We start from the raw sequence: 44,591 nt of genomic DNA, 5'->3' as shown, positions 1-44,591 counted from the left end.
GGATACGGAAAAAGTAACACTTGATGTAAATGATCCAATAACGTTAGCAAAAGAGGCACCATCACTATATTCATAAGCTCCTGTTCCTCCTGTTGCGCTTAATGTTAGGGTGGCTTCTGTTAAACAGGTCTGGGACGTTGCCTTTACCAAACTGGCCACTATTTGCTCTGGCTCCGATATAACAACATCGGTTGTCGTAAACTCACAGTTATAGCCATCGGTAACCGTAACATTGTACGTTCCCGCTCCCAGTCCGCTAAATACCGCCGATGCCTGTGGACCCGACGATGTTACCGTTGGCAGCACCATGTTAAGGGTGTACGTATAATTACTTCCCTGGCCGCCCGTCACATTGCCTACGGTTATTGTTGCGTTTTTGTCTCCAAAGCAGGACAATAGAGTTGGTGTTGCCGTTACAGTGGCATTTATTGGAGTTGGAATGGTTAACGTTACATTGTCCGAAACGACACATCCACCAGCGTCCTTTACATTTACGGTGTAAGCTCCAGCCGATAAACCACTAAATGTTCCATTAGATGAATAGCCCACCGTTGCAGAACCTGTTAATTCATATTCATAGGCACCATAACCACCATTAGCTATGGCAGTAATTGTCCCCTTATTATCATCACAGGTAACATTTGAGGTTTCTGAAGCTACTAATGCTAATGGATTTAAAGGCGAGTTAATTGTAACCACATTTGAAGACGCCGAACAAAACGGACTTGCTGTCTCCGTAATTACAACCGTGTAATTCCCTGTTGGAATGCCTGTTACCAATAACGGATTGGTTGATGTATTAGCCGATACAACCCCATTTATAGAGGCTCCGGAACTATTAAAAACTTCAAAAGTATAAGAACCTGTATACCCACTTACATTAATTTCAAAAGTACCATTTGTCTCGCCAAAACATGTAATTGCTGTCGGTGCACTTAAAGTTATTGTTGGAAGCGTTGTTGATGGTAAAAATACCTCTACATCTTCGGTACATGAAGTAATGGCATCTGTTATAGTAACAGTGTAACTTCCCGAAGGCAATCCTGAAATAATATTACCACTAATGCTGGCAGATGCTGGACTTGGACTTATACTATATGTGTAAGAACCCGTACCGCCAGAACCTGTTATGGTCAATACACCATCATCATCATTACATGTTGGTAAAGTGCTAACAGTTGGTGATAAATTTACTGGCGCTATGATATCTACAGTTACTAAATTACCACAACCATTGGCATCCCTTACCTCTACTGTATGACTTCCTGAAGCTAAATTGGATATGGTAAATGGCGCTATTCTTGTTTGAAAAGCTCCTCCATCAATACTATAAGCGTAAGGTGCAATTCCTGCTGTTGTTAATGCAACATCTATAGCAAAATTGCCTTCTACTGCTGTACATTGATTGTTTAATGTGGCTGAAATCACTGGAGTTGGGTCTGGTGGCAATACTAATACCGAAGTCGTTTTTATACAACCATACGCATCTTTAACATGTACATAATAATTACCTGCATCCCTATTGAATGTATTAGCGGATGCCCATGATGGATCGGTTGCTAAAGGAGGTGTAGCCGATGTGGTTAATTGATATACATAAGGTGCTGTTCCGTCTCTTGCAATGGCACTTATAACACCAGAACTTGGATTACAATTGGCATTTTTATCAACCGTAGCACTGATACTTAAATCAATTGCCGATTCTGTAATACTAAAAGGAACTGTTGCTATACTACATCCTGCATTAGGGCCCGTAGTTTCTCTTATCAAAACAAAATAGGTTCCAAAAGGCAATGGACCTAAATTAGTTATTGGTAATGATCCACCGGCAGGTACCACACCAACCCCATTTATTCCCGTTGCTGTAGTTGATAAGGAATTCCATATTTCATAATTTACAGTTGTAGGCGAACCATAGACACTATTGATTGTAAATGATACATTGCCATCTGCACTTCCAACACAAGTAATATTATTAGAGGTCAAAGCGGTAGCTGTTAATGATGAGTTTGTTGGAATTGGCGTTGTTGCTGTTTGGTAATAACTACAATTGGTCGCATCATCATAAACAATAAACGTATAGGTGACCCCTGGAACCAACCCCGTAAACGTTGCTTTTTTACTACCTAACGCATCTTCTGGTAACCAGGTTCCTGGTGGATTAGGATATACAGAAGTAGGGCCTTGATAAATACTGAAAAAGAAAGGACCTGCACTAGCTAATGCTGTACCAATACGTATCTCTGCTTCTCCTCCAGTGAGACAGTCTGCTGTTGTGTTTATCGAAATATCTAAATTATTTGGAGGAGATGCCACTAAAACGTCTTGAATTAATATAGAGCACCCATTGGCATCAACTACGTTTATTTGATACAGTCCAAAATCGACCACATCAAATGTCACAGAGGTTGTACCAGATGAATTAAGCTCAGAAGCTGAGTATCCATTAGTTCCTGTTACAAAATAATTATAAGGTGCCGTACCTCCTGAAACAGCATCTATAATAACGGACCCTTTTGAAACCCCGAAAATGGGATCACAGCTAATATCTACGGCATGATGCGTTACATCAATTGGTGCAGGTTCTCCTATTACAATAGTTTCTGTATCTGTACAGGATTTTGAATCGGTTAGAGTAATAGTATAAGTTCCTGCTGTTAAACCAGATGTTTGTGTACCATAATTAGTCCCTGTGGTATCATTATTCACATTAATAACAAAAGGAGGAGTCCCTACTGTATTGTCTATTGTAATTTGAATAGCAGCTGAATCATCGTCGTTACACAAAATTTGTTGTGTTTGTACCACAGAAATGATATTAGGAAACGAAATAGCATTAACGGTTTGCACACTAGATTCAGCAGTACATCCATTAGCGTCTGTTATTTGGAATTGATATGTGCCATTATTTGGTGTTGAGTAATTGAACGGTGATCCTGTTGCTCCCAAAGAACTATACGCATTTCCATTTATAGAAACCGCATAAGTAAACGGTGCAACGCCTCCTGAAAATGTCCCCATTATGATAGCATCAGGTGAAGCCGTACAATCTAAGTCTTTGGTTAAAACAGTGTTTAAAGTTATCGGTACTAAAGGTGTAATGGTAAAGGATTCTGTGTAAACACATTCATTAGCATCCCTTACTCTAAAGGTATAGGTATTTGGTACTAAACCTGAAAACACATTTGAAGTTTGATAAGCCGTTGCAGATGCTACTGGTGCAATGATTTGGTATTCTAAAGTACCAACACCTCCTGTTGCTGTTACCGTTACATCGGAAGTCATTGACGGACAGCTTAAAGGTGTATTGCTAAAACTTAAATCTGTCGGTGGATTTAATGGGTCGATGGTTATTGGTGCTGTTGCAAATGTACAATTGTTGGCATCTTTTATGGTTACAGTGTAAGTTCCATTTACCAGACCTGAAAAGGTAAGTCCTGTTTGGAAATTTACACCATCTATACTATATGTATAAGGAGCTGTCCCTCCCGAAATACCTGAAACTGTTATAACACCATTCGTTGTACAGGTATAAGGTGACGTTAAGGTTGCAATGCCACTAATGGCGGTTGCTGTTGTAATTGTTATGGGTTGTGGTGTTGTCACACACACATCTGTTCCTATGGCATATTGAACTACGACATCGTAATTACCTGCTGCCAATCCTGTAAATACTGGCGAGTTGAAGAACGTCACACCATTATCTATACTGTACATTAAACTGTTTCCATTGGCATTTGTAACATTAACAGTAATAGTACCTGTATTATCTGCATCGAAACATAAAATATCTGTTTTTGCAACATTGAAATCGGGGGCAGGTGTTGCATCTACCGTTATGGAAGTTTCTGCTGGACAGTTATTGGAATCCATAACGATTATATTATATACACCCGGAGCTGTTACCGCAATTTGTGGTGTAGATTGGAATTCCGTTGTACTGTTTACAAAATAGTAATACGGTGGTGTCCCTCCTTCTGGGTACACTGTAATTTCGCCATCGGTACAGGTTAATGGGGTTGTAAGTGCCGAAGTGGCTGTTAATAATGGTGGATCAATAATTTCGATATCCACAGTTTCCGTACAACCATCCTCAGTAGATACCGTTGCGGTATATATTCCAGGATTTAGATTAGCGAATGTATAATCACTAGCGTTTATAGGTCCTACACTATTTATTAATGTACCACCTTGGTAAATGGAATAGAAATACTGTGGCCGTACATCGTTTGCCGCCAATACGACGCTCCCTTTTTCTCCATTACAATAGGGTTGCGTGATAATTGTTGAAACGGTAAAATCCCTTTGTCTTATTTGAACATCGGGTACTGTGAATATACACGGATTTGGTGTTACGTCAATTTGTCTTATATAAACGGAATAAAGATTAGGGGTGTTAATTGAAAACACATTGCTTGTTTGGTAGTTTGTTCCATCAATACTAAACTCATAACCACTTGGCACACCGCCAACGGTGATTTCACCAGGTGTGGTACAATAAATATCTCTTGAAGTAACTGTTGGAACTAATAGGTTTTCATATACGTTGAAATAAAACTGATTGAAACAACCACCCGTGTAGTTTAATGTCAATCGATACTGTCCAGCTGTATCCACCATAAAATTAGGACCAGTTCCTACTTGGTTCCAAGTACAGTCAAGATTTTCATTGGCACAATCTTCTTCGGTTACTGCAGCACAACTTGTTTCATCCAATTTTTCCCAAATAATGGATGACGTATCGGTGATATTGGTTTGAATAAATCTAGAATCATTCGCTCCACAAAGGAAAATATTAGGCAATTGTTTACCATCGTTCGGACAGGTAACCACTTCATCTGCAAAAGGAATAACCGGATTTGTAACTCCTGCACCAAAAGTAACCACATTAAATACTTGGTCGGTTGATTGACAAGGTGCTATTGCTGTATTATGTACGTAGTAAGTTCCAGATGCAGTAACTGTAATAGATTGTGTTGTTCCTATGACAGTGCCAGAATCATTTGTCCAAGAATAAGCATCGTAACCGCTACCAGCAGTCAATACTGTACTGTCACCACAAAGTATGACCTCTTCTTCAAAAATACAATCGTTTAAATCGGCTAAAAAATTAGTCGCACCCGGAGTTAACAAACACCCCGTATTACTACTAAAGCTGGGGTCGTCTGAAATGGTAAAATCTGGATTTATAGTCCCTTTATATGTTGCGTAAGCTTGATTATCAATATTATTAGAACAAGCATCGCTTAATAAACTACAGGTTGCAACGACTGTTACCCTAAACTGAATCTCGGAAACTGGGTCGTTTTCTTCCACCACCGATGGGTCGATATCAAAAATAAGTTCTCTAGTTGTTGGATTATAACTTTGAACGCTAACCCCTACTGGTAATGGCATAATATCTGCTGGATAGTTAAAAACAACATTTGTTGGCAGAATATCTCTAATGGTTAAATCGGTGGCATCATCGTTCCCAGTATTCTGAAAACCTATGGTATAGTATAATTCATCACCTAAATCCACAACTTGCCCGCCTATATCGTTTCCTAAAGCATCTTCAACAATTTTAGTCAATACAATATTTGGTGCAATAATTTCAATGGCAAAGGCACTAAAATAGAAATAGTAAATATCTATATTGGTTCCTAATTTAATGGTAGCGGACGTATCGCCATTTGCTATTAAACTATTTCCCGCATTGGGAATGTTTATGATACCGGCATCAAAACCCAAGGTATTGGAACTTGTGGGATTTCTATCGGTAAAAAGCATGGGCGAATTCGTATTTGGATCTATAATCGATACGGTACTATTAAAAAAATTGTTATTCGGACGTATGACTGTCCCGCTTGCATTTGTAGCACTAATTTTTGTCCCATTAATTTCTAAATAATCTTCTGTCCATCCTCTATCGCCTTCCAAAGCACTAAAAGCATATTTTGCTCGAACGGGACCCGTTGGTATCGTTTGAAATCCACTTATAGGAAAGGTTTGCTCATTATTAGGAGCTTGATTATGTATTTTTGTAAACCCGTCAAAAGAGGTGATGTATTTACTTGGCAAAAGTGGATCTTCATAAATAACAAAAAGCGACCATCCTGCCGACAAGCCTTCTGTATTACGACCAGTACCACTATTCATCATTGCGGACGTCATAGAGGATATATTAGCTACTGTATAAGTTCCTTCAGGGTTGCTTAAAGCTATTAATATATCCGTTACATCACTATAATAAGCAAACGTATTAGAGTCTCTATTGTCTGAAGAATTTTGATAATAAATTTCCGTTCCGGTAATGTCTATGTAATTACCACTTTCCGGGGTTTTAAATTTAACATCTGCCATTGGTGTATCCCCTTTTACTACGGAACTCCAATACAATCCAGCATACACAATTTTATAACAACTAACATCGTTTGGCACCTCTAAATCGGCACTACTGGAGTTAAAGGTATTATTGTCATTATCAATGTCAACATACACCATATTGTCTCTATTAGTCGAACTCTCATTATTATTGGTCCCAGAGTAAGGATCTGTAATATGAACCCCAAGGTTACTGTTTCCTATTAAAAGCATATCGCCTTTAATGGCCTCATCGTATCTTGGATTAAACGGAACAAGGTTTTGACCCAACATGCTACCTAAACATGTTAAAAAAAATAAAATAACAAGTAGGTTAGTTAAAGTAGTTTTTTTCATAGACGCTTAATTTTTATTATTTCTCTTCTTGGGGGGCAAAAAGAAATATTAATCACTGCTTAGCATTACTTAGAACAATCCATTCCTCCAATTGAAATATTTTGTCCTAAACAACTGTTTTTAAAGGGTATAAATATCGTAAATTATTTTCGAAGATTAATGAATTAAACCTATAAATAAAGTATTTTATCGATGAAATGATACTTTGAACCTTAATATGAATAAATTTTGTAGTATTTTTATGTGTGAATTTAAATTAAGAACCTGTAATTTTAGTTAGGCAAACTTTTATGAAATAAACTAATTTATTTAGATGAACAACCCAACAGAGCCTTTGGGAATTATTTATATTAATTATTACAAAAAACTAGTCCATAAATCAGTAATTCCTTTAAAAAGTCATTATTACAGTGTTAGCAGTGAATTGTAAAAGCTTTATCAGACAACTATGGTTTAAAAATAAAAATCAGCAACTAATAAACGGTTTATGCTTATCAGTTACTGATTTTTTAAGACTCTTTAAACTTGCTTATTTTCTGTTATTGATTTACGTGTTTTCTTTTGAAATTATAAATCGTTTCATCAATAGTAAACCAGCAAAAATAAAAAATGCCTACAGAAAATATAACATCACCAATCATACGCATCCATTTTAAGGTTTGCACGGTAGGTGAATATAATAACTCGGTATCTCTAGCAAACGAATAGCCTTTGGTAATAGAAGTGTAAGCTTGGATAATACCTATAGGCAGCAAACTTAAAAGTACCATAGCGACCAAACCTATATTTAATAACCAAAAGGCACGTTTTAATTTTTTATTCTGCCAAACTCTATCTGAATAAAAACGTAAACATATTAGAATGAAGCCCATACCTAGCATACCATATACACCAAATAAAGCGGTATGTGCATGAACTGCAGTGGTATTTAAACCTTGAATGTAATAGAGTGCAATTGGTGGATTAATTAAAAACCCGAAAACACCTGCGCCTACAAAATTCCAAAAAGCAACGGCAATAAAGAAAAAGATGGGCCATTTATATTTTTGCATCCATTGTTTACTTTTTAAAAGATTCCAGTTTTCCCTGATTTCAAAACCCATAAGTGTTAGTGGAACCACTTCTAAAGCACTAAAAGTAGCACCTAAGGCAATCGCTTGAATAGGCGTTCCTGAGTAATATAAATGATGTAATGTCCCTATAATGCCCCCAGCTAAAAATATGGATGCCGAAGCTATGGATACCCTGCCTGCGGTTTTTACAGATATAATTTTTAATCTTGAGAAAATATAAGCAATAACGACAGTTGCAAATACTTCAAAAAAGCCTTCAACCCATAAATGTACCAACCACCATCTCCAGTAATTAATAACCGGTAAACTACTATTTTCACCATACATTAAGCCAGAGAAAAAGAACATACCTATGGCCATGACAGATACTAATAAGATAATTAGCAAGTGTTTCGATTCATCTTTTTTACGAATGCCATATAAGATGTGTCGGCTAACCATGAACACCCAAAGTACTAAACCAATACCTAAAAATATTTGCCAGAAACGGCCTAAATCCATGTATTCATAGCCTTGATGCCCAAAGAAAAAATTGGTTGTTAAGTCTAAAAATTGATGTACGCCCAACCATTCACCCATCATAGATCCTAATACAATAAGAAGCAAAGCGATAAATAGGAAGTTAATGCCAAAACGTTGGTATTTCATTTCTTTTCCAGAAATCATAGGTGCTAGAAATAAGCCTGTAGCCAACCACGTAGCGGCAATCCAGAAAACGGCCAATTGGGTGTGCCAAGTTCTGGTAACCGAATAAGGCAGAAAACTAGATAAATCGAAACCAAAAAAGGCCTGCCCTTCAACAGTATAATGTACGGTAATGATGCCTAAAACAACTTGCAATCCTATTAACAACGAGATAACTATAAAATATTTTAATATCGCTTTTTGGGATTTAAACAATTTTAAATTTATTAACGGATCGCTTTCTGGTTTGGTAAGTAATTCTCCCTTTTCGTGATTTAATAAATAATAATATGTTAAAATACCAATGAACAATAAGAGTAATACAATAGACAGCCCAGACCAGATTAATGAATCGCTTGTTATGGTATTATCAATTAAAGGTTCGTGTGGCCAATTGGAAGTATAGGTATAATCTTTATGCGGTCTGTTGGTGCTTGCTGCCCAAGATGTCCAGAACAAAAAGGCGTTTAGCTGTTCTAATTTTTCAGGATTTACCAGTGCTCCTTTAGGAATGGCGTATTCTTCTTTACCTTCAGAAAAAATAGATGAATAATGCTTAATATTTTCTTTGATGGCAGCCAATCTACTTTCTGATATGGTTATGGACTTATCAACCTCATTAAACGTATTCGTTTTAATGTCTTCAATTAAACGTGCTTTTAACGCTGCTTTTTTTTCTACATCTAGTGTATTGTAATTGGTATTATAATCATTTTGAGACCATGCTTCAAGCATGAACGTCGCTTCTTTATGAATCCAATCGGCTGTCCAATCGGGAGCCACATAGCTACCGTGTCCCCAAATGGAACCGACTTCCATGCCTCCAATAGATTCCCAAACGTTTTGCCCTATTTGAATGTCTTTTTTGGTATAAAGTATTTCTTGAGTTTCTTTTACGATAACGGTTTCTGGAATGGGAGGTTGTGTTTGATACACTTCTGTTCCTATCCAAATGAGTATTATAAAGGATATTGACACAACACTAATAAATGTAATCCATATTTTTTTCATTGTCATTAATTTTTGTTTAAACTATAAACTTGTTGTTTGCTGCTTTTAATTAAGATTTTTTTTTAATCGTTGTTTAATCATTTTGATTTAAGTGCTTTCATCGGTCATAATTTCAGTTGGTTTATTATTCTTGGTGATATATTCAGTTTAATTATTTAAAAAAGGACAAAAATATCTTTATTTTGTCCGAATGTCATCCATAAATCACTTTTTGTCATTTTAAATCAAGCGCAAAATTAGGACTAAATTTAATATCGGACAAATTTATCCTATTTTAAATTAAATTTATTTTTAAATAAGTGAAATGGTATCATCTAAACAACTCAACAACAAGCAACTCAACGATTCAACAACTCAACGACTCATCGAATAAACAAATAAACGAATAACATATTTTCACCCTCCAATGGTAATCATACTCCTATTGTTATTATGCCGTTTAGGTTCTTGAAGTTTCTCTAAGGTATCCATGCCCCCACGGATTTTAAACTTCGCTTGCACCGCTTTTTGAATGACGGGCTCAATGGGATTTCCCTGTCTAAGTGTGGTCAATAAATCGGATTCAGCGGCAGAAAACAAACAATTTTTTAGCTGTCCGTTTGCCGTTAAACGCAATCTGTTACACGAATCGCAAAACGGATTGGTAACGGTACTGATAATCGCAAAACTGCCTTTATAACCCGAAATTTTATAGTTTTTAGACGTATCATTTGGCGCATCTTGTATGCGTTGTATACTCGCTTCAGAAAAAGAAGCGTTAACATAAGTCATCACTTCTGCGTAAGATACCATTTTGCTCATATCCCATTTGTTACCATCAAAAGGCATAAACTCAATAAAACGGACTACGATGGGCAAGTTTTTAGTTAAGTTAATAAAATCGATGATTTCATTTTCATTAAAACCCTTCATCAAAACCACATTCACTTTCACTTTAAAACCTTCCTCTACTAAAAGCAGCATGTTTTTATACACAACTTCAAATTGGTCGCGACGGGTTATATGTTTGAATTTTTCACGGCTTAACGAATCTAAACTGAGATTGATTTTATGTACGCCATTCACTTTCAAAACATCAATAAATTTATCAATAATAACAGCATTTGAAGTGATTGATAATTCAACAGGAAGTGTCGATAATTTTTCTAAAATGACTGGGATATCTTTTCGCACCAATGGCTCACCGCCTGTTAGCCTAATTTTTGTTACACCATGTTTTACAAATGTTTTGGCTATTTCGTATATTTCCTCATAAGTCATCAAATGGCTTTTAGGAGATAACTGCACCCCTTCTTCGGGCATGCAATATGAGCAACGTAAATTGCAACGTTCTATTAACGAAATACGCAAATACCCATGATCTCTGCCGTGTGAATCTTGTAATATGGGAGTTTTATTTTTCATTAATTTTATTTAAATCATTAGATTTTTAGGCTTCTTAGATTTTTAGACCTTTTAGATTCTTTGCAACTCTGCAACTCTGAAACTTTGTAACTTTGAAACTTTGAAACTTTGAAACTAATCATGTCCCGCACCTCTCAATATCCCGAAAACATGCAATACAGATGGAAATATGGCATCCATAGATTCGCTTGCTCCATTAGTTGATCCCGGTAGTGCTAGCACCAAGGTATTCTTAATAGTACCTGCAACACTTCTTGAAAGCATCGCATAAGGCGTTCTATCTTGTCCGTAATTACGAATCGCCTCTTCAATTCCTGGAATGCGTCTATCTAAAAGCGGCTCCAAAGCTTCAGGCGTTACATCACGGGCAGAAAGTCCGGTACCACCCGTATAAATAATTAAATCAACACCATTTTCTTGATGTTGTTTTGCTTTATTCTGAATAATTTCCAGTTCGTCGGGAATGATTTCATAAACTTCTATTTGAACGCCACAGGCCTTGAGTTTTTCAATGATGGCTTTACCTGCTTTATCCTCTTTATGTCCTGCTGAAATCGTATCGGAACACACAATAACGGCTGCTTTTAAATCTTTTCTAAATCGATCTTTAAAATCGGATTTTCCTCCTTTTTTATGCAATAATTTGATGTGGTGGATTTCAATGCCTTTATCAATAGGTTTCAGCATATCGTACATATTTAATGCCACCACACTAGCGCCGTGCATCGCTTCCACCTCTACTCCTGTTTTGTAAATGGTTTTTACGGTGAATAAAACAGTGATTTCCAATCCGTTTATTTCATATTCTACACCTGTAAACTCGATTGGCAACGGATGGCAATCGGGTAAAATGTCCGGGGTGCGTTTCACGCCCAATAACCCCGCAGCTTTACTCATAGCGAACACATTTCCTTTCGGAACCATGTCGTTTTGTATTGCTGTAATGGTTTCGGGTTTACTCACTTTCACAATAGCTTGAGCTACTGCGGTACGTAGTGTGGTGCTTTTATGTGTGATATCTATCATTGTTTGTTGTTTAGATGTTAGTTGTTTAGTTGTGTCGACTTGATAACTTAATGACAACTATATATACGTTTGTTGTTTGGCTGCTTATTGTTAATTGTTTAAGTCTTTGTTGTTTAGCTGTCGACTCAACAACTTAACGACAAACAACTAATCTATTTAGGAGTTTTTCTTCCATTGATGCGAATCGTCTTCAAAAATTTCCTTTCCAAAAACGGGTACGTTGGCTTTTATTTCTTCAACGATATATTCTAAAGCTTCAAAAACCACTTTACGTCTGGGCGAAGACACAAAAACAAACAAACAAATTTCACCTGCTTTCACTACGCCTAAACTGTGATAAATGTGCATACAGGTAAGTTCAAATTTTCCAAAAGCAGCTTCGCGAATCTCATGAAATTTTAAATTTGCCATCTCTTCATAGGCCGTGTATTCAATAGCCGAAACCGTTTTGCCATCAATAACATCGGCACGTACTTGACCCAAAAAAATATTGTGCGCTCCAATACTTGTCTTTGTTTGGTGTTTTGCGATGGATTCTCCAATAAACCCTGAAGAAATAGCCCCCTGCTTAAACACACTTTTTGGTTTTTTATCTGTCATTTTCTTATCTATTTTCTCCTGCAAGGTTTTTACTGTCCTGCAAGGTTTTATTTTCTCCTGCAAGGTTTTTAAAACCTTGTAGGTATTGTACTTGATTATTTATTTCCAAAGCCCCTTCTTTAATACTAAAACAATTATCGATATGTAGTTCTTTCAACATGGAAACTGCTTTTTTACTTCGCATTCCAGATTGGCAAAAAATCATCTTTTGTTTTTCGGTATGGATTTTATCAAGGGAATTTTCCAATTCACTTAAAGGAATTGAAGTGACTTCAATAGCATCTATTTTAGGACGTTCATGTACCTCCCTAACATCTATAAATTGTATGTTTTCCTTTGATAAAACATCTTTTATGGAAACTTCATCAGAGGCAAACTCACAATTAAAATCAAGCTGTTTTTTACTGAAAATATCTTTATCTTTTAAAACCGAATTGATGATGGCTTCCGTTTTATTAATTTTCAAAACAGTTGTTTGGGCTGTTAATGCATTGTAACAAAGTAATTTTCCTGAAAGCACATGACCAATTTCTAAAATAATCTTTAAAACTTCGTTGGCTTGCATACTTCCAATAATACCCGGCAACACCCCCAATACCCCTATTTCAGAACAGTTAGGAACAGTGTTTTTCTCTGGGGGGTTGGGAAATAAGCACCTGTAACTCGGTCCGTTTTGATAATTAAAAACTGAAACCTGACCTTCAAATTTGAAAATCGCTCCAAAAACCAACGGTTTACCTGTAATAATACTTGCATCGTTTATAAGGTAGCGCGTTTCGAAATTATCGGTACCATCGACAACCAAGTCGTATTGATTGAATAATTCCAAAGCATTTTGATAGCTTAGCTTTTCAGCATACGCAATAATGGAAATCTCGTTATTTAAATCTTCTAAACGCTTTTTTGCTGCGGCTGCTTTGTTTTGTCCCAAACAGGAGGTTCCAAACAAAATTTGACGTTGCAAATTAGATGCTTCAACCACATCAAAATCAATAATACCTAAAGTTCCTATTCCTGCTGCTGCTAAATATTGCAACACCGGACACCCAAGTCCGCCTGCACCAACCACCAACACTTTGGCGTTCGTGAGCTTGTCTTGGCCAATTTGACCAATTTCTGAAAGGATGATATGTCTGCTGTATCTACTCATAATAATTATCCACCGGCAAAAGGTGGCAGTAATGCGATTTCTTTTCCTGTTATTTTAGTTTCCAACGATACTAATTCTTGATTTTGAGCCACTTGAAAGTCTCTGTTTTTAAGTGCTGAATATTTAGAATGCAATACATCTAAAAGTTCAGATACCGTACTTTCAGAAAAAAGAATCGTTTCTTCCTCACAATGTGTGACCTCTGCTATAAGTCCGAAATATTTTATACAAATGTTCATTTTATAATAGCCTTTAATTGTTCTGGCGTGTTGATGTTTTTCGTAAATAATTCATCTTCACTAGTTAATAATACATGTTTCACTTTACATTGATTTACAGCAAATTGCAAACGCCTTTCCCCTTGATTCAAAAGTTTTAGAAAAATAGGTTCACATGACTTTTTATAAAGAGCAATGAGTGGCATGTTTTTACCTTGACTTTCTATTTGAATGACTTCGGAATCAGAATCAATAGCATCAATCAGTTTTTCTAATACTTTAGAATTTATTAACGGAATATCGCAACTCAACACCAAACCATATACAGTTGAAGTATGTTTCAACCCCGAATAAATACCAGCTAGTGGCCCCGCATTTTTAATAATATCTTCAATACGCTTTAAACCAAATACGTCATAATCTTCATTATCGGAAACAATAGTGACATTAGAAACCAAGGGCTTTAACGCCTCTATACTGTACTCCACAAACCTTTTGCCTTCATACATCAAAAACCCTTTATCGGTACCCATGCGTGAACTTTTTCCACCAGATAAAATAATGCCTGTTATGTCTTTTTTATCTATCATAATTATGTAAAAAATAGTTTTACACTAGCAATTACAAGGACAAAAGCTAAAATATAGCGTAACGATTGATTGTTTATTTTTTTGCTTCCTAAATAAGCACCAAGCACACCACCTATTAAAGCAACTGCCACTAAAACAAATGTTTCGATTTCTAAATGAACGCCACTACTTAGTTGTCCAATAAGTCCCGCCGCAGAATTTACCCAAATAAACAACGCTGAAACTGCTGCCGCTTCTTTCATATTTCCCCAATGTAACAACAAAATTAACGGTGTTAAAATAATACCGCCTCCAATACCAATTAATCCGGAAAAGAACCCAATAATACCTCCAACGAAAAGTCCTTGCCAAAGCTTAACTTGTTTTACAGACCCATTTTCTTTACCAAAAACGTTGAGCATTTTTAAAATGGCAAATACTAATAAAACCGCCAGTATTTTTTTATAAACAGACGCATCAATTTCTATGGTGCCTCCTAAGAAAGCCAAAGGAATGGAGGTTATTGCAAATGAAAGAAACAGTTTTTTATTAAAATAGCCACCTTTATAATAATAGTAAAATGAGATGCCTGCTACAAAAAGATTAAGTAAAAGCGCTGTTGGTTTCATGATTTCCGGTGAAAACGAAAACAACGCCATTAAAGCCAAATAACCACTTGCACCACCATGACCCACACTAGAATACAAAAAAGATACTATGGGCAGCATTAATAAAAATAGATATATGTTTTCGTTTTGCAACATTTTTAAATAATTAAGTTATAAGTGCCTAAAGTGTCTAAAGTTTAGAGTTTGTTTGAAATGGATGTAAAAATGGCTAAAAGTTCTTTCGATTCTTTCATTATTTCATATAAATGGTTTGGTTCAATCCAATTAAGTTCTAGTATAATTTCTAACCAATAAATTGTTTCGCTTGCTTCACTTTCTGAAATTTTAATTTTGTTTTTAAAATCCTTTTTACTTCTTGAACGATTCGCTTCTCTATAATTAGCCCCAATACTTGTTCCTGATTTTGTAACCTGATTTCTAATAACCAACGATTCTGCTGATTTTGGTAAAGAAGCTGACATTTTAATAATTGATATCGCAAATTGTCGCGTCCTTAACTCCAGTTTCTTTGCAAATTCCTTGTTTTCCATAATTCACACTTTAAATACTTTTAACTCTAGGCACTGATTTCATAAACTCTCAATTTTGACTAATTGTTTGTCCAAAAATTCCCAACAACTTTGGTTGATTTCATCGAAAGCGCTAATTAAAGATTTTCCATACGCTGTTAATTCTGCACCACCGCCTCCTTTTCCTCCGGTAGAATTTATAGTTACTGGTTTTTTTGCCGATTTGTTTACCGAGTCAAGAAGTCCCCAGGCCTTTTTGTATGACAAATTCAAGGTTTTAGCTGCTTTTGATAATGAGCCTGTTTCGTCTATAGCCTTTAATAAATGTACACGTCCTTCGCCTAAAAGCACATGCTCGTTACATTCAATCCATATTCTGCTTTTTATTTTATAACTCATAAGCCTTTATTTAAACGGGTAGTAAAATAACTTCTACCGTATCACCAATTTCAATATTTAAAAGATCTTCACGCATAAATACCAAGGCATTTGATATGGCAAAAGTTTGCTGCATGGCAGAACTTTGTCCTTCTAAAATTTCAACGTCGCCATTATTCCAAACCGCTTTTAAAAACTGGGGGCGGTCTCCAAACTTTTTAAATCTTGAAACAGACCTTGCTTCTACTCGAGGTAATTCAACAGCTTCATGGCCCATCATTTTTTGTAACGCGATATACACATAAACATAAAAACAGGTTAATGCAGCCGCAGGGTTTCCTGGAAGTGCAAAAACCACTGTATTTTTTTTTGTACCAAAGAATAACGGTTTCCCAGGTTTTTGTTTTACTTTATAAAAATGCTCGGCAACACCTAAGGCACTTAATGCTTTTCCAACAAAATCGTAATCGCCTACCGAAATACCGCCGGTTATAATTACTAAATCGTTCTCATCAATAACGGTATCTAATTTAGAAAGTGTTTTGTCATAATCATCTTCAACTTTATGGATGTTAACATCATAAAATTTCAAACTGTAAAGGGCACTTAAAAGCATTCTAGAATTGCTCTCGTATATTTTTCCATAGACTAAATCGGTACCAGCTTCAACCAACTCATTTCCTGTGGTGATTAATGCAATGGATGGCTTTTTAAAAACTTCGACTTCAGAAATCCCCAAAGAACTTAAATAACCAATAGCAGCAGGAGTTAACTTGGTGTTTTTTGCCAGTGCTAGTTCGCCTTTTTTAACCTGCTCTCCTAACGGACGAATGTTAGCATTGACTCCTACTTTGTTTTGAATACTGATGGTATTGCCATTAACAATCACTTTCTCCTGCATGATAACGGCATTGGCAGTATCTGGAACTGGTGCCCCCGTAAAAATACGTACGGCTTCTCCTTGTTTTAAAACAGGCTGATGCGCATCACCCGCCTTTACTTCACCTACAAAGTGATAGGTTAAACTGTCATTCAAGTGTAACGCATAGCCATCCATAGCCGATTGCCTAAAAGGAGGCATATTAATAGGAGCATAAATATTTTCAAAAAGTTTATACCCACCTGCTTTTTCAACAGGCTTATAAGTACTCTTTGAAAGTGGTCTACTATGCTTTTTAACAAGCTGAATGGCTTCTTCAATGGATGTCATAATACTCATCGTTATATCTTTACAAATATAACGAATAACAATTTACAAAGCTTTTATGGCGTAAAATAATTAAGAAAAAATACGTAGTAAATAAAATAAAGAGTTTATAATTTCAAAGTACCTAATAAAGCTATAACTATTTTATCAAACTCACAAAAATACGTATTTATCATAAAATATTAAGTATAAATACGTATATTTGTCACTACAACATACTATTAACTAAGTTTAATAAATCTTTAATTGCAGCCACCTACTCAAAATACAACCCATACCATTATAAGAAAACGTGCCGTACTCAATACATCGTGTGATGCTTGTGTAAACCACGATTGTTTAATTAAGAAAAATCTTTTGACTTTAGAAGATTTTAAAATTACCGAGAACAAAAGCAATCTTAGATGCAAAAAGGGACAACAATTTATAATGGAAGGAGCCCCAGTAAACGGTTTGTTTTTTGTCCTAAAAGGGAAGGCAAAAGTATTTAGAACAGGTATTAATGGTAGAGAACAAATTGTTCGATTTGCTAAAGAAGGTGAAATTATAGGACATCGTGGATTTGGTACTGAAGAATATTATTCCATTGGTGCGATTGCCTTAGAAGATACGACATTGTGTTATTTTTCTAAGAATAGCCTGCAAGAAGCTTTATTAAACAATCCTAAATTTGCTTACGATTTTATGCTTTTTTATGCTAACGAACTCAACAGAAGCGAATCTAAAGTAAAATCCATATCCCAGATGACCGTTCGAGAACGGGTTATTGACACCTTATTATATATTAACAGAAAGTTTGGTGACTTAAGAGGGTTTCTAAATCTGCCATTAAGCAGAAAAGAATATGCAGATTATGCAGGCACCACTGAAGAGCAAGTTATTCGCATATTTTCTGCTTTAAAAAAGGAAAAACTTATTGCTGCCAACGGAAAAAGGATTGGGATTTTAAATGAAAAAATGCTTAAACAAGAAATTGAAGAGCATCATTATTACTTAGGAAGCTAGAATACATCACAATTACCTACCCCCACTCATACATACAAATTAATAGATTAAGACCACCATACAGGTGGTTTTTTTATGGAACTCGTTTAAAATTTTTTGATTGAAGCGAAAATGCAACCCTACGCCAGCTGGCTCGTTCGCTAAAATAACCCAGTCGACTGTTTTAGTGAAATCGAAGATTCGGCGTAGCCAATGGGCTAAAAAGCGCATGGCAAAAAAAACATTTTTAGTCAATTATAAAAAGTTTAAACGAGTTTTCATGGTATAAAAACATCTTTTTATATTAAAAACAGCAGTTTATAAAGTGTTAAAAAAGATAAGTGCTCTTGTATTATAGCATATTATTTAACAATGAGTTCAATTAATTTTGAAAATACTTAATTTCAGAATACTTAGTAAAATAAGTACTTATACAAAAATCTTAAAAAAGACCTAATCATGGAACAAAAAACAATTACACTGGTACAAGAATCTTTTGAAAAAGTAAAACCAATAGCACCAACTGCTGCTAAAATATTTTACACAAAGTTATTTGAATTAGACCCAGCACTCAAACCTCTTTTTCCATCAAGTGACGAGGCTATGGTTGAACAAGGCAATAAATTAATGACGATGTTATCTAGTGCTGTCGCAGGTTTAAGCAATTTAGACATGTTAGTTCCTGTTTTACAAAATCTAGGGAAACGCCATGTAGAGTATCAAGTAAAACCATCTCATTACGATACCGTAGGCGCTGCATTATTAGGTACCCTGGCAATAGGTCTTGGTGACGATTTTACACCTGAAGTTAAAGATGCCTGGACCGATGTGTATGGCACTATGGCTACAGTGATGATAGACGCCTCTTATTAGAGACTGTCTAAGTTCTATCCTTTGGTTCTTTTATGCGTCTTTTTCCGTCATACTTCAGTTATTTTTCGGTCCGTAGCTATGGCTATGAATCTCTCCCTCGCGACAGCCTGGCTCCTTCGCTAAAAAGGTCTCCCCAGACCTTTTTTATACGCTCGGCCCTGTCTGACGAAAAAATACACTATAAAATATTCCAAAAACAAAATTTAGACAGTCTCTTAATTTCAACCAAAAAACCAAACCAATTATGAAAAATTTAATACATACTTTAATTATAAAAACAGCCTTATTCGCAGTTCTATCTTTAACATTAAATGCCTGCGGTGGTGTACCTGATGAGAAAGAAAAAACGGCATCTGCCGAAAAAGTTTTTTCTGTAGACGAGGTTTTGGAAATGGTAGCAAAAGAAAATGACGTTACTAGAACACTCTATACCAAAGCTATTGTTGGAGAAGGGAAAAAGCAAGGAATGAAGTTTGATGAGGATTGGAGAAAAAATGATGTAGAGGCAGGTCCTTTACCAGCATTATTTTTAAGAGGCATCGCTACAAGCATTAGAAAAGGCACTGTACCATTAGGTTTATATCTAGGATCGGACTTTCCAATTAACAATGCAAATAAACTTAAAGGAAAGCAAGCCGATTTATTTGAAAAGATCAAGAAAGACCAAAAACCACAATTTTTTTATGATGAAGAGCAAAAATTACACACCGCTATGTTTGCCGACTTAGCCAGTGCAGATGCCTGTGTTACGTGCCACAACAATCATAAACAAACTTCTAAAACCGATTGGAAGTTAGGAGACGTTATGGGATCTACAACCTGGCAATACCCCGCCGATTCCTTAAGTTATGGCGATGCTATTAAGGTATTAAATGCTTATGCTAAAGGCACGGTAGATACCTATATTGAATACTTAAATGAAGTTGAAAGCTTTAAAAACAGCCCGAAGCCTGAAATTGGGGACAAATGGCCTTCTAAAGGTAATTATTTACCAAAACCAGAGGTGTTTTTAGATAGTGTTCGAAAACTGTCCTCTTTTGGAACCATGAAAAATTTACTATCGTTCAAATAATCTGAATTAAAATAAAAAACCACTTTTTAATAAACCAAAAGATCTTTTTTAAGTGAAAATTAATAAATTAACAAGTATTGGTCTTCTATTACTATTTCTGTACTTGATGCAGTTTATTTTGGGACTCAAATGGGAATGGCTATATAATATGCAACAAGATGAGTTTTACAAAAGGTGGTCTGGGCTTGGCTTAGCACTATTTATTGTCATTCAATGGTTGTTGACTTTTAGCAGAATTGTAAAAAAACTAAAAAAATATTCTTTTAAGGTCACCAGCCTTCATAAATGGTTTGGCGCTTTAAGCCCGTTACTTTTTTACTTTCACAGCATGAGTTTTGGTTATGGATACCTCATGTTATTAACCTATATTTTTCTTGTAAACAACTTTATAGGTTATTTTAATTTAGATGTTATAAAATCCACTAACGAGATCTTATTTAAAGGATGGATGATTACTCATGTAGCATTTTCAATGGTAATTACCATACTCATGGTTTTTCATATAAGCATGGTATTTTACTATAAATAAAAGCTTAAAACTAAAAAAATAAATGAAGTTAGTTGTAAAAGATATAAAAAGAGAAACTAATGATGCCGTTAGTATCTTTTTTAAAAATGGTAATTTTTTTAATAAAGTTAAATACAAACCAGGTCAGTTTTTAACCTTACATGTTCCCATAAATAATAAAATAGAAAAACGATCCTATTCCTTTAGCAGCAACCCTTACACTGATAAGGATTTAAAAATAACCGTTAAGCAAGTTGACAAAGGGTTGGTTTCAAATTTTATATGCCAAAATTTAAAAATTGGTGATGCACTGGAAATTGATAAACCACAAGGAAGCTTTTACGTAGAGCCTAAAAAAAATGAAGAAAAACAATATGTTCTTTTTGCTGGTGGAAGTGGGATAACACCTGTATTTTCTATAATTAAATCGGTTCTCACAAACGAACCTAAATCCAAGGTTTTACTTATCTATGCCAATAGGGATAAAACGTCCATTATTTTTCATCAAGAGATATTAGCTTTAAAAGAAGCTTATCCCAATACATTTAATGTAGAGCATATTTTGGCTGAAAATAAGGAACCACATGAAAACTACCATGAAGGATTGGCTACCAATGACTTATATGTTAAAATCTTAAATAAACACCATATTAATTTTGAGAATAATGTTTACATGATTTGTGGCCCTTTCGGATTCATGGAGAAAACAAAGGAAATACTAATTAATAACCATGTGAAACCCAATGAAATAATCGTTGAAGTATTTAAAAAGCCTAAAGTTAAAGTTTCAGGAAAAGATTTCATGAGTGATGTAGAGATCATTTTTCAGGGCAAAACACATCAAATACAGGTGCCAGGAGACAAATCCATATTAAGAGTAGCCATGGCAAACAATATTGCCTTGCCATACTCTTGTAGGTCTGGGGTTTGTTCAACTTGTAAAGCTGTTTGCGTTTCTGGAGACATTGAAATGACCGCAGGACACTTTTTATCACAAACAGAAGTTGACAAAGGAAATATCCTTACTTGTATCAGCTACCCTAAAAGCGAAAAAATCACTATCAATCTATAATTCAAATTATTATGATTAAAGTAAGTCCATTAAGAAAGAGACAATTTATTGGTGGAATTACAGGTCTAACTCTAGGAGGCCTTCTATTTATATTTCTAAATTTAGAATCTTCTGAAAAATATATTTCATTGGGTCCAATGAATTCTGGTCATGCCGATGTTTCCTGTATAGCATGTCATGCAGATGCGAAAGGAAATCTGATGCAACAAATGCAATCCAATATAGAGCATGCTGTTGGGATCCGTAAAAATAGTGTTGATTTTGGAACCAGTGATGTAACAGTCGACAACTGTTTAAGTTGCCATGATAGACCGAATGACAGACATCCAACACATCGATTCACGGAACCTAGATTTAGTGATGCTATCAAACAAATAAATGCTACAACATGCATCACGTGCCATACCGAACATAAAGGCGAACGCGTAACTGTAGCTTCGGTAAGCATGAACTACTGTATGAACTGTCATAAAGATTTAGAAGTTGAAGACGATCCTTTAGACGTCTCACATAAAACACTTATTGCCAATGAACAATGGTTTACCTGTATTGAATGCCATGATTTTCATGGAAACCATACCCATGAAGTCCCTGTTAAGCTAAAAGACACCATTCCTATGAAGCTTATTAAAGCCTATTTAAAAGGAGGTTTCGATCCTTATGGTAATGACAAAAAATATATTGGATTAACCCAATTGGAGTGGGTTAAAAAGATGAATGACAAATAACTCTCTATATTAATTGTCAATTTGTAGTTGTCAATTTGTAGTTCTTTAAAATTACCAAATAAATACTTCCTTTCATATACTTACAGATCTAATTACTTAACTAATCTAGTAACCAAACAAACGGCTTTACGTATTAATACGTAAAGCCGTTTTTTCTAATCAACAAATCATAACCAACTATTTTTCAATTAATTAAACAACAAAACTGTATTATAGCAGTTTTTTTCATGCTGTTTAAGTTCTTTAAACATGCATAAAAGGTTATTGTTACATGTTGTATGTCATTGAATAAAAATAATACTACTTATATATTTGTCATGTAATTAAGTACTAATACTTATTAAAAATATTAAAACTAGATACTATGAAATCACTATTAACAAAATCAACATGGGTCTTATCACTTGGATTGCTACTATGCGCCTGTGGTGGAAAAGAAAAAAAAGCATCAACTGAAGAAGTTACTGCCGAAGTTTCTAAAACAAAAACATTAGATATTGAAAAACCACAATTAACTTTTGGTTTTATCAAATTAACCGACATGGCACCTTTAGCCATTGCAAAAGAAAAAGGATTTTTTGAAGATGAAGGATTATTTGTATCTGTTGAAGCACAATCAAACTGGAAAAATATTTTAGACCGTGTTATTGACGGGCAATTAGACGGGGCTCACATGTTAGCGGGTCAACCTATTGCAGCTGGTGCAGGCTTTGGTAGACAAGCAGAGTTGGTTACCTCCTATTCTATGGATTTAAACGGAAATGGTATTACAGTATCAAACGATGTTTGGGCTAAAATGAAGCCAAATGTGCCAAAAGATGCCGATGGAAAACCAATTCATCCTATAAAAGCAGATGCTTTAAAGCCTGTAATTACTGAATATAAAAATAAAGGAAATGCCTTTAAAATGGGCATGGTATTCCCTGTGTCTACACACAATTACGAAATCAGATATTGGTTAGCTGCTGCAGGAATTAACCCTGGTATGTACACTGCCGATAATGTACAAGGACAAATTGGTGCCGATGTGTTACTATCTGTTACGCCACCACCACAAATGCCAGCAACCTTGGAAGCAGGTACTATTTATGGATATTGTGTAGGTGAGCCTTGGAACCAACAAGCTGTTTTTAAAGGTATTGGTGTGCCGGTTGTAACCAACTACGACATCTGGAAAAACAACCCAGAGAAAGTGTTTGTAATGACAAAAAAGTTTGTTGACGAAAACCCAAATACTGCCATAGCAGTTACCAAAGCTTTAATTCGTGCAGGTAAATGGTTAGACGAACCAGGAAACAGAGCTGAAGCAGTTAAAATATTATCAATGCCTCAATATGTGGGTGCAGACGAGGTGGTTTTAGCTAATTCCATGACAGGTACTTTTGAATTTGAAAAAGGTGATAAACGTGACATGCCAGACTTTAACGTATTCTACAAGTATAATGCAACCTATCCTTTTTACTCTGATGGTATTTGGTTCTTAACCCAAATGCGCAGATGGGGACAAATTCCTGATGCGAAACCAGAAGGATGGTATTCTGAAACTATTAAAAAGATTTACAGACCTGATATCTGGAAAAAAGCAGCCGATTTATTGGTAGCAGAAGGCAATATTCCTGCAAGCGATGTGCCTAGTACAGATGGTTACAAACCTGCAACAACCGATTTTATTGATGGTACTAAGTACGATGCTAAAGACCCAATAGGATATATCAATAGTTTCTCTATAGGAAATAAAGATAAAAAATAAAATTTTCAAAAAAGTTAGTACTCATGAAGCAAAGCATAACATTAGATAAAATAACCAAGTTTGTAGGATTGGATTTTTTAAAAACTATAAAATCGATATTTACTGGGAACATTGAGAAAGAAGATTTTAAAAACTTCTTGCGAAAAGTAGTCGTGCCTCTTGCTTCCATGCTCTTATTTATAGGATTATGGCACATGGGAGCTAAAGCACTGTATAATACAGAAGCTGAATACAAAATAGAAAAAGCGTTAACCGAACAAGGGCAGGAAGCAGCAGATGCTATGAGAGCTTGTATAGCATCAGGTGCTATCAAATGCCAACCAAACACATTACCATCTCCTGCTCAAGTTTGGGCTTCTTTTAAAACTTTATTAGACGACCATTTCGTTATTAAAGCCGACAAGGAAGCCTTTATTCAAAAAACAGCTGCTTTAAACGCAAAACGATTGGCAGAAGGCAAAGATGCCATAACATATACAGGAAGACCATCGTTTGTTGACCAGATTCTAACTAGTATAAAAACCGTTTTTGCAGGGTTTATTTTAGCACTGCTTATAGCAGTTCCTATCGGGATCGTCATAGGGCTTAGTAAAACCTTGAGAAGTTCGGTAAACTGGTTAATTCAAATTTTTAAACCGGTATCGCCCGTAGTTTGGTTATTACTTGTTTTTATGATTGTAAAAACATTAACTAAAAACTCCGAATCTGATAGCGCCTTTATCATCTCGTTTATTAGTGTTGGTTTATGTTCTATGTGGGCAACTTTAGTAAACACAGCTATGGGGGTTTCATCGGTAGATAAAGATTACATAAACGTCGCTAAAGTATTGAAATTGGGGACATTTCAAAAAGTGTTTAAAGTAATATTGCCATCTGCGCTACCATTAATTTTTACTGGATTAAGAATTACGCTTTCTGTATCTTGGATGGTGCTTATTGCCATTGAATTATTGGCACAAAGTCCTGGTTTGGGATCGTTTGTTTGGGAAGAATTCCAGAATGGAGCGATAGATTCCAATTCAAAAATTATTGTTGCTATGTTTGTTATTGGTGGCATTGGATTTTTGTTGGACAGAATTATGTTAACCATTCAAAATGTGATTTCGTTTAATAAAAATGATGGGATTTAATAAGTTTCTGAGTTTCAAAGTTTCAAAGTTGCAGAGTTGCAGAGTTGCAGAGTAACAAAGTTTCAGAGTTTCAGTTTTTTTTATTAATCGTTGAAGTAAAATGACATAATGAACGTGAAGGAATTTAAATTGGAACCGTACAGTGCGTTAGGGATTACTCATACATTTTACTTTGATAAATTTGAAATCGTGAATGTTTCACATTTGCAGTGGAAAGCCCACAGCGACACAGGAGTGAGGACTTGTAACGGAAAGCCCGCCCCTTGCGGTAACGCCCAAATAATGGAATCAACAAATCAACGAATCAACAAAAAACAACAAAATGGCATACTTAGAATTAAATAATATTTACAAAACCTACGGTAAAGACGATAACGCTACCAAAGTGCTTTCGAACATTAATTTGTCTATTGAAGAAGGTGAATTTGTTGCTATTGTGGGTTTTACTGGCAGCGGAAAAACGACCTTGGTAAACTTAATAAATGGCCTTTTAGAGCCTACAAGCGGCGAAGTATTGTTTAAAGGCGAACCTGTTGTTGGAACAAGCCATGAACGTGGGGTTATTTTTCAGAATTACTCATTACTCCCTTGGTTAACCGTTGGACAGAATGTTTATATGGCGGTCAAGGAGGCATTTCCTAAAAAAAGCAAGACAGAGCTAAACAGTATTGTGGCAGAGTATGTAGACATGGTAAGCTTATCGCACGCCATTAACAAGCGCCCTAAAGAGTTATCGGGTGGTATGCGCCAGCGCGTTGCCGTAGCACGCGCCTTAGCCATGAAACCCGAAATGATTATTATGGACGAACCGCTTGGTGCTTTAGACGCCTTAACACGCGGCAATTTACAAGATGAAATTTTAAATATTTGGGGTAAAGAAAAACGTACTGCACTGCTAATCACTAATGATGTAGATGAGGGAATTTATATGGCAGATCGCATTATTCCATTACGTCCAGGTCCCAATGCTACGTTAGGACCTGAGTTTAAAATTGATATTGAACGTCCACGAGATAAAACGGAAATGAACGATAATCCTAATTTCAAAAAAACAAGAAATGCCATTATTGAATACTTAATGGATATAGGAAACGAACGAAAATCTGTAGCTCAAAAAGAATATATGTTACCAGAATTGAGCCCTAAAAACTTTGCTGGATACTTCTAAATAAAGAACAAATGAACACAAATACCATAGATTACAATAGAGATATAGATACCGAAAACGGTATCATGTTCCCTTCCAGAGTTATGTTGGATTTGAAAAACCTTAAGAAAGTATACCCAACGCCCAAAGGTGATTACATTGTGTTGGAAGATTTGAATCTTCAAATTATGAAAGAGGAGTTTGTCACCATTATTGGGCACTCTGGCTGTGGTAAAACAACCATGCTTTCAATGATTGCAGGACTTAATGCTATTTCAGGCGGTAATATATCTGTTCTGGGGCACCATATTAAAGGTCCAGGACCCGATAGAGGTGTTATTTTTCAATCGCCCAGCTTAATGCCATGGATGACATCTCTTCAAAATGTATTGCTAGGTGTTAACCAAGTATTTCCAGACGCTACCAAAGCACAACGCAACGATATTGCTAAATACTATTTGCAAAAAGTAGGATTGGAAGATGCTTTTAATAAAAGAGCTTCAGAACTCTCTCAAGGCATGCAACAACGTGTTGGTATTGCCAGAGCATTTGCCATCAAACCTAAAGTATTACTTCTTGATGAACCTTTCGGAATGCTAGATTCTTTAACAAGGGGCGAGCTTCAAGACATCCTAATAGAAATTTGGAATAAAGAAAAAATCACTGCAGTTATGATTACCCACGATGTGGATGAAGCTATTTTCTTAGCAGATCGCGTGGTGATGATGACCAGTGGACCCAAGGCTAAAATTGGCGATATTTTAAACATCGATTTTGAACGGCCAAGAACCCGAAAATCGGTGTTGGAACATGATGATTATTACAAATACAGAAAACATCTTATAGATTTTTTAGAACATTAAATACCTTAAACCAAACAATTATAAATTAAAATCAAAAAAAAATGAAAAGACAATACGTAATTTTAGGACTATTATTGGGGTGCTTACAATTTGCACAAGCACAATTTACATTAGATGGTGAATTTAGACCACGAACAGAGTACCGCCATGGTTTTGGAAGTATCATTCCTGATGCTGCCGATGCCGGTTTTGGAATCTCTACACGAGCAAGGTTAAATGCAGGGTTTACTACCGAAGCTTATAAGTTTTATTTAAGTCTTCAAGATGTGATGGTTTGGGGTGAAAACAGACAAATTTTACCGTACGACCAAAACAACTCGTTTGCTGTTTTTGAAGCGTGGGCCGAACTTAATTTAGGTTCAGGTTTTTCTACCAAGTTAGGGCGACAAGTTATTTCTTATGACGACCAACGTATATTTGGAGGTTTAGATTGGGCACAACAAGGGCGTAACCACGATGCAGGCTTAATTAAATATAAAAAAGAAAAGTTTATGATCGATTTAGGCTTGGCGTTTAGTCAAGATTACTCTAACCCAACAGGATTTGTAAATACAGGAACTGCTTATAATACCACAGGGTTCTTTTCATATAAAACTATGCAATACCTATATTTAAAACAAGCATGGGAAAATTTTTCAGGAAGTTTATTATTGTTGAACAATGGATTCCAAAATTTTGATACAACGGTGACTCCAAATGTTGCAGATGGAACTAGTAATCTTCAAACAATTGGTACTCATTTAGAATATAAAAACGGTAGTTTAGGATTAGCTGCAAATGCATTTATTCAAACAGGTAAAGAGCAATTAGCAGCTGGTGAAGTGGACGTAAAAGGAGCTTATCTGTTAGGATTGGATTTAACTTATAAAGCAACTGCTAAGGTTGGTTTAGGAGCTGGAATAGAAATTATAAGCGGAAATGATAAAGCGGCAGGAGAAACAAGCGCTTTCTTCCCATTATATGGTACAAACCACAAATTCAACGGATTCATGGATTATTTCTACGTAGGAAATCATGCAAATTCAATTGGTTTGTTTGATATTCATGCAAGTGCCAACTTTACATTAAGCGAAACATCTAGCTTATTGGTTAAAGCACTTAATTTTAGTGGCGAACAAGAGCTGGCTAGTGGCGAAAAATCTTTAGGAACCGAATTGGATTTAGTATTTACAAAGAAATTTAAAGGTTATAATATGGTCTTGGGTTATTCACACATGTTTGCTGCAGACGGTATGTACGAGTTAAAAGGTGTAACCGAGGCTAATGCATCAGATACTCAAAACTGGGCATGGGCTATGTTGGTAATAAAACCTAAATTTTTAAACTAATAAACAAAACAAACAAGCTATCTGCTATTAATCAATTTGAGTTAGTTAAGTGTTTTAAATCCAAAAGAACTCCATAATATTATGGGGTTCTTTTTTTTTAAAATATTATGAAAAATGAGTTTAAATCGTAACTGTTTGAAATGATAGTAAATAATATTATTATATTTACTCATAATTTATTTCAATTGAATTCAAAATTAATTGCAAACGGTATTTTAAAAGCAGTAGCCATTATTTTAGGTATTGCTTTACTTCTATGGTTTTTATATGAAATTCAATCGGTAATTGGTTACATAGCCATTGCCGTTGTCATTTCGTTAATTGGTAGACCTATAGTGATTTTTTTAGAACGTCGGTTAAAGTTTAAAAACACCTTGGCCGTTATAGTTACTATGGCAATTCTTATAGGGTTATTTATTGGTTTGCTGGCTTTATTTATTCCTTTAATAATAGAACAAGAACATAATTTATCGTTACTAAACATCAATCAACTAAAAAATAATATTGAAGAGTTGTATATTGAAATTATAAATTACTTCAATATGCATCAAATTGATTTAGAGCAATCTATAAAGGAATCAAACCTTCTATCAAAAATAGATTATGCACTTATTCCCAACTTTTTAAATTCGATTATTAGTGGTTTTGGGAATTTTAGTATCGGGTTATTTTCGGTGTTGTTTATTTCCTTTTTCTTTTTAAAAGACAGCCATTTATTTGAAAATGGTGTGCTTACTTTTATACCAGATGACAAAGAATTAGGCTGGAAAAAATCTTCAACAAAAATTAAAGATTTGCTTTCAAGATATTTTGTTGGTCTTATTTTTCAAATCTTAATCTTATTCATTATTTATACGATTGGGTTGCTCATTATTGATGTTGAAAACGCCATCGTTATTGCCTTTTTGTGTGCTTTATTAAATCTTGTTCCTTATGTCGGTCCATTGGTTGGCGCCTTTTTAATGCTGGCACTTACCATGACCAGTAACCTTGGCGAAAGTTTTAGTGACGTTATTTTACCTAAATCATTTTGGGTCTTTATAGTATTCATAATTGGGCAACTAGTCGATAATTTTTTCAGTCAACCTTTCATATTCTCTAAAAGCGTAAAATCGCATCCGCTAGAAATATTTTTGTTAATTTTAATCGCAGGTATCCTGTTTGGCGTTATGGGTTTAATACTTGCAGTGCCTAGCTATACTGCCATTAAGGTTATTTTGAAAGAATTTTTATCTGAAAACAAAATTGTAAAAAAACTGACTAAAGATTTATAACACCTTTTGAATACGGCTATTTTAAGTACTGAAATTCAAGAATTCATAGATAAAAACTTAAATTCTGACATGGCTTCTTTATTGCTAAAAGGAACCAACTTCCCCAATATTGAAACCAAAACCATTGTTGAACAAATTGAAGCCAAAAAACGTAGCGAAAAGAAACTACCCACTTGGTTTGAAAGCAAAAACATTTATTACCCCAACAAATTAAACATTGAGCAAACCTCATCGGAGATAACAGCACAATATAAATTGTGTTTAATAAGTGGAGCATCCATCATCGATTTAACGGGCGGTTTTGGGGTCGATTGTTATTATTTTTCAAAAGCTTTTAAAACGGTCGAACATTGCGAAATCAACAAAGAACTTTCCGAAATAGTAACACACAATTACAAGCAATTAGCCATTCAAAATGTAAAAACACACGCTGTTGATGGGATTACCTATTTAAAAACCAGCGCCAAAACGTTCGATTGGATTTACATAGACCCTTCCCGAAGACACGATAGTAAAGGAAAAGTCTTTTTTTTAAACGATTGCTTACCCAATGTACCTGAAAATATTAATTTACTATTCAAGCACTCAAAAAACATTTTAATTAAAACATCGCCCCTACTCGATTTTTCGGTTGGTATTAATGAGTTAAAGCATGTAAAAACCATTCATGTTGTAGCTGTAAATAATGAAGTTAAAGAATTACTTTGGGTTTTGGAAGACGGATTTGCAGAAAGCATTTCTATAAAAACCATCAATCTTAAAAAAGATAATAACGAAGTTTTTGATTTTTATTTGGAAAATGAAAAAACAACAATTTCAACTTACAGCCAACCACTTACCTATTTATACGAACCCAATAGCGCCGTTTTAAAAGCTGGTGGTTTCGATTCTATCTCTAACCAATTAAACCTTTTTAAACTTCATAAGCACTCACATTTATACACAAGTGATATTTTGATGGATTTCCCCGGAAGGTGTTTTAAAATTGAACACGCCATACCATATAACAAAAAAGCCATAAAAAAATTAGCTGTAAAAAAAGCCAATATCACGACACGTAACTTTCCAGAAACGGTTGAACAACTCCGTAAAAAATTCAATATTAAAGATGGAGGCGATAGGTTTTTGTTTTTTACTACCGATATGGAAGATAATAACATGGTGTTACTAACTCAAAAAGTAACCCCTAACTAATTACCCAATACCATTTAGCCTGCTTATAAAAAATGTTTTATAGCATCCCAAAGAAAAAATGATATGATATATATCATTTTGATTTTAGTATGATTAACGTATTTTGTCAATGTAATTCAAAATTAAACGTGATGTTAGGAGTTTTAAAATACAGCCAGATAGAACATCTTTTGTATAGTCAAGTAATTGGAAGAATTGGTTGTCATGCAGATAATATAACTTACGTTGTACCTATAACTTATGCTTATGATGGCACCTATATTTATGGACATACAAAAGAGGGCATGAAAATAAACATGATGCGGAAAAATCCAAACGTGTGTTTAGAGGTAGATGTTATAGATGATATAAGTAATTGGCGAAGTGTCATAGCTTTGGGCAAATTTGAAGAATTAAAAACTTCAGAAGAAAGAGAAATGGGCATGCAAAAACTAATGGATCGTGTATTACCGATAATGACAAGCGAAACAACAGTGCACCATGCCATGACCGATTCCCATGGGAAATATATTGAGGCTATGCAAGGTGTTGTATATAGAATTAAGCTAACGGAGAAAACAGGGAGGTATGAGAAGAGATAATAGATAATAGATAATAGATAATAGATAAGAGAAAAGAGAATATAGAAAATAGACGATTGTAACTTCGAATTATTTAGATTAATTATTACAAAAAGCTAGACCACAAATCGGTAAACTCTTTAAAAAGCCATCACCACTGTGTTGGCAGGAAATTGTAAAAGTTTTATTGGACAATAATGATTATTTAAAATGAAATTTAAATTATGAACAAACACCATACGATCATTATTGCAGGTGCAGGCGGCATTGCTCAAGCTGTTGCGCTTATACTCGCTGAATGGAGTACAGTCACTCCTACTATTTTTATTGGCAACAGAACACTTTCAAAAGCACAAAATCTTGTGAAATGGATTGAAGAAGGTATTACCAAATCCTGTATTTTAAGACCTTTTCATCTTTCGGAAGATGGCTTTTCTGAAGAAACAAAAGCGCTATTTAGTCAAGGAGATATTCTTCTCGATTGCTTACCCGGAACCCAAGCACCAAAGATGGCAGGCTATGCAAAAGATTATAATTTACATTACGCCAACCTAACCGAATATGTGGCAGAGACCAGTGCAATAAAAACATTGGCAAAAGATGCATCAACAGGTTTTATTTTACAGACTGGTCTCGCTCCTGGCTATATAAATGTATTGGCTAATCATCTATTTAAAGAGTTTTGCAATGATTTTCAGGTAAGCAAAGCAGATACTTTAGAGTTTAAAGTAGGCGCACTTTCTAAGAATGCTGTTGCTCCCCACTACTACGGATTCACGTGGAGTCCCGTAGGTGTTGCTACAGAATATATTAAAGAAACTGAAGTGATTCGTAAATACAAAAAAACAAAACGTCCTTCCCTATCGGAACGCACTTCCATAATAATCAACGGAATAACTTATGAAGCCGACCTCACTTCGGGAGGTGCTGCCGATTTACCCGATGCCTTAGCAGGAAAGGTGGATGCCATGGACTATAAGACCATACGATTTCCTGGTCATTATGCGTGGGCAGAAGAACAAATTAAGAAAGTATCCGATTCGGATCAACCTATTAAAGCTTTACAACTCATTATGGAAAAGCAAATTCCACATATTGAAGAGGATCAAATCATAATATATGCAGCTGTACAAGGTAAAGATACCAATGGTACCTTGCAAAGACGAGAAATAGCAAAGCAAATTCTCCCACAAAGAATAGGCAAATATCAATTACGTGCCATTCAAACAACAACGGCGGCTTCTTTAATTCAATCAGCGCAATTATTACTGGAATCGACATTAAAAGGCGTCATATTGCAAAGTAACATAGACCCGAAATCTTTTTTAAACGGAAATTTTATCATTCCTATTTATGGAAACGTATAAATATGTTCAAAATTAAATGGATATGAATAGTTCAGACAACACAACAGAAGGCGCTCTACTAAAATGTCATCGCGACGTATTGTGGTGGAAATCAATGGTTGAATTTATTGAAATCGAAATCACTTTCATCAACAGATTACTTAATTCCAATGTTTTTGAAACAACCCATGCCAACGTTTTTGAAACCTTAGATACTTTCAAACACCAGATTAAAACAGAAACAAGGGCATTGAAAAACCTCAAGGAAATTATTGATGGTCACGAAATTAAAATGCGGGGTATGTTAGAGTGTGATGACCTATCCTGTGATGCGGTATATTTAAGCAATCATGAGTCATTAAAAGTTCATTTTGAGAAATTCTTAAAGAACTTTTTCGAATACAAAACAAAAGTTTATAATTATATTGGAAGTATTTTATAACACTACTAATCTTAAAGATTATAACTTTGAAAATTATAACACTTACCATAAATCCTGCTTTGGATAAAAGTGCCAAGGTAGATGGTCTTGTGCCTACCCAAAAACTCAAATGCCATTCCATAGTATATCAATCTGGAGGAGGTGGCATTAACGTTTCTAGAATGCTCAATAGACTTGACGAAAAAACACAGTGTATATTTACTTCTGGCGGAGATACAGGAAAAAATATTCACGAATTACTTTTAAAAGAAGGCATAAACCCCGAAAGTATTGCGGTAAAATCATGGACGAGGGAAAACCTGTCCGTGGTCGATACAAAAAGTAATTTACAATATCGTTTTGGAATGCCGAGTAGCGGATTACAAAATGTGGAACTTACTGAAATAAAATCGACGCTAGATAAATGCCTTAAAAATAATGACATTCTTGTATTAAGCGGAAGTCTCCCTGAAAAAATAGCAACAGATTTTTATGCGACATTAATCAAACTGGTGTCTCCGAAACACATAAAAATTGTTATTGATACTTCTGGTCCAGCACTCACAGAAGCTCTTAAAGAGAAAGTCTTTTTAATAAAACCCAATCAAAGAGAATTGGCACAATTGGCAGGCGAGGCATTTTTATCAAGCACAGAACAAGAGGCCTTTGCTTTAGAAATGGTAAAATCTGGTAAAGCCCAATATGTCGCCGTTTCTTTAGGTGCTAGAGGTGCTTTTATGGCATCTAAAGAAGGTATTATATATCAATCCACGCCTTCTGTATCGGTAAAAAGTACCATTGGTGCAGGTGATAGTATGGTTGCAGGATTAATCTATGGGATTAAAAAAGGTTTTTCGATACAGGACATTTTAAAATGGGGCGTTGCCTGCGGAGTGGCCACAACCATGAACGAAGGCACCAATCTTGCCAACAAATCACATGTTGACCATGTCTTGAAAATGATGAAGTAGTATAAACTTGACAAGAATAACTCAAATAGTTTTCAATTCAAACTTTTAATGATAGACTTCTCCTCAAACATGTGTTGTCTTCTTTCAGTCCATTTTAGGATTTCATACCAAATAACGAACAAAAATCCAGTAATAATGCTCAAAAACGTTTGGGTCAAGGAGAGTCTTTCAAATTTTAAAAACCCAATAAAAGGTTCCACGAAAATGAATAATGCCGTTATTACAATCGTGATGCTTATTATAAGTGGTACTAATTTGTTTTTATAACCCAACGTGGTAATAACAGAATAGTAGAAGGAACGATTGACCAATGTGAGTGTGATGTTTGAGACAATAAGTGTTAAAAAAACCATGGTTCTAGTCAGTGATTCTCCATACAGGCTATGAACTGCATATTGATATATTAGTAGAATACCGACCGTAATCATCAATCCTTGAAAAATACTTGTTGTGAGTTCCCTAAAATTGAAAAAAGTACGTGTAAAAGGACGTGGTTTTTGTACCATCATGTTCTGTTCCATGGGTTCATTTTCATAAATGATGGAACATGTGGGTCCCATTATCAATTCCAACAAAATAACATGTACTGGTGAAAAAATATTGGGATACACCCATCCTAATGCTAAAGGAATGAAAACAGTAAGAATAATGGGGATATGAATGGAGATGATGTATTGAATCGCTTTTTTGAGATTTGCATAAATTTTACGCCCCATAGCAACGGCATCAAGCATTTTTGATAAATCATCTTCCAATAAAATAATAGAAGCTGCCTGTTTTGCAATCTCCGTTCCTCTGCTACCCATAGCAATTCCAATATGTGCTGATTTTAAAGCAGGTGCATCATTAATACCATCACCTGTCATAGCTATAATTTCATTTTGGGCTTTTAATGCATTGATGATTCTTAATTTGGCGTCTGGAAACATTCTGGTAAACAAAAAATTATCGACGGATGCAGATTGCAATTCAATGTCTGACAAGTTGATTAATTCTCTTCCTGAAATCCGTTTGTCATCATTCTTAAAATGTATTTGTTTTGCTATGGCAAGCGCAGTAACTTCATTATCACCAGTAATTATTTTTACTTTAATTCCAGCGTTATCAAAAGCTTCAAAAACTGATTGAATATTCGATTTTGGTGGATCATAAAAGGCGATAAGTCCTTTGAACTTAAATTTGAAATCATGTTGATTTAGAGGGAAATCATTTCCGGAAAAATCAGAGGCTCCTACTGCCAGTAACCGATAGCCATGGGACGCTAAATTACTAATGGTTTCGTCGATTTGTTTTTTTTCATTTTCCGAAAGACTGGACACTTTCATAATGGCTTCGGGTGCGCCTTTTGCCGCAATGATACGCTTACCATTTTCGTTCTCAAAAATATGGGTCATCATGGGAGGCGTTCCTCCCAAAGGATATTCATGAACCATTTTATATCTTGGACGTTCATCTTCATGAACTATTTTGGAATAGGCCTTGTGCAAGGAAATTTCCATGGCATCAAATGGTATAGGCTCACTTGCCCACATGGCGAGTGCTATAAGTTCTTTTTCATCTGCTTTAAATGTTGACGAATCAGCATCGGAAACTGTGTTCGATTTTAAGGAATAAATTTTAACAAGGCTCATTTCATTTTTGGTAATGGTCCCTGTTTTATCAACGCAAATTGTGGTAGCACTTCCGAGAGTTTCAACGGTTTTCATCTGTTTGACAATGATGCCCATTTTTAATAATCTCCAAGTACCTAAAGCCATAAATGTGGTAAAAGCAATGGGAATTTCTTCGGGCAAAATGCTCATTGCCAACGTCAAGGATTTCAACAGACTGTCCAAGACATCATAGGTCCGAAAATAATTAAGAAGCCACACGCCTATAAAAACGACCACACCAGCAATAACCATCTTTTTAACAAAATTCTGGATTTGAATTTCGATAGGTGTTTTTTCTTCTTCTATACTTTCAATACTCTTTCCTATTTTACCTAATTGGGTCTTTTCACCTATTGCCGTAACAGTGACTATCCCCAAACCACTAGCCACAGAGGTGCCTTGATACACAAAATGGTCTGCTTTGTCTTTATCCTTATAAACTGCTAATGATTCGCCTGTAAGAAGCGATTCGTTGACCGAAAAGTCATTGGAATGGATGATGGCACCATCTGCCGATATTGAATGGCCTTCTTCCACAATCAAAGCATCTCCAATAACAATATCTTCACTTTTGATATCGATAACTTCACCATTCCTAATGACTTTACTATGTGGTTTTGTAAGGTCTTTTAATTTCTCTAATGCATTACGACTTTTGGAATCCTGATACAAGGAGATTGTGGACACTAAAACAATGGCAACCGATAAAAAAATGCCATCACCTACATTGCCAGTGATAAAATAGATGGTTGCTGTAACCAACAGTAAAATCACCATTGGTTCTTTCAATAAACTTTTTAAAGCCTTTATAAACTCATTTTCCTTCTTAAAATTTGTGCGGTTAATGCCAAATTTTATCCTTGATTGAAGTACTTGACTATCTGAAAGCCCTTTGATATTGAAATTTTCTACTGAAATCATTGGCTTTTTGGTTAAGTATGCTACTAATTTAAGGAATAAAGGTTTTGATAACGTCTATAATCTATTTTGGAGATAATCCATTTGGAAATTATAATAAAAACTCATGAAATTATCAATGGAGTTCACTATATCATAATAGCTATTAAAAACTGTGGTTTTTAGCATTAAGCTTTTTTCACGTAATCAAAAATAATTTTTTTAAACATACGAAAATCCTTATTAAATCTATATATTCTTTCCTTTAAAATACCATGTTCTTCTCTATAGTTTCCATCCGACAGTCCTTTTCCGCCTTTTTCTATTTTAGAAAGTAAACGCTCGTGTTTCATGATTGAATCCTCTATATCACTAAAAAGATCGACATGTATTTTATCCAATTCCTGTAACAGTTTAGTATACTCATTTTGACTTTCCTCTTTTGATTCTTTCATTTTTAAAAGACTCTCAAAAAAACGTGCTTCATCTTTCCAAAAGGCAATCGTCTCAAGCCATTCTTGACTTTCAAAATGCAAAGTATCTAATCCTGTTCCTAATAATAACTTAATTTTTGGATTTGATTTTTTAGTTTTCATCTGTTTATATTTATTATTTTCAACTTGGTTAGATGGAGCGCCCTTAATAATCATCCTCGTATGTGTAAATACCATTCTCATGGGCGTTTCATAATGTTTTACTGGCTCATTTACTTCTTGTTAAATACCTCCTTAAAAATTAGTTCTTGCATTTAAACTTAATTGATTTTACCTCCATTTTTGTTACTCCTAATTATTACAATTTATTACAATCCATCGATAATAAACTTATGGTTAGAGATTGTACATCCTCCTATAAACAGCGGTAAATTCCATGATTGTAGCCACATAATAAAATTCCACAAAAGTTCAGGAAAACAAAATGATATTTATCAGTTGATTTAAATATGGACGTCTAAAAATCAGTGCTTTAAACAAAATAAAAGTAATGATTTACTTTATGAAACTGATATATACCTCTATGTTTAACATGATATATAGTTTATAATTTGTAGTTAAAATTTAAGACAAACGCTGTCTTAATAATGAACTCAAACATTAACCTGAAGATGTTTTATGTGCTTTTTTTAATAGTTGTTTCACCTCATTATCATCTACTTGGTCAAAATCTTGATAAAACTGTCCTACTGACTGAAAATAATCTGGAACTAAAGGACATATTACTTCATCAACAAAAGTTGAAGCCTGTAATTTTTTTATGGCATCATTTGAAGCTACAGGAATGGCCACTACAATTTTATTTGGTTTTTCATCATGAAGCATTTTAATAATGGATAGCATGGTATTTCCTGTGGCAATACCGTCATCCACAATAACTAAAATCTTCCCTTTTAATTGCAATGGCTTTCTATCTTCATAATAATAAGTATAGCGTTTTTTCAACAAACTTCTGATGTTTTTTATTTCTTCATTAATATATAATGGAGATATATCTGCTGCTGCATCACTTAAAACACTGTTTTTTAAGGTTACTGCTCCAATAGCGTATTCTTTGTGCAAAGGATGTCCGATTTTTTTAGACAAAACAGCTTCCAAGGGCAGGTTTAATTTTTCACTTATAATGAAACCCAACGGTATGCCTCCTCTTGGTATTGCCAATATAATAGCATCCGTTTTACTATACTTTTCCAATTTAACAGCCAGTAGTTTACCAGCTTCATTTCTATCAGCATACATTGTTTTACTTTTTTAAGTACTTATTAAACCATTTTGTTGACAGAGCAGCAACCTCCTCCAATTTTCCAGGTTCTCCAAATAAATGAGTAGCACCTTCAATAATTTCAATCTTTTTGATGCCACCAAGTTCAGCGTATGCTTTTTTATTTAGCTGAATCACCACGTCATCGTCACCTCCAACGATTAAAAGCGTAGGCGCTTTGATTTTATGTAATGCAGACATTGCTAGATCAGGCCTACCTCCTCGAGAAACAATCGCCCTAATTTTATCTTCCAATTGTGCTGCAGCATAGAGGGCTGAAGCAGCACCGGTACTGGCTCCAAAATATCCAATGGGCACATCTGTCAACCCTTCATATTCCAACATCCATTGGGTAACCTTTGCCAAGCGTTGTGAAAGTAAATGGATGTCAAATCGGTTTTCATAAATCAAATCCTCTTTTTCGGTTAATAAATCGAAAAGTAAAGAAGAAAATCCTCCAGATTGAAGATGCTCCGCTACGTAATTATTTCTGCTGCTTAATCTGCCACTACCACTGCCATGCGAGAAAATAACCAATCCTTTTTGTTTATCGGCAATCCTTAATCTTCCTTTTAATTGGACATTGAGTACTGGAATATCTATATTTTTAAAAGAAGTTGTTGTTTTCATAAATTTAAATTAAATAGTCTTTGCTTGATTTCTTACTCAATCAATTCTCTTAACTCAGTTTAATTCTTGGAATCATGATAACTTTAGACTTTATGGAATTGGAAATTAAACAAGCAGCTTCCGATTTTTGTAAGATCCGTGATGCTCTTTCTGTGTCTTTAGCATTGACAATTGTAACTGTGGGTTCTAGAATAACCTCGGTAATTGAATACTTTCCTTCAATTTGTTCTAGTTTGCCTTTTGATTTACAGTTGAAACTTGAAAACTCCAATTTTGAATTTTCGGCAATAGCCAAAAATGTAGTCATAAAACAACTGCTTACTGATGCTGTAAACAAATGTTCCGGCGACCATATTCCCGGAATTCCTTTTGAAAACTCAGGAGGTGTTGCTACTTCAATACAATTCTGGGTGTCGATATTTAATTCAGGCGAACACATAATACCTTTATGTTTCTGACTCCAGTTTACATCTACATTGTAATAATGTGCATCCATGTCGCAGTGATTTCAATTAAGGGTTTCATTGCTTTCTTTTTTGTAGAAATCCCAAAAAATCATCAAATCACAATTGTTCATCCTTAATAGTAATTTATTCCTTAACTAATCAAATGTATTATCTTAATGTAAATTCTAAAATGATAAATATCATTTTGCCCATTCCTGAAGTTCAATACATTAGTCTTTTATAAGAAGTGATTTAAATGAAAATCTCATTGGAAAGAAAAAATCTGTACGGCTATATCATAAATAGCATTGTGGTTATAGCACTTGGTATTATCTATTGGACACAGATGGATTTTACTACCAATAGATTGTGGCATTGGATTTCATTAACATTAGCAATTCTCACCTTGGGAATGTTAACCACCGTTTTTTTTATTCTAAAAGCACAGCTCAAAGCAAAAAGACAATCGGAAGAAGAACTTCTTAAAAACCAAAAATTATTACAATCAATAATTAGCAATACGACCAACGCTATTTCGGTAAAAAAAATAAATGGCGAATATATATTGGCAAACGAGAAGTATCAATCGATTATAGAATCTCCAGAGAAAAGTTTAATAGGTAAAACAAACCATGATATCCTTCCAAAAGAAACTGCAGACAGATATTTTAATGCCGATTTAGATGCTGTAAAAGCAGGAAAAGAAATTCAAATAGAAGAAGTTTTTGAGCAGTCTGATGGTCCACATACTTATTTGTCTGTGAAATTCCCTTTGTTTGATGCCTCAAACAGAGTCTATGCAATTGGAAGTATTTCTACAGATATCACCCAAAGAAAGGCTATAATGGAATCGCAAAGGGCTGCAGATACCTTTTTTAATATGTCCATAGATAGTTTGGTTATTGCTTCCAAAGACAGGTTCATAAAAGTAAATCCATCTTTAAGCAAGCTTTTAGGATATAGCAATGAGGAGCTTTTAAATAAACCGTTTGCTACTTATATCTACCCTGAAGACATAACAATAACCGAACAGGCAATCGAAAAACTTGAAAAAGGAACAGATCTAGTAAGTTTCAAGAACCGTTGGATATGTAAAGATGGTACCATTAAATGGCTGTCCTGGAATGCTACCGCTGATATAAGTACGGGAATGCTATATGCTATTGCTAGAGACATTACTGAAAATTTAAAACTTAAAGAAGAAGATGAAAAAATGATGAATGAGTTATATGAAAGTCATCAAAAACTGAATATGATTCTAGAGAATATCAGTGATGGTGTACTAGTCGCAAATACCAGCAAACAGGTTCTATTGGCTAACGATGTAGCCAATGAACTTTTTGGCATAGAAGACGACTCCAAGATTTCCGTCGATTTTTCTAATCATTTTAAAGTTCTTTATCCAAGTGGAGAGAAAACATTTCCAGTTCAAAACCTTCCTGCCGAACTTGCTTTGGCTGGTGAAGTTACCGATGATATCGATGTATTACTACAAAATAAAAAAACCAATGAAATGCGGAGGGTTTTATTAAGCGGAAGACCTATACTTGACAATGAAAATCACATAGCCGCCGTAGTTGTTACCATTAAGGATATAAGCAGATATAAAAAGCTTGAAGAAGAATTGGAAAGAAAAGACCAAGCATCAAGACCCTTGATTGGTTTTAAAACTTCACGATCTAAAAAAAAGAAATAGTGCCATAAATTGCCTAGCCCGCATAAATCATTGAAGTGACATGTACATACAGTATAGGGCTCCACAATTAAATAGCATCATCCGATAGTTCTTTCGGATTTAAAGGCGTCATTAACTGTTGTTCCTCAAGAGCGAAAACAACAAGGTTAACATATTCATTGATAATTTCTTCCACGTTTTTCGGGTCGGTTATATCGATGTACCCTTTCCATATCAACTCCCTTTCTTTGGTAGAGCAAATGCAATACATGCTAGTTTCAGTGTGGTATAATTTGTAATTCTCGTAATAGTCTGGGTTATAGTAAATGTCCTGATACATAAGGTATTCTTCCTTGAATTTTTTATAGGTTGCATCAAAACCATCATAACTTTGTTTATATCTAACCTTATTATCCACACCTATTACTTTTGTAAGTAAAATGGTATCAAACCCCTCTCCCAACAACTTAGTCTCCAAATCGTCCATCTGAGCTTCGTTTATTTTATCGGTCATCATAGATGGCCCAAAGAAAACCATGCTCGTAATTGCTTCTGACCCTCTTAATTCAAATTTCTCTTTTAATTGATTTTCAAAACCTTGTCTTGCATTAGCGTTTGAGGTTACGCCTATTATTAATACTTTGGTAGGATAATAAGTTGATATTTCTGGGTTTTTCCAAGAATCCACAAGTTCTATGGAACAACCAAATAATGATAAAAATGATATAGTAGAAATTAATGATTTCATCTGTTTATTTTTATTTTTTAATTGTCAGATGGAACACCCTTAACAATCATCCTTGTGTGTGTGAATGCCATTCTTATGAGTGTTTCATAGTCTAGATTTTTATCATTTTTCAAGCAAACGCTGTTGTTTTTCATTTTTTAGTATATTTTTAATCGCTGTAAAGAGTTGGGATTTTAATGATTGGTAGTCTTTTGAAAATTCACTAACCAGAACGATAAGATTTTTATGTTCCTTTTTATAGTTCTCCTCCTCTTTTGGCTGATTAACGCCATCTACCATTATTTTAAGTTCATTGCTATGAACCTTAATAGTTTTAATAAGAGAGCTATTTCTTTTTTCAGAATGTTTTATAGCATCTATAATGTGTTGATATTTAGAGAATTTTTTGGTGTTAATTATTTGAAGGGTATATGTTTTTACTAAATCTTCAAAGAATAGATGTTCGTCTTTTATAAATTCCAATTCAGATAGCCAGTCTTGTGTGTGTTTATGCATTTCTTCAGCATTGAACCATTCTACATACTTTGCTTTAAGTGGTGCGTTCATGACATTTTTTTTTGACAAGGCAGAAAGTAATTTTCTCAAATCACTTTCTGCCATAATTAGACTTAAAGAATTTCGATTTTCTTTTTAGGCATGGTTTTGGATTCTTCTTTTTTAAGAAGATTTAATTTTAAGATACCATCATTGTAACTAGCCTTCACTTTTTTATCGGCATTAACGGTTTCAGGTAACTTTAAGGATCTTTTAAAAGAGTTGTAACTAAACTCTTTGCGAGTATAATCATCATCTTTTTCCTCTTTTTCCATACTTTTTTCACCACAAACATGAAGCATATCACCTTCAATGCTTACATCAAAATCTTTTTTTGAAAATCCAGGGGCTGCAAATTCAATTTCAAAATCTTTATCATGTTCCTTAACGTTCATTGCTGGCATGAAACTGTCATCTTCCAATAAATCGTCGTTAATAAAGGGGTCATAATTTAAAAGACTTCTCAATCCGCCATTATTCCATGGGAATAATCTGTTTCTGTTGTTAAATTTTACCAGTGTCATAATTTTATGTTTTTTAATTAAACCTTGTTATAGAACTCTTCTTGACTTTTTTGATTGAAGTGAAAAATACCCTTTGCGTAGACTGGCTCACTCGCTAAAATAACCCGCGGGGTTACTTTATACGCTTCGTCCTATTCCAGATTTTAGCTTTTTAGCACTTCATAGCAGCACTACGGAGTAAAAAACAGGTGAAATCTAGGATAAAAAGATCATTTTACAACCAATTGAAAAAAGTCAAAATGAACTCGTAGCATAAATTTACAATACTAAAATACTGGGGGCAATGATAAATATCAGTTAAGCAATAAGATTTCAATACATGATGACCATGAAATCGTCTTTAATTTTTAAATGATTATTTTTTCCACATCGGATAGTTTGGGTACACTAACATCCCAATGATACACCTCTTTAATTTTCACTCTTAGGGCATCCAAAGCCGGTGGTTCACCATGAATAAGGTATACTTTTTCAGGAATGTTAATGATGTTGCTCATCCAATGAATCAATTCTTCCTGATCGGCATGTGCAGACAGGCTCTCCAGATGTTTTATAGTAGCTTTAACGGGATAGTACTTTCCAAATAGTTTGATTTCGTGAACACCATCCAATAATTGTCTTCCACGAGTGCCTTCTGCCTGATATCCAACCATTAAAACTGTTGTAGATGAATCATCAATCAACTGTTGTAAATAAGTCAATACACGTCCACCTGTAACCATGCCACTTCCAGCTATAATGACTTTAGAACGTTTGTCATCTATGGTTTCCCATGTTTCTTTATAGGATTGCACAATGCTTACATGATGGCTCATGGCATTTATATCGGAACCTGAAAGTTTGTGCCATTTTGGGAAGCGATTGAAAAGCTCCAAAACGTTACTTCCCATGGGGCTATCCATGAAAATGGGTATGTTTGGTATTTTGTTCTTTTTATACAATTTCCAGAGGATGTACATGAGAGTCTGAAGGCGCTCAACTGCAAAACTTGGAATGATTAAATTGCCTTTTTTGTGAACGGTATCAATAATTATTTCCGAAAGTATGCTCTCTACATCTTCAGACGGATGAAGTTTATTGCCATAAGTACTTTCCAAAAAAAGGAAGTCTGCCCATTCGGGTCTTTTTGGGGCATCCAACAAATAATCATTGGCTCTTCCTATATCACCGGAAAACACAAAGCGTTTGGTATGGATATCCATTTCAATAAATGTTGCCCCAAGAATATGTCCATTATATTGAAATCGATACGATATATGTTCTGATAAATTAATCCATTTATCTTCCACTTCAACTTGAAACATTTGAGCTGTTTTTTCGGCCTCCTTTACGGTGTAAAATGGCAATGC

At 34.8% G+C, this 44,591-nt stretch carries 39 protein-coding genes (1 of these 39 only partly in view); 18 read left to right on the top strand and 21 right to left on the bottom strand.

The features are described from left to right. The 12 genes from ACGLWY_RS16845 to glp all read right to left on the bottom strand — a co-directional run. A partial coding sequence (locus ACGLWY_RS16845; protein WP_396620843.1) for a chromophore lyase occupies window positions 1-6,702 on the bottom strand: 6,702 nt, incomplete at its 3' end. A gap of 539 nt (window positions 6,703-7,241) precedes the next feature. Next, window positions 7,242-9,470: a nitric-oxide reductase large subunit gene (locus tag ACGLWY_RS16840; RefSeq protein WP_396620842.1), complete on the bottom strand. Its 2,229-nt coding sequence runs from the start codon at window positions 9,468-9,470 to the stop codon at window positions 7,242-7,244. A gap of 396 nt (window positions 9,471-9,866) precedes the next feature. Continuing rightward, complete coding sequence (moaA, locus tag ACGLWY_RS16835) at window positions 9,867-10,874, bottom strand: GTP 3',8-cyclase MoaA (RefSeq protein WP_396620841.1); 1,008 nt, start codon at window positions 10,872-10,874, stop codon at window positions 9,867-9,869. Window positions 10,875-10,988: 114 nt separating this feature from the next. Beyond that, a complete protein-coding gene (gene moaCB / locus ACGLWY_RS16830; protein WP_396620840.1) occupies window positions 10,989-11,900 on the bottom strand; it encodes a bifunctional molybdenum cofactor biosynthesis protein MoaC/MoaB in 912 nt (303 codons plus the stop codon). 156 nt (window positions 11,901-12,056) lie between these two features. Beyond that, on the bottom strand, window positions 12,057-12,500 hold the full coding sequence (locus ACGLWY_RS16825) for a molybdenum cofactor biosynthesis protein MoaE (protein ID WP_396620839.1): 444 nt from the start codon (window positions 12,498-12,500) through the stop codon (window positions 12,057-12,059). A 4-nt stretch (window positions 12,501-12,504) separates the two neighbouring features. After that, the gene (gene moeB, locus ACGLWY_RS16820; RefSeq protein WP_396620838.1) at window positions 12,505-13,650 is read right to left on the bottom strand and encodes a molybdopterin-synthase adenylyltransferase MoeB; all 1,146 of its coding nucleotides are present in this window, start codon (window positions 13,648-13,650) and stop codon (window positions 12,505-12,507) included. A 5-nt stretch (window positions 13,651-13,655) separates the two neighbouring features. Beyond that, window positions 13,656-13,889 (bottom strand): MoaD/ThiS family protein, encoded by a 234-nt coding sequence (locus ACGLWY_RS16815; RefSeq protein WP_396620837.1) that lies wholly within the window; start codon window positions 13,887-13,889, stop codon window positions 13,656-13,658. After that, window positions 13,886-14,458, bottom strand: coding sequence for a molybdenum cofactor guanylyltransferase (locus ACGLWY_RS16810; protein WP_396620836.1), 573 nt, complete (start codon window positions 14,456-14,458; stop codon window positions 13,886-13,888). Before ACGLWY_RS16810 ends, ACGLWY_RS16815 begins: the two co-directional genes overlap by 4 nt. 2 nt (window positions 14,459-14,460) lie before the next feature. Further along, window positions 14,461-15,201, bottom strand: coding sequence for a sulfite exporter TauE/SafE family protein (locus ACGLWY_RS16805; RefSeq protein ID WP_396620835.1), 741 nt, complete (start codon window positions 15,199-15,201; stop codon window positions 14,461-14,463). A gap of 41 nt (window positions 15,202-15,242) precedes the next feature. Next, window positions 15,243-15,596 carry a four helix bundle protein gene (locus tag ACGLWY_RS16800; protein ID WP_396620834.1) on the bottom strand — a complete coding sequence of 118 codons (354 nt, stop codon included), beginning with the start codon at window positions 15,594-15,596 and terminating at the stop codon, window positions 15,243-15,245. Between the two features lie 39 nt (window positions 15,597-15,635). Then, window positions 15,636-15,974 (bottom strand): winged helix-turn-helix domain-containing protein, encoded by a 339-nt coding sequence (locus ACGLWY_RS16795; protein ID WP_396620833.1) that lies wholly within the window; start codon window positions 15,972-15,974, stop codon window positions 15,636-15,638. A gap of 10 nt (window positions 15,975-15,984) precedes the next feature. After that, complete coding sequence (gene glp, locus ACGLWY_RS16790) at window positions 15,985-17,172, bottom strand: gephyrin-like molybdotransferase Glp (protein ID WP_396620832.1); 1,188 nt, start codon at window positions 17,170-17,172, stop codon at window positions 15,985-15,987. A 234-nt stretch (window positions 17,173-17,406) separates the two neighbouring features. Between glp and ACGLWY_RS16785 the strand changes: the two genes are divergently transcribed. The 17 genes from ACGLWY_RS16785 (at window position 17,407) to ACGLWY_RS16705 (ending at window position 34,381) form a co-directional block, all read left to right on the top strand. Beyond that, complete coding sequence (locus tag ACGLWY_RS16785; RefSeq protein ID WP_396620831.1) at window positions 17,407-18,165, top strand: Crp/Fnr family transcriptional regulator; 759 nt, start codon at window positions 17,407-17,409, stop codon at window positions 18,163-18,165. Between the two features lie 438 nt (window positions 18,166-18,603). Further along, window positions 18,604-19,017: a globin family protein gene (locus ACGLWY_RS16780; protein ID WP_396620830.1), complete on the top strand. Its 414-nt coding sequence runs from the start codon at window positions 18,604-18,606 to the stop codon at window positions 19,015-19,017. 244 nt (window positions 19,018-19,261) lie between these two features. After that, entirely contained in the window at window positions 19,262-20,089 is an 828-nt protein-coding gene (locus tag ACGLWY_RS16775) for a DUF3365 domain-containing protein (protein WP_396620829.1), read from the top strand. Window positions 20,090-20,141: 52 nt separating this feature from the next. Further along, a complete protein-coding gene (locus ACGLWY_RS16770; RefSeq protein WP_396620828.1) occupies window positions 20,142-20,618 on the top strand; it encodes a hypothetical protein in 477 nt (158 codons plus the stop codon). Window positions 20,619-20,640: 22 nt separating this feature from the next. Next, a complete protein-coding gene (locus ACGLWY_RS16765) occupies window positions 20,641-21,669 on the top strand; it encodes a 2Fe-2S iron-sulfur cluster-binding protein (RefSeq protein WP_396620827.1) in 1,029 nt (342 codons plus the stop codon). An 11-nt stretch (window positions 21,670-21,680) separates the two neighbouring features. Continuing rightward, complete coding sequence (locus ACGLWY_RS16760) at window positions 21,681-22,397, top strand: cytochrome c3 family protein (protein WP_396620826.1); 717 nt, start codon at window positions 21,681-21,683, stop codon at window positions 22,395-22,397. A 364-nt stretch (window positions 22,398-22,761) separates the two neighbouring features. Then, a complete protein-coding gene (locus ACGLWY_RS16755; protein WP_396620825.1) occupies window positions 22,762-24,147 on the top strand; it encodes a CmpA/NrtA family ABC transporter substrate-binding protein in 1,386 nt (461 codons plus the stop codon). A 23-nt stretch (window positions 24,148-24,170) separates the two neighbouring features. Then, window positions 24,171-25,277: an ABC transporter permease gene (locus tag ACGLWY_RS16750; RefSeq protein WP_396620824.1), complete on the top strand. Its 1,107-nt coding sequence runs from the start codon at window positions 24,171-24,173 to the stop codon at window positions 25,275-25,277. 322 nt (window positions 25,278-25,599) lie between these two features. Beyond that, entirely contained in the window at window positions 25,600-26,445 is an 846-nt protein-coding gene (locus ACGLWY_RS16745; protein ID WP_396620823.1) for an ABC transporter ATP-binding protein, read from the top strand. A gap of 11 nt (window positions 26,446-26,456) precedes the next feature. Then, entirely contained in the window at window positions 26,457-27,287 is an 831-nt protein-coding gene (locus ACGLWY_RS16740) for an ABC transporter ATP-binding protein (protein ID WP_396620822.1), read from the top strand. A 41-nt stretch (window positions 27,288-27,328) separates the two neighbouring features. After that, on the top strand, window positions 27,329-28,615 hold the full coding sequence (locus ACGLWY_RS16735) for an alginate export family protein (protein ID WP_396620821.1): 1,287 nt from the start codon (window positions 27,329-27,331) through the stop codon (window positions 28,613-28,615). Between the two features lie 185 nt (window positions 28,616-28,800). Continuing rightward, window positions 28,801-29,889: an AI-2E family transporter gene (locus tag ACGLWY_RS16730; protein WP_396620820.1), complete on the top strand. Its 1,089-nt coding sequence runs from the start codon at window positions 28,801-28,803 to the stop codon at window positions 29,887-29,889. A gap of 6 nt (window positions 29,890-29,895) precedes the next feature. Beyond that, entirely contained in the window at window positions 29,896-31,083 is a 1,188-nt protein-coding gene (locus tag ACGLWY_RS16725; RefSeq protein WP_396620819.1) for a class I SAM-dependent methyltransferase, read from the top strand. 131 nt (window positions 31,084-31,214) lie between these two features. Further along, window positions 31,215-31,664: a pyridoxamine 5'-phosphate oxidase family protein gene (locus ACGLWY_RS16720; RefSeq protein WP_396620818.1), complete on the top strand. Its 450-nt coding sequence runs from the start codon at window positions 31,215-31,217 to the stop codon at window positions 31,662-31,664. Window positions 31,665-31,867: 203 nt separating this feature from the next. Continuing rightward, complete coding sequence (locus ACGLWY_RS16715; protein ID WP_396620817.1) at window positions 31,868-33,010, top strand: saccharopine dehydrogenase family protein; 1,143 nt, start codon at window positions 31,868-31,870, stop codon at window positions 33,008-33,010. Window positions 33,011-33,032: 22 nt separating this feature from the next. Then, a complete protein-coding gene (locus ACGLWY_RS16710) occupies window positions 33,033-33,431 on the top strand; it encodes a hypothetical protein (RefSeq protein WP_396620816.1) in 399 nt (132 codons plus the stop codon). A gap of 26 nt (window positions 33,432-33,457) precedes the next feature. Further along, on the top strand, window positions 33,458-34,381 hold the full coding sequence (locus tag ACGLWY_RS16705; protein WP_396620815.1) for a 1-phosphofructokinase family hexose kinase: 924 nt from the start codon (window positions 33,458-33,460) through the stop codon (window positions 34,379-34,381). A 32-nt stretch (window positions 34,382-34,413) separates the two neighbouring features. Here the strand turns inward: ACGLWY_RS16705 and ACGLWY_RS16700 are convergent, their stop codons facing one another. The 5 genes from ACGLWY_RS16700 to ACGLWY_RS16680 form a co-directional block, all read right to left on the bottom strand. Next, entirely contained in the window at window positions 34,414-36,954 is a 2,541-nt protein-coding gene (locus tag ACGLWY_RS16700; RefSeq protein WP_396620814.1) for a cation-translocating P-type ATPase, read from the bottom strand. Window positions 36,955-37,118: 164 nt separating this feature from the next. Then, a complete protein-coding gene (locus ACGLWY_RS16695; protein ID WP_396620813.1) occupies window positions 37,119-37,526 on the bottom strand; it encodes a hypothetical protein in 408 nt (135 codons plus the stop codon). A gap of 498 nt (window positions 37,527-38,024) precedes the next feature. Further along, window positions 38,025-38,663 carry a phosphoribosyltransferase gene (locus tag ACGLWY_RS16690; protein WP_396620812.1) on the bottom strand — a complete coding sequence of 213 codons (639 nt, stop codon included), beginning with the start codon at window positions 38,661-38,663 and terminating at the stop codon, window positions 38,025-38,027. A gap of 4 nt (window positions 38,664-38,667) precedes the next feature. Continuing rightward, complete coding sequence (locus ACGLWY_RS16685) at window positions 38,668-39,315, bottom strand: dienelactone hydrolase family protein (RefSeq protein WP_396620811.1); 648 nt, start codon at window positions 39,313-39,315, stop codon at window positions 38,668-38,670. Window positions 39,316-39,364: 49 nt separating this feature from the next. Then, the gene (locus ACGLWY_RS16680; protein WP_396620810.1) at window positions 39,365-39,811 is read right to left on the bottom strand and encodes an OsmC family protein; all 447 of its coding nucleotides are present in this window, start codon (window positions 39,809-39,811) and stop codon (window positions 39,365-39,367) included. Window positions 39,812-40,017: 206 nt separating this feature from the next. Between ACGLWY_RS16680 and ACGLWY_RS16675 the strand changes: the two genes are divergently transcribed. Continuing rightward, window positions 40,018-41,457, top strand: a complete 1,440-nt coding sequence (locus tag ACGLWY_RS16675) for a PAS domain S-box protein (RefSeq protein ID WP_396620809.1) — start codon at window positions 40,018-40,020, stop codon at window positions 41,455-41,457. Between the two features lie 67 nt (window positions 41,458-41,524). Here the strand turns inward: ACGLWY_RS16675 and ACGLWY_RS16670 are convergent, their stop codons facing one another. The 4 genes from ACGLWY_RS16670 to ACGLWY_RS16655 all read right to left on the bottom strand — a co-directional run. Beyond that, entirely contained in the window at window positions 41,525-42,184 is a 660-nt protein-coding gene (locus tag ACGLWY_RS16670) for a hypothetical protein (RefSeq protein ID WP_396620808.1), read from the bottom strand. Window positions 42,185-42,286: 102 nt separating this feature from the next. Further along, on the bottom strand, window positions 42,287-42,784 hold the full coding sequence (locus tag ACGLWY_RS16665) for a hypothetical protein (protein WP_396620807.1): 498 nt from the start codon (window positions 42,782-42,784) through the stop codon (window positions 42,287-42,289). Window positions 42,785-42,792: 8 nt separating this feature from the next. Next, on the bottom strand, window positions 42,793-43,242 hold the full coding sequence (locus tag ACGLWY_RS16660) for an Hsp20/alpha crystallin family protein (RefSeq protein ID WP_396620806.1): 450 nt from the start codon (window positions 43,240-43,242) through the stop codon (window positions 42,793-42,795). A gap of 347 nt (window positions 43,243-43,589) precedes the next feature. Further along, a protein-coding gene (locus ACGLWY_RS16655) for an MBL fold metallo-hydrolase RNA specificity domain-containing protein (RefSeq protein ID WP_396620805.1) crosses the window boundary here: on the bottom strand, window positions 43,590-44,591 show its 3' portion. The gene runs 372 nt beyond the window's last position; the window shows 1,002 of its 1,374 coding nt (coding positions 373-1,374); its start codon lies beyond the right edge, outside the window; it ends in the stop codon at window positions 43,590-43,592.

The sequence above is a fragment of the Mariniflexile sp. HMF6888 genome, assembly GCF_044335535.1.
Lineage (GTDB): Bacteria > Bacteroidota > Bacteroidia > Flavobacteriales > Flavobacteriaceae > Mariniflexile.
Note: the sequence above shows the minus strand (reverse complement) of the source record. Positions and strands in the feature narration are given on the sequence as shown.

Excerpts from the sequence above, each read along its gene's own strand:
- ACGLWY_RS16840 (WP_396620842.1), bottom strand. The coding sequence starts at position 9,470 with ATGAAAAAAATATGGATTACATTTATTAGTGTTGTGTCAATATCCTTT.
- moaA (WP_396620841.1), bottom strand. The coding sequence starts at position 10,874 with ATGAAAAATAAAACTCCCATATTACAAGATTCACACGGCAGAGATCAT.
- moaCB (WP_396620840.1), bottom strand. The coding sequence starts at position 11,900 with ATGATAGATATCACACATAAAAGCACCACACTACGTACCGCAGTAGCT.
- ACGLWY_RS16825 (WP_396620839.1), bottom strand. The coding sequence starts at position 12,500 with ATGACAGATAAAAAACCAAAAAGTGTGTTTAAGCAGGGGGCTATTTCT.
- moeB (WP_396620838.1), bottom strand. The coding sequence starts at position 13,650 with ATGAGTAGATACAGCAGACATATCATCCTTTCAGAAATTGGTCAAATT.
- ACGLWY_RS16815 (WP_396620837.1), bottom strand. The coding sequence starts at position 13,889 with ATGAACATTTGTATAAAATATTTCGGACTTATAGCAGAGGTCACACAT.
- ACGLWY_RS16810 (WP_396620836.1), bottom strand. The coding sequence starts at position 14,458 with ATGATAGATAAAAAAGACATAACAGGCATTATTTTATCTGGTGGAAAA.
- ACGLWY_RS16805 (WP_396620835.1), bottom strand. The coding sequence starts at position 15,201 with ATGTTGCAAAACGAAAACATATATCTATTTTTATTAATGCTGCCCATA.
- ACGLWY_RS16800 (WP_396620834.1), bottom strand. The coding sequence starts at position 15,596 with ATGGAAAACAAGGAATTTGCAAAGAAACTGGAGTTAAGGACGCGACAA.
- ACGLWY_RS16795 (WP_396620833.1), bottom strand. The coding sequence starts at position 15,974 with ATGAGTTATAAAATAAAAAGCAGAATATGGATTGAATGTAACGAGCAT.
- glp (WP_396620832.1), bottom strand. The coding sequence starts at position 17,172 with ATGAGTATTATGACATCCATTGAAGAAGCCATTCAGCTTGTTAAAAAG.
- ACGLWY_RS16780 (WP_396620830.1), top strand. The coding sequence starts at position 18,604 with ATGGAACAAAAAACAATTACACTGGTACAAGAATCTTTTGAAAAAGTA.
- ACGLWY_RS16775 (WP_396620829.1), top strand. The coding sequence starts at position 19,262 with ATGAAAAATTTAATACATACTTTAATTATAAAAACAGCCTTATTCGCA.
- ACGLWY_RS16765 (WP_396620827.1), top strand. The coding sequence starts at position 20,641 with ATGAAGTTAGTTGTAAAAGATATAAAAAGAGAAACTAATGATGCCGTT.
- ACGLWY_RS16760 (WP_396620826.1), top strand. The coding sequence starts at position 21,681 with ATGATTAAAGTAAGTCCATTAAGAAAGAGACAATTTATTGGTGGAATT.
- ACGLWY_RS16755 (WP_396620825.1), top strand. The coding sequence starts at position 22,762 with ATGAAATCACTATTAACAAAATCAACATGGGTCTTATCACTTGGATTG.
- ACGLWY_RS16750 (WP_396620824.1), top strand. The coding sequence starts at position 24,171 with ATGAAGCAAAGCATAACATTAGATAAAATAACCAAGTTTGTAGGATTG.
- ACGLWY_RS16745 (WP_396620823.1), top strand. The coding sequence starts at position 25,600 with ATGGCATACTTAGAATTAAATAATATTTACAAAACCTACGGTAAAGAC.
- ACGLWY_RS16740 (WP_396620822.1), top strand. The coding sequence starts at position 26,457 with ATGAACACAAATACCATAGATTACAATAGAGATATAGATACCGAAAAC.
- ACGLWY_RS16735 (WP_396620821.1), top strand. The coding sequence starts at position 27,329 with ATGAAAAGACAATACGTAATTTTAGGACTATTATTGGGGTGCTTACAA.
- ACGLWY_RS16720 (WP_396620818.1), top strand. The coding sequence starts at position 31,215 with ATGTTAGGAGTTTTAAAATACAGCCAGATAGAACATCTTTTGTATAGT.
- ACGLWY_RS16715 (WP_396620817.1), top strand. The coding sequence starts at position 31,868 with ATGAACAAACACCATACGATCATTATTGCAGGTGCAGGCGGCATTGCT.
- ACGLWY_RS16710 (WP_396620816.1), top strand. The coding sequence starts at position 33,033 with ATGAATAGTTCAGACAACACAACAGAAGGCGCTCTACTAAAATGTCAT.
- ACGLWY_RS16700 (WP_396620814.1), bottom strand. The coding sequence starts at position 36,954 with ATGATTTCAGTAGAAAATTTCAATATCAAAGGGCTTTCAGATAGTCAA.
- ACGLWY_RS16695 (WP_396620813.1), bottom strand. The coding sequence starts at position 37,526 with ATGAAAACTAAAAAATCAAATCCAAAAATTAAGTTATTATTAGGAACA.
- ACGLWY_RS16690 (WP_396620812.1), bottom strand. The coding sequence starts at position 38,663 with ATGTATGCTGATAGAAATGAAGCTGGTAAACTACTGGCTGTTAAATTG.
- ACGLWY_RS16685 (WP_396620811.1), bottom strand. The coding sequence starts at position 39,315 with ATGAAAACAACAACTTCTTTTAAAAATATAGATATTCCAGTACTCAAT.
- ACGLWY_RS16680 (WP_396620810.1), bottom strand. The coding sequence starts at position 39,811 with ATGGATGCACATTATTACAATGTAGATGTAAACTGGAGTCAGAAACAT.
- ACGLWY_RS16675 (WP_396620809.1), top strand. The coding sequence starts at position 40,018 with ATGAAAATCTCATTGGAAAGAAAAAATCTGTACGGCTATATCATAAAT.
- ACGLWY_RS16670 (WP_396620808.1), bottom strand. The coding sequence starts at position 42,184 with ATGAAATCATTAATTTCTACTATATCATTTTTATCATTATTTGGTTGT.
- ACGLWY_RS16665 (WP_396620807.1), bottom strand. The coding sequence starts at position 42,784 with ATGGCAGAAAGTGATTTGAGAAAATTACTTTCTGCCTTGTCAAAAAAA.
- ACGLWY_RS16660 (WP_396620806.1), bottom strand. The coding sequence starts at position 43,242 with ATGACACTGGTAAAATTTAACAACAGAAACAGATTATTCCCATGGAAT.